This is a genomic window from Neisseria perflava (assembly GCF_024170405.1).
GTDB lineage: Bacteria > Pseudomonadota > Gammaproteobacteria > Burkholderiales > Neisseriaceae > Neisseria > Neisseria perflava_B.
Genome location: NZ_JALJYC010000006.1, coordinates 1 through 56295 on the forward strand (window position 1 = coordinate 1; position 56295 = coordinate 56295).

The 56295-nt window shown below is 52.9% G+C and carries 54 protein-coding genes, 3 tRNA genes and 1 pseudogene (1 of these 58 only partly in view); 25 read left to right on the forward strand and 33 right to left on the reverse strand.

Features of this window, described 5'->3' with window-relative positions; genetic code table 11:
- A pseudogene (locus tag J2T37_RS03250) lies at nucleotides 1–78 on the forward strand (IS1595 family transposase); the annotation flags it as partial.
- A gap of 588 nt (nucleotides 79–666) precedes the next feature.
- Nucleotides 667–1053 carry a YkvA family protein gene (locus J2T37_RS03255; protein WP_253353764.1) on the forward strand — a complete coding sequence of 129 codons (387 nt, stop codon included), beginning with the start codon at nucleotides 667–669 and terminating at the stop codon, nucleotides 1051–1053.
- 126 nt (nucleotides 1054–1179) lie between these two features.
- On the opposite strand, the gene J2T37_RS03260 is transcribed toward J2T37_RS03255, so the two are convergent.
- The 4 genes from J2T37_RS03260 to dapF form a co-directional block, all read right to left on the reverse strand.
- A complete protein-coding gene (locus tag J2T37_RS03260; RefSeq protein ID WP_253353765.1) occupies nucleotides 1180–1677 on the reverse strand; it encodes a prokaryotic membrane lipolipid attachment site family protein in 498 nt (165 codons plus the stop codon).
- Nucleotides 1678–1832: 155 nt separating this feature from the next.
- Nucleotides 1833–2765, reverse strand: coding sequence for a cysteine synthase A (cysK, locus tag J2T37_RS03265; protein ID WP_253353766.1), 933 nt, complete (start codon nucleotides 2763–2765; stop codon nucleotides 1833–1835).
- A gap of 108 nt (nucleotides 2766–2873) precedes the next feature.
- Nucleotides 2874–3479, reverse strand: coding sequence for a hypothetical protein (locus J2T37_RS03270; protein ID WP_253353767.1), 606 nt, complete (start codon nucleotides 3477–3479; stop codon nucleotides 2874–2876).
- Entirely contained in the window at nucleotides 3480–4328 is an 849-nt protein-coding gene (gene dapF, locus J2T37_RS03275) for a diaminopimelate epimerase (protein WP_253353768.1), read from the reverse strand.
- Between the two features lie 285 nt (nucleotides 4329–4613).
- On the opposite strand from dapF, the gene J2T37_RS03280 reads away from it, so the two are divergent.
- The gene (locus tag J2T37_RS03280; RefSeq protein ID WP_253353769.1) at nucleotides 4614–5111 is read left to right on the forward strand and encodes a NemA protein; all 498 of its coding nucleotides are present in this window, start codon (nucleotides 4614–4616) and stop codon (nucleotides 5109–5111) included.
- A gap of 158 nt (nucleotides 5112–5269) precedes the next feature.
- Nucleotides 5270–5345: transfer RNA gene (locus tag J2T37_RS03285), tRNA-Asn, on the forward strand.
- A 145-nt stretch (nucleotides 5346–5490) separates the two neighbouring features.
- Here the strand turns inward: J2T37_RS03285 and J2T37_RS03290 are convergent.
- The gene (locus J2T37_RS03290) at nucleotides 5491–6993 is read right to left on the reverse strand and encodes a subtype B tannase (RefSeq protein WP_253353770.1); all 1503 of its coding nucleotides are present in this window, start codon (nucleotides 6991–6993) and stop codon (nucleotides 5491–5493) included.
- A 156-nt stretch (nucleotides 6994–7149) separates the two neighbouring features.
- Here J2T37_RS03290 and fdhD point away from each other — a divergent pair, with 156 nt between their 5' ends.
- Entirely contained in the window at nucleotides 7150–7959 is an 810-nt protein-coding gene (gene fdhD / locus J2T37_RS03295) for a formate dehydrogenase accessory sulfurtransferase FdhD (protein ID WP_253353771.1), read from the forward strand.
- Nucleotides 7960–8041: 82 nt separating this feature from the next.
- Nucleotides 8042–8965, forward strand: a complete 924-nt coding sequence (locus tag J2T37_RS03300) for a formate dehydrogenase accessory protein FdhE (protein WP_253353772.1) — start codon at nucleotides 8042–8044, stop codon at nucleotides 8963–8965.
- Between the two features lie 66 nt (nucleotides 8966–9031).
- Here the strand turns inward: J2T37_RS03300 and ubiD are convergent, their stop codons facing one another.
- Nucleotides 9032–10510, reverse strand: coding sequence for a 4-hydroxy-3-polyprenylbenzoate decarboxylase (gene ubiD / locus J2T37_RS03305; protein WP_253353773.1), 1479 nt, complete (start codon nucleotides 10508–10510; stop codon nucleotides 9032–9034).
- 239 nt (nucleotides 10511–10749) lie between these two features.
- Between ubiD and J2T37_RS03310 the strand changes: the two genes are divergently transcribed.
- From J2T37_RS03310 to J2T37_RS03325, 4 genes are all read left to right on the forward strand, one after another.
- Nucleotides 10750–10825: transfer RNA gene (locus J2T37_RS03310), tRNA-Ile, on the forward strand.
- 253 nt (nucleotides 10826–11078) lie between these two features.
- Nucleotides 11079–12419 carry a sodium-dependent transporter gene (locus J2T37_RS03315; protein WP_253353774.1) on the forward strand — a complete coding sequence of 447 codons (1341 nt, stop codon included), beginning with the start codon at nucleotides 11079–11081 and terminating at the stop codon, nucleotides 12417–12419.
- Between the two features lie 310 nt (nucleotides 12420–12729).
- A complete protein-coding gene (locus J2T37_RS03320) occupies nucleotides 12730–13110 on the forward strand; it encodes a hypothetical protein (RefSeq protein WP_253353775.1) in 381 nt (126 codons plus the stop codon).
- A 45-nt stretch (nucleotides 13111–13155) separates the two neighbouring features.
- Entirely contained in the window at nucleotides 13156–13377 is a 222-nt protein-coding gene (locus J2T37_RS03325; RefSeq protein WP_253353776.1) for a hypothetical protein, read from the forward strand.
- Between the two features lie 81 nt (nucleotides 13378–13458).
- Here the strand turns inward: J2T37_RS03325 and J2T37_RS03330 are convergent, their stop codons facing one another.
- From J2T37_RS03330 to J2T37_RS03385, 12 genes are all read right to left on the reverse strand, one after another.
- Nucleotides 13459–14472: an FAD:protein FMN transferase gene (locus J2T37_RS03330; RefSeq protein ID WP_253353777.1), complete on the reverse strand. Its 1014-nt coding sequence runs from the start codon at nucleotides 14470–14472 to the stop codon at nucleotides 13459–13461.
- Between the two features lie 58 nt (nucleotides 14473–14530).
- Nucleotides 14531–15025, reverse strand: a complete 495-nt coding sequence (locus tag J2T37_RS03335) for a nitrous oxide reductase accessory protein NosL (protein WP_253353778.1) — start codon at nucleotides 15023–15025, stop codon at nucleotides 14531–14533.
- Entirely contained in the window at nucleotides 15022–15852 is an 831-nt protein-coding gene (locus J2T37_RS03340; RefSeq protein ID WP_253353779.1) for an ABC transporter permease, read from the reverse strand. Before J2T37_RS03340 ends, J2T37_RS03335 begins: the two co-directional genes overlap by 4 nt.
- Complete coding sequence (locus J2T37_RS03345; RefSeq protein ID WP_253353780.1) at nucleotides 15849–16739, reverse strand: ABC transporter ATP-binding protein; 891 nt, start codon at nucleotides 16737–16739, stop codon at nucleotides 15849–15851. Before J2T37_RS03345 ends, J2T37_RS03340 begins: the two co-directional genes overlap by 4 nt.
- Nucleotides 16740–16894: 155 nt before the next feature.
- The gene (locus tag J2T37_RS03350; protein ID WP_253353841.1) at nucleotides 16895–18214 is read right to left on the reverse strand and encodes a nitrous oxide reductase family maturation protein NosD; all 1320 of its coding nucleotides are present in this window, start codon (nucleotides 18212–18214) and stop codon (nucleotides 16895–16897) included.
- 318 nt (nucleotides 18215–18532) lie between these two features.
- Nucleotides 18533–20503 carry a TAT-dependent nitrous-oxide reductase gene (nosZ, locus tag J2T37_RS03355; RefSeq protein ID WP_253353781.1) on the reverse strand — a complete coding sequence of 657 codons (1971 nt, stop codon included), beginning with the start codon at nucleotides 20501–20503 and terminating at the stop codon, nucleotides 18533–18535.
- A 70-nt stretch (nucleotides 20504–20573) separates the two neighbouring features.
- The gene (locus J2T37_RS03360; protein WP_253353842.1) at nucleotides 20574–22850 is read right to left on the reverse strand and encodes a NosR/NirI family protein; all 2277 of its coding nucleotides are present in this window, start codon (nucleotides 22848–22850) and stop codon (nucleotides 20574–20576) included.
- 445 nt (nucleotides 22851–23295) lie between these two features.
- The gene (gene ilvC, locus J2T37_RS03365) at nucleotides 23296–24309 is read right to left on the reverse strand and encodes a ketol-acid reductoisomerase (RefSeq protein WP_253353782.1); all 1014 of its coding nucleotides are present in this window, start codon (nucleotides 24307–24309) and stop codon (nucleotides 23296–23298) included.
- Between the two features lie 61 nt (nucleotides 24310–24370).
- Complete coding sequence (locus tag J2T37_RS03370) at nucleotides 24371–24664, reverse strand: putative quinol monooxygenase (RefSeq protein WP_253353783.1); 294 nt, start codon at nucleotides 24662–24664, stop codon at nucleotides 24371–24373.
- Nucleotides 24665–24740: 76 nt separating this feature from the next.
- Complete coding sequence (gene ilvN, locus J2T37_RS03375) at nucleotides 24741–25232, reverse strand: acetolactate synthase small subunit (protein ID WP_253353784.1); 492 nt, start codon at nucleotides 25230–25232, stop codon at nucleotides 24741–24743.
- A complete protein-coding gene (ilvB, locus tag J2T37_RS03380) occupies nucleotides 25229–27016 on the reverse strand; it encodes a biosynthetic-type acetolactate synthase large subunit (protein WP_253353785.1) in 1788 nt (595 codons plus the stop codon). The genes ilvN and ilvB overlap by 4 nt, the downstream gene beginning before the upstream one ends.
- 488 nt (nucleotides 27017–27504) lie before the next feature.
- Nucleotides 27505–27589, reverse strand: a tRNA-Leu gene (locus J2T37_RS03385).
- Between the two features lie 266 nt (nucleotides 27590–27855).
- Here J2T37_RS03385 and J2T37_RS03390 point away from each other — a divergent pair.
- The 3 genes from J2T37_RS03390 to hisD all read left to right on the forward strand — a co-directional run bounded on the left by J2T37_RS03390 (nucleotide 27856) and on the right by hisD (nucleotide 30694).
- A complete protein-coding gene (locus tag J2T37_RS03390; protein WP_253353786.1) occupies nucleotides 27856–28521 on the forward strand; it encodes an SCO family protein in 666 nt (221 codons plus the stop codon).
- Nucleotides 28522–28615: 94 nt separating this feature from the next.
- Nucleotides 28616–29269 (forward strand): ATP phosphoribosyltransferase, encoded by a 654-nt coding sequence (hisG, locus tag J2T37_RS03395; protein WP_253353787.1) that lies wholly within the window; start codon nucleotides 28616–28618, stop codon nucleotides 29267–29269.
- 132 nt (nucleotides 29270–29401) lie between these two features.
- Nucleotides 29402–30694, forward strand: coding sequence for a histidinol dehydrogenase (gene hisD, locus J2T37_RS03400; protein WP_253353788.1), 1293 nt, complete (start codon nucleotides 29402–29404; stop codon nucleotides 30692–30694).
- Between the two features lie 83 nt (nucleotides 30695–30777).
- On the opposite strand, the gene J2T37_RS03405 is transcribed toward hisD, so the two are convergent.
- Both J2T37_RS03405 and J2T37_RS03410 read right to left on the reverse strand, forming a co-directional pair.
- Entirely contained in the window at nucleotides 30778–31620 is an 843-nt protein-coding gene (locus tag J2T37_RS03405; protein ID WP_253353789.1) for an aldo/keto reductase, read from the reverse strand.
- Between the two features lie 83 nt (nucleotides 31621–31703).
- Nucleotides 31704–31874, reverse strand: a complete 171-nt coding sequence (locus J2T37_RS03410) for a hypothetical protein (protein ID WP_253353790.1) — start codon at nucleotides 31872–31874, stop codon at nucleotides 31704–31706.
- 142 nt (nucleotides 31875–32016) lie between these two features.
- Here J2T37_RS03410 and serB point away from each other — a divergent pair, with 142 nt between their 5' ends.
- The 3 genes from serB to J2T37_RS03425 all read left to right on the forward strand — a co-directional run bounded on the left by serB (nucleotide 32017) and on the right by J2T37_RS03425 (nucleotide 33778).
- Nucleotides 32017–32853, forward strand: a complete 837-nt coding sequence (gene serB / locus J2T37_RS03415) for a phosphoserine phosphatase SerB (RefSeq protein ID WP_253353791.1) — start codon at nucleotides 32017–32019, stop codon at nucleotides 32851–32853.
- Between the two features lie 104 nt (nucleotides 32854–32957).
- Nucleotides 32958–33293: a hypothetical protein gene (locus J2T37_RS03420; RefSeq protein ID WP_253353792.1), complete on the forward strand. Its 336-nt coding sequence runs from the start codon at nucleotides 32958–32960 to the stop codon at nucleotides 33291–33293.
- Entirely contained in the window at nucleotides 33290–33778 is a 489-nt protein-coding gene (locus J2T37_RS03425) for a hypothetical protein (protein WP_253353793.1), read from the forward strand. The genes J2T37_RS03420 and J2T37_RS03425 overlap by 4 nt, the downstream gene beginning before the upstream one ends.
- A gap of 57 nt (nucleotides 33779–33835) precedes the next feature.
- Here J2T37_RS03425 and lpxH read toward each other — a convergent pair whose 3' ends face one another.
- From lpxH to rpsT, 7 genes are all read right to left on the reverse strand, one after another.
- The gene (gene lpxH, locus J2T37_RS03430; RefSeq protein ID WP_253353794.1) at nucleotides 33836–34546 is read right to left on the reverse strand and encodes a UDP-2,3-diacylglucosamine diphosphatase; all 711 of its coding nucleotides are present in this window, start codon (nucleotides 34544–34546) and stop codon (nucleotides 33836–33838) included.
- A gap of 130 nt (nucleotides 34547–34676) precedes the next feature.
- On the reverse strand, nucleotides 34677–35096 hold the full coding sequence (locus J2T37_RS03435) for a hypothetical protein (RefSeq protein WP_253353795.1): 420 nt from the start codon (nucleotides 35094–35096) through the stop codon (nucleotides 34677–34679).
- A 15-nt stretch (nucleotides 35097–35111) separates the two neighbouring features.
- On the reverse strand, nucleotides 35112–35525 hold the full coding sequence (locus J2T37_RS03440) for a GIY-YIG nuclease family protein (RefSeq protein WP_253353796.1): 414 nt from the start codon (nucleotides 35523–35525) through the stop codon (nucleotides 35112–35114).
- A 116-nt stretch (nucleotides 35526–35641) separates the two neighbouring features.
- Nucleotides 35642–37453, reverse strand: a complete 1812-nt coding sequence (aspS, locus tag J2T37_RS03445) for an aspartate--tRNA ligase (RefSeq protein WP_253353797.1) — start codon at nucleotides 37451–37453, stop codon at nucleotides 35642–35644.
- Nucleotides 37454–37591: 138 nt separating this feature from the next.
- Nucleotides 37592–38287, reverse strand: coding sequence for a DUF502 domain-containing protein (locus tag J2T37_RS03450; RefSeq protein ID WP_253353798.1), 696 nt, complete (start codon nucleotides 38285–38287; stop codon nucleotides 37592–37594).
- A 298-nt stretch (nucleotides 38288–38585) separates the two neighbouring features.
- Nucleotides 38586–39734 carry a phospholipase A gene (locus tag J2T37_RS03455; protein ID WP_253353799.1) on the reverse strand — a complete coding sequence of 383 codons (1149 nt, stop codon included), beginning with the start codon at nucleotides 39732–39734 and terminating at the stop codon, nucleotides 38586–38588.
- A gap of 195 nt (nucleotides 39735–39929) precedes the next feature.
- A complete protein-coding gene (gene rpsT, locus J2T37_RS03460; RefSeq protein WP_253353800.1) occupies nucleotides 39930–40193 on the reverse strand; it encodes a 30S ribosomal protein S20 in 264 nt (87 codons plus the stop codon).
- 470 nt (nucleotides 40194–40663) lie between these two features.
- Between rpsT and J2T37_RS03465 the strand changes: the two genes are divergently transcribed.
- The gene (locus J2T37_RS03465) at nucleotides 40664–41812 is read left to right on the forward strand and encodes an extracellular solute-binding protein (RefSeq protein WP_253353801.1); all 1149 of its coding nucleotides are present in this window, start codon (nucleotides 40664–40666) and stop codon (nucleotides 41810–41812) included.
- Between the two features lie 70 nt (nucleotides 41813–41882).
- Here the strand turns inward: J2T37_RS03465 and J2T37_RS03470 are convergent, their stop codons facing one another.
- Both J2T37_RS03470 and J2T37_RS03475 read right to left on the reverse strand, forming a co-directional pair.
- The gene (locus J2T37_RS03470) at nucleotides 41883–43742 is read right to left on the reverse strand and encodes a lytic transglycosylase domain-containing protein (protein WP_253353802.1); all 1860 of its coding nucleotides are present in this window, start codon (nucleotides 43740–43742) and stop codon (nucleotides 41883–41885) included.
- Between the two features lie 226 nt (nucleotides 43743–43968).
- On the reverse strand, nucleotides 43969–44529 hold the full coding sequence (locus J2T37_RS03475) for an adenine phosphoribosyltransferase (RefSeq protein WP_253353803.1): 561 nt from the start codon (nucleotides 44527–44529) through the stop codon (nucleotides 43969–43971).
- Between the two features lie 124 nt (nucleotides 44530–44653).
- Here J2T37_RS03475 and gmk point away from each other — a divergent pair, with 124 nt between their 5' ends.
- The 7 genes from gmk (at nucleotide 44654) to J2T37_RS03510 (ending at nucleotide 51353) form a co-directional block, all read left to right on the forward strand.
- Complete coding sequence (gene gmk, locus J2T37_RS03480) at nucleotides 44654–45271, forward strand: guanylate kinase (RefSeq protein ID WP_253353804.1); 618 nt, start codon at nucleotides 44654–44656, stop codon at nucleotides 45269–45271.
- A 55-nt stretch (nucleotides 45272–45326) separates the two neighbouring features.
- The gene (rpoZ, locus tag J2T37_RS03485; protein WP_253353805.1) at nucleotides 45327–45533 is read left to right on the forward strand and encodes a DNA-directed RNA polymerase subunit omega; all 207 of its coding nucleotides are present in this window, start codon (nucleotides 45327–45329) and stop codon (nucleotides 45531–45533) included.
- A gap of 263 nt (nucleotides 45534–45796) precedes the next feature.
- On the forward strand, nucleotides 45797–47953 hold the full coding sequence (locus tag J2T37_RS03490) for a RelA/SpoT family protein (RefSeq protein WP_253353806.1): 2157 nt from the start codon (nucleotides 45797–45799) through the stop codon (nucleotides 47951–47953).
- A gap of 391 nt (nucleotides 47954–48344) precedes the next feature.
- Nucleotides 48345–49547 (forward strand): MFS transporter, encoded by a 1203-nt coding sequence (locus J2T37_RS03495; RefSeq protein ID WP_253353807.1) that lies wholly within the window; start codon nucleotides 48345–48347, stop codon nucleotides 49545–49547.
- A gap of 307 nt (nucleotides 49548–49854) precedes the next feature.
- Nucleotides 49855–50067, forward strand: coding sequence for a 30S ribosomal protein S21 (gene rpsU, locus J2T37_RS03500; RefSeq protein ID WP_003680926.1), 213 nt, complete (start codon nucleotides 49855–49857; stop codon nucleotides 50065–50067).
- A 238-nt stretch (nucleotides 50068–50305) separates the two neighbouring features.
- Nucleotides 50306–50749 (forward strand): GatB/YqeY domain-containing protein, encoded by a 444-nt coding sequence (locus J2T37_RS03505; protein ID WP_253353808.1) that lies wholly within the window; start codon nucleotides 50306–50308, stop codon nucleotides 50747–50749.
- A 178-nt stretch (nucleotides 50750–50927) separates the two neighbouring features.
- The gene (locus tag J2T37_RS03510) at nucleotides 50928–51353 is read left to right on the forward strand and encodes an HIT family protein (protein ID WP_253353809.1); all 426 of its coding nucleotides are present in this window, start codon (nucleotides 50928–50930) and stop codon (nucleotides 51351–51353) included.
- A 181-nt stretch (nucleotides 51354–51534) separates the two neighbouring features.
- Here the strand turns inward: J2T37_RS03510 and J2T37_RS03515 are convergent, their stop codons facing one another.
- Genes J2T37_RS03515 through J2T37_RS03530 form a run of 4 tightly spaced genes read right to left on the reverse strand, consistent with a single transcriptional unit; the run spans nucleotide 51535 to nucleotide 55125 of the window.
- A complete protein-coding gene (locus tag J2T37_RS03515; protein WP_253353810.1) occupies nucleotides 51535–52269 on the reverse strand; it encodes an ABC transporter ATP-binding protein in 735 nt (244 codons plus the stop codon).
- Nucleotides 52270–52272: 3 nt separating this feature from the next.
- Nucleotides 52273–53211 (reverse strand): FecCD family ABC transporter permease, encoded by a 939-nt coding sequence (locus J2T37_RS03520; RefSeq protein ID WP_253353811.1) that lies wholly within the window; start codon nucleotides 53209–53211, stop codon nucleotides 52273–52275.
- A 15-nt stretch (nucleotides 53212–53226) separates the two neighbouring features.
- Nucleotides 53227–54018 carry a heme/hemin ABC transporter substrate-binding protein gene (locus tag J2T37_RS03525; protein ID WP_253353812.1) on the reverse strand — a complete coding sequence of 264 codons (792 nt, stop codon included), beginning with the start codon at nucleotides 54016–54018 and terminating at the stop codon, nucleotides 53227–53229.
- 54 nt (nucleotides 54019–54072) lie between these two features.
- A complete protein-coding gene (locus J2T37_RS03530; protein WP_253353813.1) occupies nucleotides 54073–55125 on the reverse strand; it encodes a ChuX/HutX family heme-like substrate-binding protein in 1053 nt (350 codons plus the stop codon).
- Nucleotides 55126–55375: 250 nt separating this feature from the next.
- Between J2T37_RS03530 and J2T37_RS03535 the strand changes: the two genes are divergently transcribed.
- A protein-coding gene (locus tag J2T37_RS03535; RefSeq protein WP_253353814.1) for a PhoH family protein crosses the window boundary here: on the forward strand, nucleotides 55376–56295 show its 5' portion. 55 nt of this gene lie beyond the right edge of the window; only the first 920 of its 975 coding nucleotides appear in the window; the start codon lies at nucleotides 55376–55378; its stop codon lies beyond the right edge, outside the window.

Below are 56295 nucleotides of genomic sequence, written 5' to 3' on the forward strand. Positions count from 1 at the left end.
GAATGGCGTTTTAACAACAGTGAAATAAAATCTCAAATTTCTATTTTGAAACAGTTAGTAAAAGGTAATTTGCTCTAATTATCTAGTACAGCCCCTAAATTTTTACAAAAACACGGAAAAACAAACCTATCACATTCATTTTCATAGGGTTCTGCTCCGCCTTAATTTTCATCCCGCTACATTTTTCAGACGGCCTCATGCCAAAGCACACACCCGATTTGTCGGCTCACTGCAACAGTCGGGCAAAAAATGACGACGTTTTAATCCCAATTTCACCATGCCCGCCCGCCTACTCCTCTTGTTTTCCCAATAAAATTAAAGATTCTGCCACTTCCGCCGTAGAAGTTAGCATGAAAATGCATATCCCTGACATTTCTTATCATCAGCTAATCCTATACTTAGAATCTGTATTCATAAGATTGGTAGATGGATTTTTGTTGGATAATTATACGAATACAAGGCGGACTTTTACGCCAATAGTGGACTATTGGCGTAAAAGTGGCGTAAAAGTCCAACGCAGTAGGTGTGTGATTAGGCAATAAAAAGGCGCTATCAAGATTGTGAATGCAGGTTCTTAATCCGCACATTCGCGAGGCTGCACCTAAGCAGAGAATGTCCCGACAGCCGGGCCATGACATTTCGACATCAACAATAAGGGATTAACCCATGAACCGTTCTTCCGACCCTTCCTCTTCTCCCGATGATTTCATTCCCAAATTCCGCAAAAAGAAACTGGACGAACCGGGCTTCTTGCGCAAACTCGCCCGCTTTGCCGGACGTTTGGGCGCACCGGTCGTCCGCCAGCTTTATGCGCTGTATTTTTTATGGAAATCGCCGCATACACCGAAACGGGCCAAAATGATTATTCTCGGCGCATTGGTTTATTTTTTCAGCCCGATTGACAGCATTCCCGACCTGCTCGGCCCGTTGGGATTCAGCGACGACATTGCCGTGATTACATTGGTGTACAGCCAGATGAAAGCGTATCTGACCGACGACATCCGAGAACAGGCGCGTGCGGCGGCCAATAAATTGCTCGGCAAAGAAAGTTGACGCAGGTTAACGGATGCTTGCATTTGATTGATATGTAATTGATACAGTTATTAAAAATAAAAGAGGCCGTCTGAAATCCGCATTGGATTTCAGACGGCCTCTTTTATTTTATACAACGCAATCTGCTTATTGCAGCGGCTGCATATTCATGACTTCCATCAGGAAGTTGGTAAACGCCGGGTTATTCGGCTTGCTGCTCATATTTTTCCAACGCTGCTGCCAACCGCGCAAAGCGTTTTGGATATACAGCTTGGATTGCTCGGTGGTGATTTCACCGCGCTGACTATCTACCGCAGAACGCAGGTAAATCTCATACATACTGTCGTCCACAGAGTTGCGACCGACCAGCTGAATGCGATAGCGGTTCAAATATTGGGCAGCCTGCACTTTGGTCATCTTACCTTGGCTGACCTGCACGCTCAAACGCGTTGCCTCGTCACGGATTTTGGAAACATCCGTCCAGTGGGAAGAAGCCAAGCGGAAACCGGCAGCCGGTGTTTCGGTTACTTTCACATTGGTCGGATTGACCGGCACTTCTTTGAGCGTAGGCAGATACAGGGTATCGCAACCGGCCAGCGCCGCCAATACAAATAAGAGGGGAATATGTTTTTTCATGAGTGCCATTATAATCAAATTCGGCAAAATAGGCCAAATTGAAGAAAGAGTTGGCAGCTGAAAGTTTGCCGAATTACAACAGGCTTCAGACGGCCTTAACGATCTGAAACGGCCATACGCAAAAAAGGCCGTCTGAAACGGCCTTTTCATCATGCGAACTATCGTTATACCAAATCGGCAAACAGCGGGGTAGATAAGTAGCGCTCGCCGTAAGACGGAATTAATACGACAATCAGTTTGCCTGCGTTTTCCGGTTTTTTAGCCAATTCCAATGCTGCCCAAACAGCCGCACCGGAAGAAATACCGACCAAAATACCTTCTTTTTCCGCCATTGCGCGTGCGGTTTCAAAAGTTTCTTCATTAGGCGCTTTGATAATGCTGTCGTAAACATGGGTGTTCAGTACGCTGGGTACGAAACCTGCGCCGATACCTTGAATCGGGTGCGATCCTTTTTCGCCGCCGCTCAATACCGGAGAGGCTTCCGGCTCAACGGCAACAATTTGTACATTAGGATTATGCGCTTTCAGCACTTCGCCCACGCCGGTAATGGTACCGCCGGTACCCACACCCGCCACGAAAATATCGACTTTACCGTCTGTATCCTGCCAAATTTCTTCGGCAGTGGTTTTGCGGTGGATTTCCGGGTTGGCCTCGTTGTCAAACTGACGCGGCATGAAGTAAGTATCCGGATGTTCGTCAACCAAAGATTGCGCTTTGGCAATCGCACCGCCCATGCCGTCGGCCGCCGGCGTCAGAATCAGCTCTGCGCCATAGGCACGCAGCAGCATGCGGCGTTCTTTACTCATGCTCTCAGGCATGGTGATAACCAATTTGTAACCGCGTGCGGCGCAGACCATGGCCAAACCGATACCGGTATTGCCGCTAGTGGCTTCAACGATGACGGTATCTTTGTTGATTTTACCGGCTTTCTCAGCAGCTTCAATCATGGATTCGGCAATGCGGTCTTTGACGCTGCTGCCCGGATTGAAAAACTCCAGTTTGGCCACGACTTGCGCGCCCAAGCCTTCGGTCAGGCGGTTTAATTTGACCAACGGGGTATTACCGATTAATTCGGTAATGCTATTTGCGATTTTCATACTCTGCTCCTGATTCATTCGGTTAATAATAATACAGTCTGCATAATATCATAGGCGCAGGCCGTCTGAAAAACCAATACTTAATGCTTCTTACCTTATAACTTTTCGTTAGGAAAAAATTTCCGCCATCAATATGACGGCAAGCGCTATCTGCCAGATAACCGCCAGCAGCAGGCCGCTTTCCAACTGTTTGCGGCTAAACAGACAAACCGGCTGCTTCATCATTACGCGCCGGTGCACATAAAAAACCGCCATCAGCAAAAACTGCAACACAAACCAATATACCGGCATTAAAGCATACATTTTCAGCAGCGCGGGCATGACAAAAGCGGTTTTACCATTCGGGAAATGATAGCATACAAGCGCAGCCAAAAACAAAAAAGCCAGCGTCATCAAAAGATTACTGACGGCAAACAGACTGAGCAAAGGATGTTTGCCATCGGTCTGCCAAAATTTCCCGTCCGGCGTTTTCCGCCAGCAATCAATAAAGAAAAATATGCTGCCCACAGTCAGATAGGCATGCGGCAAAAATAGCGGCGGGATGTGAGTAATCCCCCAAATGCCGGGCAGCAGCTTCGATCCGAGCCATCCGACTGCCAACCACAAAATCACGCTGCTCCAAAACCATTGGAACAGCCCTGCCCTGAAAATCAGTCCCAAGAAAAACAAGCCATAGGCAAGCACGCTTAACAGATTAAAATCTACGCCGCCCATTTAATACCGCAACTCGCCTTCAAACACCGTCTCCGCAGGCCCCGTCATCATCACATCCTCTTCCGGCTGCCAACTGATAAACAAATCCCCTCCGGGCAAGGTAACTTTAACCGGCACACCGGCGTCCAGCAGCCCTAAACGCACACCGGCCACCACCGCCGCGCACGCGCCCGTACCGCAGGCTTGCGTTTCGCCCGCACCGCGCTCATACACACGCAGCCGGATGGCTTGGCGGTCGATAATCTGCATAAAACCAACGTTGACACGCTCAGGAAACTGCTTGTGTGATTCAATCGCTTCGCCCAAACGCTCAACCGGCGCAGTTTGCACATCCTCCACCACAATCACCGCATGCGGATTACCCATGTTCACGCAAGACACCGGCACGGCTTCCAAGCCCACCAATACGGTATGCACCAACGCATCATCCGCCTCATCCGAAGCCGGTACAAACGGAATTTCAGACGGCATAAAGCGCGGTTTGCCCATATTGACCGTAACCAAACCATTATCCAGCAATTTCGGCACAATCATGCCGCCTGCCGTTTCCACCACAATTTCTTTTTTATCGGTCAAACCTTTATCCACCACAAAGCGCACAAAGCAACGCGCCCCGTTGCCGCATTGTTCCACCTCGCCGCCGTCGGCGTTGAAAATACGGTAACGAAAATCCACCGCTTCGGAAGTCGGTTTTTCCACCACCAATAATTGGTCGAAACCCACGCCGCGAAAACGGTTTGCCCACGCCGCCAACGGCGCGGCTTTCGGGTCAAAATCCTGATTGACCGCATCAATTACCATAAAATCATTGCCCAAACCGTGCATTTTGGTAAATTTCAAAGTATTCATTTCTGTTCCTCAAACAGGCAGACATGCCCTACTGCGCAAAGCACATCAGGCCGTCTGAAAATAGTGCCTATCATAATACAGGCAAGCCGCCGCCGGATACAGCAAAAAATCCCAATAACGCATATAGCGGCTTTCATACCCGCTTATGCCGATGTCCGCATGACGGAAAACCGACACTTTCCCGCCCTTCTCCACCCCGTTCGTAAGCTTTTACTTATCATAACGCCGAGCGTGCGGCAAACCCGATATACTGCCCGTCAGCATACCAAAAACCAGGAAGACACCATGAAACACATTATTCCGCTTACCGCACTCGCCGCCTTACTCAGCGCCTGCACCGTCGGCACCCCCGGCATGTCCGTCGGCTTGGGCGTCGGCACCAGTATCGGCAGACACGTCGGCTTGGGCACTTCGCTCAATATTCCCATCAGCTTGGATAAAAACAAAACCGGTCAAAATACTAACAACAGCAACGGCGGCGTAAACGTCATCGAAGAACAAATCGTGACCTATTTCGACGCGCAGGGCAACACGTCCAATAATGCCGTCAAAGGCGGCTTCTACCGCCGCTTAATCAGCAAAAGCGGTAACGATTACGTGGTACAGGATTTTTACGGCGACAACGGCCAAAAACGTACCGATCCCTACACCCTGACGCGCGAACAATTAATGCAGTTCCGCGCCGCCCCCGCCAACGGCTCGCTGACCACTTATGCCTACAACGGCAACCTCATGCAGCAGCAAGTATTTAAAAACGGCAAATTGGTCAATGCGCAATACTGAGCAGGAAAATAGAGGCCGTCTAAACGCCGTTTCCCTGGCTCTCCGCCCGCTTTATCCTATTTAAATTAGCTTAGCATTCAGACATTTGTAATATTGCTACGCAATTTGGTCATTATTTAGGTTGACACATTTTTTAGAGCCGTTATAATACGCCCCATTCCCCGATAGCTCAGTCGGTAGAGCGACGGACTGTTAATCCGCAGGTCCCTGGTTCGAGCCCAGGTCGGGGAGCCAAATTTAAAAAGCCTGAATCGAAAGATTCAGGCTTTTTTTATAACGATAATCCATGTATTCAAATCAATATCCAGATTTACATAAAAGGCCGTCTGAAAAACCGATAACCCGATTTTCAGACGGCCTTCTCCTCATTGCCCGCAGCTCATTTGCTTACCTGTTTCATCCAGGCAAACAGCTCGTCCAAGTCATAATCGCCGCTGTGCGGCACGCCCCACGGCAGGGCGTAATCAACGGTATAGCCGCTGTTTTGCAGCTTGGCTGCCAACATCGCAGACACAGCCAGCGAAGTATCGCGGTCGTTGGTACCGACGCGGATACGCCAGTTTTGCGGGATTTTTACCGCGCCGCTGCCGATGTAGTTCAGCGGATTCATCACTTTCACGGTTTGCGCGTCAGCCAGCGTTGCGCCTTTGACGGTACTGTTTTGCATAGAGAATGCGGTGAAGTGCTGCTTGTCGGTAGTCGCGTTGCCGAAGAGTTGGTTTTCGCCGGTACTCAAATCCATGCCGTCAAAGGCGGGCGGGGTTTTCTGGCGTCCGGCGGCTTTGGCGTAGGCGTCAAAATCCACGGCGGTTACTTTGCCGTTTTTCACCGTCAGCCATTTACTGCTGCTGATGTCTTTGCCTGCGTCCAACTGGCCTTGCGCCGATTTTGCCAAGAATGAGGCCACGTAGTTTTTAAAGCTGCCGTTGCCTTTATTGTCCAAAGTCAGAGAGCGGCCTTGCGCGTCTTTCAGGCCGAGGCTGTTGATGTAGGCGGGATACAGCGGTTTGAGTTTGTCGGACAAGGCGATTTCGGCGGCAGTCAGCGTACCGGGCACCAACTCGCGTTTGACGTTGTAGTCCAACATGGTGATGTTCATTTTTTGGTAATCATTGACACCGTTAAACTGCCATTCGTAGGCCATGTCCGCATGGTCGAGATCGGTAATCGGGCAATAGGCAGATACGGCAAAAATGCTGTCGTCCGCTTCGGCGGCACCCAAGGCTTTTAAGTAAACTTCGTAGTCTTTGCTGTTGCCGGTCGCGCCGAGTAAGGCGGACAAAGCGCCACCCGCGCTGGTGCCGTTGGAAATGATTTTATTGGCATCGCCCGGCATGATGTTATCGTTGGCTTTCGGATAGCGTACAGCGGCTTTCAAATCCACAATCGCGGCTGGCGCTTTGCCGTTGGCGGCGGTACGGCCACGCGCACCCGGCGAGGCGACAACATAACCTTTAGACAGCGCAGTTAAAGCGGCATTCGGCGTTTGATTGCCGCTGCCGTCCGGTGCGCCGCCCGGCCCTTTTCCGCCCAAGCCCGGTTTGCCCGGTTCAGCCGGCATATAGCCGCCGATTTGGTTGGGGAAGAAAATCGGCGCGGTGTCGGCGGTAAAACCTTCTACCGAACCGCCGTTGTAATAAGCCTCCGGCACATAAATATTGATGATTTCATATTTAGTATCCACCGGATTTTTCACATACACAATGCCCTCAAAAGCACGGAATTTCACGGCTTTACCGTTTACTTCCAAGCTCTGCTCAGTGTATTTTTGTTTGGCAAAATCCAAATCGTAAGATTTCGGTGCGCTCGTTTTTGATGAGGCACATGCGCTCAATCCGACGGCAAGCGAAGCGGCCAGCAGGGTTTTAGCGGTTTTATTCATCACAGATTCCAAGTATCAAAATTACAAACGTGTTTATCTTAATGCTTGAGCAGCTGTTTGAGTATGATTCTTAATCGAATTTTACGCCCGCTTACAGAAAGGCTTTTTTCAGGCAAAACGCGCTATAATGGCATTTTTTCAGACGGCCAAACTGCCATGCTTCCCGCCCCCGCCCTATCCTGCACCGTTTACCGCACCTGCGGCAATTCGCTGCGCCCCGATGACGACATTTTGGCCGAAGAGACCGCCGTTGCGCTGGTGTATAACGGCATTACCCATGTCGTCTTGATGGCAACGCCGCAAGATTTGGCGGAGTTGGCGCTCGGTTTCAGCTTGAGCGAAGGCATTTTGCACCATGCGTCTGAACTCTATGATATTGAGGTACAACCTGCTTGCGATGGGATTGAAGTGCAGATGGAAATCGCCTCCGCCCGTTTCCAAGCCTTGAAAGAACGCCGCCGCAATATGACCGGTCGAACCGGTTGCGGCTTATGCGGCATAGACAGTCTGGCGGCGGTAAAGCCCAATCTGTCGCCTGTTGCCCGTCACCGCCGTTTTTCTATCACTGAAATTCAGACGGCCTTGGCCGATTTTGACCACCACCAACCTTTGAGAAAAAGTGTCGGCTCGGTACACGGCGTAGCGTGGGTGGCCGATGGCAAAATCACCGCCGCCTTTGAAGATGTCGGTCGCCACAACGCGCTCGACAAGCTCATCGGTTTTGGCACGCGCCATCAGATTGACTGGCAGCAAGGCTTCCTCTTGATTTCCAGCCGCGCCAGCTACGAAATGGTCGCCAAAGCCGCCGCCGCCGGTATCGGCTGCATAGTCGCCGTATCCGCCCCCACCGCCCTCGCCGTGCGCTTGGCAGAGCAGGCGGGCATGACCTTAATCGGCTTTGCCAAACCGCAAAAATTCAATGTATATAGTTGCTCCGAATATATTGAAACCGAGAAAAAAGATTAAGAACCTGTTTCAGACGGCCTCCGTGCCGATAAGCCGAATAAAGCAGCTCGCATAACAAAATCATACACATCAAGGAATACCCATGACCACCACCTCCATCCAGCCCGTTGAAGAAATCAAAAAAGGCCTGTTCCATACCCCGTTTTGGCTCGCGCCCGAGCAGGACATTTTCGCCAAGCGCGCCGTGCGTTTTCAAGAATTGGCGCAGGAAGACAACAGCGATTGGTGCGCTTACCTGACCCTGCTTGCCGCCGTCTGCAAGGCGCAGCAGACCGTGTCCGAACGCCACGATTTTCCGCCGCCCGAGCTGTATCAGGGTGAAACCGTCTTGCTCGCCGCCGCGCAAAGCCAAGTGCCATCTGAATTTTTTGCCGTGTTCACGGATTTGTTGAACGAAGTCAACGGCAACATCACCGCCACCGCCGCGCAGGAAACCGCCAAGCTCAAAGCCTTGCCGCAAGAAGCGACCGAAGCGCTGGCGCAACGCGTGTTGAGCCATTCCACCACTGCTGCCGACAAAGCCGCCGTGATTTGGGTACAGGCCGCCTTGCAGATTATTTGGACGGCATGGGCGGCGCAACTGACGGAAGACCATGTACCGCCTATTGAAGAGCGCACCCACTGCCCCTGCTGCAGCACCGAAGCCGTCGGCAGCGTGATTCTGATTAAAGGCGATTTGGCCGGATTCCGCTATATGCACTGCCCGCTGTGCAACAGCCGCTGGAACGTCTTGCGCGCCAAATGCCCGACTTGCGGCGACGCCGGCCATATGCGCCTGCAACAAGTGGAAGCAGACAGCGCTCCCGACCTTGCCTCCGCCTACCGGGGCGCGTATGCCGAAAGCTGCACATCCTGCGAGAGCTACCGCAAGCTCTACCGCCAAGACAAGCAGCAATACGCCGACCCCGTGGCCGACGACTTGGCGACTCTGGGCTTGGACATCGCCGTCGGCGAAGCGGGTTTCGACCGTGGCGGCGCGAATCCGTTTTTATTATTGGGCGAATAATCCGTTCGCAAGAAAAGGCCGTCTGAAACGATTGTTCGTTTCAGACGGCCTTTTGGATGAAGAATGTTATAAACCCAAATCCGCCCACATCGCATTAACTTTCGCGACCACGGCCGGATCTTTCTCAATCACGCGCCCCCATTCGCGCTCGGTTTCGCCCGGCCATTTATTGGTGGCGTCCAAGCCCATTTTGCCGCCCAAACCGCTGACGGGGCTGGCAAAATCGAGGTAGTCAATCGGCGTATTTTCCATCAATACGGTATCGCGCACCGGATCCATGCGCGTGGTCACCGCCCAAATCACTTCTTTCCAGTCGCGCACGTTGATATCGTCGTCCACCACGATAATAAACTTGGTGTACATAAACTGGCGCAGAAACGACCAGCAGCCCATCATTACCCGCTTGGCGTGTCCGGCGTATTGTTTTTTCATGCTCACCACCGCCATGCGGTAGGAGCAGCCTTCGGGCGGCAGGTAGAAATCGGTAATTTCGGGGAACTGCTTTTGCAACAGCGGCACGAATACTTCATTCAGCGCCACGCCCAATACGGCCGGCTCGTCGGGCGGTTTGCCGGTGTAGGTGGAATGGTAAATCGGGTCTTGGCGCATGGTGATGCGCTCGACGGTAAACACCGGAAAATAATCCTGCTCGTTGTAATAGCCGGTGTGGTCACCGTAAGGCCCTTCCAGTGCGGTTTCGTCGGGATGAATCACGCCTTCCAGCACGATTTCCGCTCGCGCCGGCACGTTCAAATCATTGCCGATACATTTCACCAATTCGGTGCGCGAACCGCGCAGCAGTCCGGCAAACTGGTATTCGCTCAAGGTATCGGGCACGGGCGTGACCGCGCCCAAAATGGTGGCGGGGTCGCAGCCCAACACCACCGCCACGGGATACGGCGTAGCGGGATTTTGTTTGCGGAACTCCTGATAATCCAGCGCGCCGCCACGGTGCGACAGCCAGCGCATAATCAGCTTGTTTTTGCCGATGAGCTGCTGGCGGTAAATGCCGAGGTTTTGGCGTTTTTTATGCGGCCCGCGCGTAACCGTCAAGCCCCACGTTACCAGCGGCGCCACGTCTTCCGGCCAGCAGTGCTGAATCGGCAGTTGGTACAAATCGACCTCATCGCCTTCGACAATCACTTCCTGACACGGCGCGTTTTTCACCATATTGGGCGCCATGCTCCAAATGTCTTTTAAGAGCGGCAGCTTGGAAAACGCGTCTTTAATGCCCTTGGGCGGCTCGGGTTCTTTCAGATAGGCCAGCGTTTGGCCGATTTCGCGCAGCTTATCGACGCTGTCCGCGCCCATGCCCATCGCCACGCGCTCGGGCGTACCAAAAAGATTGGCCAACACGGGATAGGCGTAGCGCGTACCGTCGGCGCGGACGGGGTTTTCAAACAATAAGGCCGGCCCTTCGGCACGCAGCACGCGGTCGGCGATTTCGGTCATTTCCAAATCGGGCGATACCGGCGTGTTAATGCGCTTGAGCTTGCCCTGCGCTTCCAACTGGGCGATAAAATCGCGTAAGTCTTTGTATTTCATATTTCCCTCGGGAAGGCCGTCTGAACGGTTCGCCTCTGTCGGCAATTTTCAGACGGCCTGTAAACGGTATTTGAACGGGATTATAACGTGTTTTGCCGCGCTGTCGGCAGAATAGGCCGTCTGAAAAAAGCCTGCGCATTTCCTTTTAACGCAACGCATTTTTCATGCTGCCCCAACGCCGCCTTCAGACGGCCTTGCCCGCGCTCGGATTTATGTTACAATACGCGCCTATCTCTGACGGGTCGGTAGCTCAGGGGTTAGAGCAGGGGACTCATAATCCCTTGGTCGTGGGTTCGAAACCCACCCGACCCACCACATTCCCAAAGCCGTCTGAAAGGATTCAGACGGCTTTTTTGTCAGCCCAATGGCTGATAAAGCATAAAATACTATTTTTTAAACTTTTATGATATTTATAAATATTATATTTTAAATTTTCGGATAATTCTGCCCATTTTATCTCATACTGCGCACCATCCGTGCATAATCGTTTCAGCCGCCTGCAAAATGCGGGCAAGCTCTGCGCCTGCTTTGTTACAATCAGGCGTTTTTGATTTTTGGGATACAGAATATGAATAAAACGGCTTCCTGGTCGTCCAAAATCGGCTTTATTTTGTCGGCGGCGGGTTCCGCCATCGGTTTGGGCGCGATTTGGAAATTCCCTTATACCGCCGGCACCAACGGCGGCGCGGTGTTTTTCTTATTGTTTTTGATTTTTACCGTATTGGTCGCTCTGCCCGTCCAGCTGGCGGAATTTTACATCGGCCGCACCAGCGGTAAAAACGCGGTGGATGCGTTTAAAACGCTCGCGCCCGGCTCCCGCGCCTGGCCGTGGATCGGTCGCATGGGTGTGGCGGCGTGTTTCGTTTTGCTGTCGTTTTACAGCGTGGTTGGCGGATGGGTGTTGAATTATGTGGTGCACGCGTTTACCGGCCAGATTCACGAAGGCGCGGATTTTGCCGCCCTATTCGGCCAGACCATCGCTAATCCGTGGGGCGTGTTGTTTTATCAGGGGCTGTTTATGCTGATGACGGTTTGGGTAGTCAAAGGCGGTATTTCAGACGGCATTGAAAAAGCCAACCGCTATATGATGCCCGCTTTATTCGTTTTATTTTTGCTGTTGGCGGTGCGTTCGCTGACGCTGCCGGGCGCGATGGCGGGGGTGTCCTTCCTGCTCAAACCCAACTGGTCGTATGTCAAACCGCAAACCATGCTCACCGCGCTGGGGCAGGCGTTTTTTGCGCTGAGTATCGGCGTGTCCACCATGATTACTTATGCGTCGTATCTGGACAAAAAGCAGGATTTGTTCCGCTCGGGCAACAGCATTATGTGGATGAACCTGCTGGTTTCGCTCTTGGCCGGTTTGGTCATTTTTCCGGCGGTATTTGCTTTCGGCTTCGAGCCGGGTCAGGGGTCGGGTTTGATTTTCATCGTTTTGCCCGCCGTGTTTATGAAAATCCCTTTCGGCAGCCTGCTGTTTGCCGTGTTTATGCTGCTGGTGGTGTTCGCCACGCTGACCTCGGCGTTTTCCATGCTGGAAACGGTGATTGCCGCCGCCATCCGCGATGATGAAAGCAAGCGCAGCAGCCGCACTTGGCTCATCGGCACAGCCATTTTTATCGTCGGCATTCCGTCTGCGCTATCATTCGGCGTGATGGCGGAAACCAAAATTTTCGGCAAAACCGTGTTTGATTTGTGGGACTACATCATTACCGCGCTGATTATGCCGATTAGCTCGCTGTGTGTGGCTTATTTTGTCGGCTGGCTGCGCAATAAGCAGTCGGTGTTGGCCGACATCAGCGAAGGCAGCACCGTGCCGAAAGGCATTATCCTGCTGTGGCTGAACACCCTGCGCTATATCGCGCCCATCGCGATTTTATTGGTGTTTGCCAATACGCTGGGCTGGATTTGACCGACTGTAAGTAATCCGTAAAGGCCGTCTGAAGCAGAATATGGTTTTCTGCTGTTTCAGACGGCCTTTTTCTTGCGCAAAGCATCCAAACCGGCAAGGATTAGCTAAATTTCAACCAGATTTTACCCATATTGTGATACCTGTTCTAAAAATATTAACTTTTATTAATATTAACGCTGGTGGTTGACCGTTTATCCTGTTATTATGCCGACTATCAAAATAATAACCGATTATCAGAGATTGATACCGCTCATCTGATTTCATCCGCAAATTTTGGCCATGTAGTGCTGCCATTGAGAGGAGTTTGATTATGACTGTTATCGCCATCGACATTCAGCCGCAATACCGATTTTCCTGCATGGCGGCCAATGAGCAATATTTTTTAAACGAGCCGGAAAACATCGTTGACGAATTAAACCGCCAGGCGCGTTTTTCCGACAAACGCCTGCTGGTGGAAAACGTCTCGCCGGCCGACGAATCCTTTTGTATTAGCTGCATTGATGCCCCGCTGGGGCGCAGTGGTCAGGTTTTTGTTCGCGGCGAAGAAGCGGCGGCCTGCCTCAAAAGCAGCCTGCTGGACGGCCTGCCTGTCCCGTCTGCTTACGACCGCATTATCAGCATTGGCAACAGCCGCAGCGGTACTTGCTTTACCGATTCCGCCGAAACCCGCAGCAGCGGCCTGATGGAATGACTGGCGGCGCAGCAAGCCGATACGGTTATTATCGGCGGCCTGGCATTGGAAGGTGCGGTAGCGGATACCGCCCGCCAACTGGCACATTACAACCGCGATATGCACATTATCGTCAATCTGAGCGCCTGTTGCGGTTATACGCGGGAAACCACTTTGCAAACCATAGACAGCATGAAGGAACTGGGTATCAGCGTTGCTTCCTGCGCCGCTGAATTGGTGACCTTAATGCATCATTTTTCATCTCCAGCTCTGTTTAGAGTGTTGTAATCTCTTGCTAGACTCCCAGTTGCAAGAGTTTTTGAGCCGCCCCCGGGCGGCTCCTTTTTGCACTTTGGCCAGAATATGCATTTATTCTAAATTATTTATCCGCCCGTCGGACATCACCAGCCACACTTTGGCACCGACCGAACGGGCAGCTTGGCGGACGGCGGTTTCCGGCATAATCGCAAACGCCGTTGCCAACGCGTCGGCGGTTGCCGCATTCGCCGCCATCACACTGATACTGCGGTAACGCGGCTGCGCTCCGCCGGTACGAGGATCAAACAGATGGGTGAATGTCCCCTGCTCGTTGAATACCGTGCCGTAGCCGCCGGAAGTGGCAAAGCCTTCGTTTTGCAGCGGCACGCTCAACAAGACTTGGCTTTCGTCCTGCGGATTTTTAATGCCGACTTGCCACGTTTTTTGCCCGTTCGCGCTCAATCCCCTGATTTCCCCCATATCCACCAGCGCCTGCGTGATACCGTGACGCTGCAAGAGTTCCACTACTTTATCGGTAATGTAGCCCTGCGCAATGCCGTTGAGCGACAAGCCCATGCCTTTTTCGGCAAACGCAATGCCGCTGCTGTCAAACTGCATTTTGTCCAAACCGACCAACGCCAAAGCCTTATTGATGTCGCGCTGCGGCGGCGGGGTGTTCGCATTCGGATGCCGTCTGAAATAACCGGCGTAGGTGTTCCAAAGCGGTTGGATGGTCGGATCGAATGCGCCGCCGGTCAGCCGGTAAATATCGCGGCTCATGCCCAATACCGCCAATAAATCGGCGGTCGGCTGTTTCAGACGTCCTTCGCGGTTCAAACGGCTGAGCACGCTGTTTTCGTCATACAGGCTGAAGATTTTTTCCAAGCGTGCGGTTTCGGTCAGCGCTTTCTGAATCACGCTTTCAGCAAACGCGCGGTCAGTATGATAGATACGGATTTCCGCGCCCGAACCGAGGGCAATGCCCTGCCAGACAACGGGTTTGCCGTCGGTATTGGCGGTGGTTTGAGGAGTGAGGGAAACAAGATAACGGCGGACGGCCAGCGGCAGCAAAACGGCTGCGGCGGCAGATGAAATCAGGAGTTGGCGGCGGGAAATGGCGGACATGGGTTTTCAGACGGCCTTGTCGGGCATTCACAAAACGTGCATACCCGACACAACAAAATCATTTAAAAATATACGTTTCCGGCATGTCGTCAAACGACACCACCCGGCCGCCTTTTTCCTGCGCAAATTTTTCGGCTTGCGCTTTATCGGCAAACGGCAGCGCGTCTTCCGCACCCATGCCGCCGACAAAACCGCTCTCGATTACATAATAGGCTTTTTTTGCGTCCATCCATGCGTTGTCGGCATTCGGCTTGCTCCAGTCGGTCACTTTGCCCATGTCGGTTACGTAAATCACGCTGATGCCTTTGAGCTCTTCCGGCAATTTGGTATAGCCGAACATCTGCTTGATGGTGGAAAACCACACCGGTCGGTCAGGCTGCCCGTTGAGGAACAGCTGCGCTTTCGGGCCGGTGTGTTCGGTCAGGCTCATGTTGCAATAGTGGCCGACGGCTTGCGCGGTCAGGGCTTGCGGCGCGGGACGTTCGGCGGTTTCTTTGCCGCCGCAGGCGGCTAAGGCCAAGGCGGTGCATATCGTCAACAGAATCGGTTTCATATTTGTCGTCTCCCAAAAATCCAAGCGGCCAACGCCAGCGGAATGATGACCCACAACAGCTGTGCCGCCAGCAATACCGGCCAACCGAGGCTGAGCTGCTCGCCCAAGCCCGCCATGCCCGCATACATCGAAGTATTTTCATAACCGGTCAGGTTGAGCAGGCGGTAAATGTCGGTCGGGTTCAACAATAAAATCCCTTCCACCGCCGGTGCGGTCAAAAGCTGCTGCGTATCGGCCACCAACACGCCCAACAGCGCCATATCGAAAATCACCACGAAAAACAGCCACACGCCGATGGCAATGCCCGCCGCCGTGCCGCGTTCTTTCACTTTCGCGCTAATCAGATAACCCATTGCCAAAAACGCCGCGCCCAGTATCACGCTGGCGGCAATCAACAGGCCGAACGGCGCCCAGGCCGCCACATCAATGCCGCCGCCCGCCAGTTGCAATACGATACCGGCCAATCCGTAACCCAGCGCGGTCGCCAGCGTCAAAATAATCAGGTGGCCGATAAATTTGCCCGCCAAAATCTGCCGGCGCGACACGGGATAGCTGAGCAACAGCGCCATCGTGCCGCGTTCGATTTCGCCGATTAGCGCCTCATAGGCCAGCAGCAGCGCAATCAGCGGAATCAGAAACACACTCAGGCTCGACAGGCTGACCACGGTCACGGTCAGCGGATCAACTTTGACCGAACCGGTCGGCGTACTGCCGAGAAAGCCCAGCGACAAAGCCAGCGCCGCCAACAGCAGCGCGGCGGCCACCACCCAGCGGTTGCGCAGGCTGTCGCGCACTTCTTTGCCGGTAATAATCCATACGGGGTTCATACGTCTTCCCTTTTTAAGAACTGCGCGTAGATGTCGTCCAAGGTCGGCGTATGGATGTCGAGATAGGCCAAATCGTTCAAATCCCCCAATTCGGCCAGCAGCGCCATGCGCTCCTCTGCCTTGCATTCGGCGCGGTAGTTGAGGCCGTCTGAATGCTGCCAGCGCGCCGACAAGGTTTTTGGCTGTTTCAGGCGCACGTTCACCGTCAGCGGCAGGCCGCTTTGCACATGCAGTTCGTCCATATTGCCGTCGGCCACTTTCACACCGTTTTTCATCACCACAATGCGGTCGGCGTGGCCGTCGAGTTCGGCTAAGGCGTGGGTGCTCAACAATACGGTCGCGCCTTTGCCGTTGAGTTCGCGCACCACTTCGTAAAACATTTTGCGTGAAGCGGGGTCGAGGCCGGTGGTCGGTTCGTCAAACAGCAATACTTTCGGCTCGCCCAGCAGCGCCTGCGCCAAAGCCAAGCGCTGGCGCATGCCCTTAGAATATGTTCCCACGCGGCGCTTGGCGGCCTGCGCAATACCGACGCGTTCCAGCAATGCCTGATTGCAGCTTAAAGGCTGCTTTTTCAACTTGGCATAAAACGCCATCGTTTCCAAGCCGGTCAGCGACGGGTGCAGCGCCACAGTTTCCGGCAGATAGCCGATTTGCGCACGTAAAGCCGCACCCGCTTTACTGCCGGTCGGTTCGCCCAATAATTTCACTTCGCCCTCGGTCGGCGTTATCAAGCCGAGAATCAGCTTCATGATGGTGGATTTGCCCGCGCCGTTGTGTCCGGCCAAGCCCACGCTCTCGCCCGCTTTCAACACCAAATCCACCCGGTTGACGGCGGCCTGCTCGCCGAAGCGCTTGGTGACGTTGCTTAATTCGACAGGGTTGGTCATTCGTATTCCTCTTTTTTTGGTTTCAGACGGCCTTTGCGGAGGCCGTCTGAAAATGTTGGGATTTCATCCCAACCTGCGCTGTTCACGTTCGGTTTGTCATCGGCATTGATTGAAATGCCTGTCTGAAAAATGATGGGTTTGCAACGCGCTTCGCACTAATCGCTGCCATTCTGCGTTTCCTGCCATTGCGATTTTGAGCGCGCGGCGGCGGCTTTTAACTCTGCTTTCATGCGGCGGTATTGCAGCATAATGTTGTTTTCATACGGCTTCATCAGCGGTTTGCTGTCCACCACTCCGCCCGGCAGCAGCGCGGGGAACTGCGCCTGCGCCCATTTGACAATCATCACAGCGGGGCTGTTCATCAGCAGGCGGGCGGCGGGGGCGCGCCAGATGATTTGGTCGGTAATCCCGTTGGGGCGGTAGGCGTTGTCGCCGATACCGTCGCCGTCCAAATCAAACGCGCTGTTGTCGCTCCAGTAATTGCCGACGCCGTCTTCCGCCCAGTCGAGAAAGCGAGTGCTGACGTATTTGACCTGGTTTTCGTTGTTGACAAAGGAATTGTTGCCCAACTGCGTGCCTTCGATGGCGGCGGTGAAATGAATGCCGGTTTGGCACTGTTCGAAATAATTGCCGGTGATTTTGTTGTAGTTGGCGTTATACACAAACACGCATTTGCCGGCTTGGTCGATGACATTGTCGGCGATTTCGGAATGGTTGACGTAGTTGAGCATAATGCCTTGGTCGCGGCTGTTGACGGCGATGTTGCCGACGACTTTAATCCGGTCGGAAAACATCATTGCATAGCCGATGTTGTTGCCGACGGAAATATTGCCGCTGACTTCGCTGTCGTTGGTGTACATGTAATGCACGGCGAAACGCAGGTCATGGAAGCGGTTGTTTTTATAGGCATTGTGGCTACTGGTATTGGAAAAAATCCCGTCGCGGCCTTGGGAAATGTCGTTGCCGACCACTTGCGCACCGGGCGCGTTCCACACGGTCACGCCGTTGCCGCGCTCGTTGACGCGCAATTTGGCGTCGCCGACAATTTTGTTTTCGCGCACCATCGCGTTTTTCGCGCCGTGGATATACACGCCGACGGAATTATCTAGAATCTGATTGTGCTCGATAAGGGCACGTTCAGCGGTTTCTGCCAAATAAATCCCCGCGTCCATTGCGGGCAGGCTCAAGCCGGATTGGGTAACGGTCAGGTTGCGGATGACCACATCGGGCGCGGTCACGGCAATGGTGCGCCCCGTGCGGTCGCCTCGTATTTCCGTGCGGCCGTCGGGCGCACCTTCCAGGGTCAGCGGCTTGTCAATCAGCAGTTTGGCCGGATACACGCCCGCCGCCAGTTTCAGCGTATCCCCCGCCTGCGCGCGTGCCACGGCCTGCGCCAAATTGTCTTGCGGCGCAACGTGAATCACGGCGGCCATGCCTGTCTGAAAGGCGCAGGCCGCAACCGCCGCTATCATCATGTGCAGCAGGTTGGTTAAACGGGTTGGAATGTGCCAAAGCATCGTTCAGACGGCCTTTGCTGGGAATAAAAAATACAGGGAAATAGAAACAAACCACGTAGGTTGGGATGAAATCCCAACGGAAACCTAAATGATGTTGGGTTTACAACCCAACCTACGCCACTAGGAATAAGCGGAATTTAAAACGCAAAACATAATTTGATATGGCTGTCTGCCTTTATCGCAAAATAATCTGCGCATGGCAAATCATTTTGCGATAAAGGCCGTCTGAAAACCGTTTTCAGACGGCCTGTCTGAATATTATCCTACCGAATCAATTTATTTCGGTTTGACAATCATCTGGCCGGACATTTCCATGTGCAGCGCGTGACAGAACCATTGACAGTAGAACCAATGCACGCCCGGCAGGTTGGCAGTAAAGGTCACGGAAGAAGTCGCCTGCGGGCCGATTTCCATCGCAATGCCGTAGCCTTCCAGCGTAAAGCCGTGGGTCAAATCCTCGATGGTTTCGACGTTGGTCACATACACGGTCACTTCGTCGCCTTCGTTGACCTCAAACTGCGGCACGCTAAATGCGGGCGCCACGGCGGTCATATACACGCGCACTTTGTTGCCTTCGCGGATGACGTTCGACGCTTTGGTCAAATCCACGCCGTCTTTTTTCGCCTGCTCTTCCGCGTCTTTCCAGAACCAGGAATCGCGCTGGCGGTCCCAAGTTTTGGCCGGATTGACTTTGGACGCAGCCACCAGACACATATCGTGCGGCTCGGCAAAGGTCGGGTTGTCGTGCACCAGCTTCATTTCGTTGCCGGAAATGTCAATCAACTGGTCGCATTCCGGTTTCAGCGGGCCGGCGTTCAGGAAGCGGTCTTTGGAGAATTTGTTCAAAGACACCAGCCATTTGCCGTCGGCCTCTTTGGTTTCGCCCATGGTGGAATGGTTGTGGCCGGGTTGGTAGTTCACATCCAGTTTCTGAATGATGTAATCGCCTTTTTTGTCTTTGCTTTTATACGCTTCGATGGCTTTGTCGATGTTCCATTTGACCATCTGGCTGTCGATAAACAGCGTGGTATAGGCGTTGCCGCGACCGTCAAAAGCGGTGTGCAACGGACCCAAGCCCAATTCCGGTTCGGCCACTACCACATCGCGCGGTTGGATTTTACCGGCAAACAAATCGTCCAGTTTGCTCACGTCCAATACGGTAACGGTCGGCGACAGTTTGCCGTTGAGCATGATGTATTTGCCGTCGGGCGAAGCGTTACAGCCGTGCGGCGAATTCGGCACCGGAATATAGCGGGTAAATTTGGAATTGGCCTCAGCGCGGCCGTCCACCATTTTCACGCCGTTCACTTCTTTATATTGGCCGTTTTTAACCGCTTCTTCGATGGCCGCCAGATTGAACACCACGCACCAGTCCTGCTCGTTGGCGGAAGCCGCCTGAACGGTCAGGCCGCGTTCGGAGTTGTAACAGGTGGCAAACGAATATTTGCCTTGGTAGTCGGCATCGCCGTTGTCCAAGTTGCCGTCCACCAACACCTGCCAAGCGATGTCCATGGTTTCGCCGTCGATGGCGGTGTAAACCGCGTTCCAGGTTTTCGGGTCGTTCCACGTGCCGTAGCCTGTGACCGGCGCGATGTGTTCGCCGTTGGCAAACACGTAGCCGGTTTTCGGGTAGCGTTGCAAACGCAGGCCGTGCACGCCGGAGACGTTCGGCAGCTGCACGATTTTATCGGTTTTCATCACCGTCAGATTGATACGGCAGACGCGGTTGTTGGCCTTGTCGTTGGCATAGGCGTAGCGGCCGTCGTAGGTGCAGTCGGTAAACGACAGGTGCGGGTGGTGCAGGTCGCCGTTGGGCAGACAACGCATGTGGTTGTCTTTCAGAAACTTGGCGGTTTCCGGCGTATTGTGCGCATTCAAAATGCTCAGGCTTTCGTTGGTGCGGCCCCAGCCGGTGGCGCTGTCCATATTGAACACGGGAATACGCATTAATTCGCGCATAGACGGCACGCCGAGCAAACGGATTTCGCCCGACTGACCGCCGGAAAGGAAACCGTAATATTGGTCGAGTTCGCCCGGGCCGACTTCCGAAGTCATCTCGCCGCTTGCGCCGTGCGACCCGGCTTTGGCGACAGAGGCGCCGGAAGCCGCGCCTTTCTCACCCTCGCCTTTGGCGCAACCGGCCAAGCCCAACAAACTCGCACCGGCAATGCCGGCGCCGGATACGGCGGCCGTGCCCAAAAACGAACGGCGGCTCAAACCGTTTTGGTCTAATTTTTCGTCTGACATCACAACACTCCTTGAGTAAATCCGGTATGCACTCGGTCTTTTTCAGACGGCCTACCGTGGGATAAAAAATCTATTTTTCAACGGCAATCCGCTTGGCGGACTTCACAAAATGCACCACCTGCTCCTGCGGTGCGGCCTGTGCATCCGCTTCGGCTTTGGCTGCGGCCTGTTTTTGTTTTTTCTTGTTCGTTGCCACCACTTGCGGACAACGGGCGGTATGGTGGTACATTACCTGACAGTGCAGGCATTGGATACATTCGTTCGGATGAATGTCGCCTTCGGGCGCAATCGCCTGCACCGGGCATTCGTGGGTACAAATCTGACACGGATTGCCGCACATTTTGTAACGGCGTAGCCAGTCGAAAATGCGCAAACGCCCCGGAATCGCCACCGCTGCGCCGAGCGGACACAGATAGCGGCAGAAAAAGCGTTCGATAAACAAACCCGCGCCCAGTAACGCCACGGCAAACAACACAAACCACCATTCGCGCACGAATTTCAAAATAATCGCGGTTTTAAACGGCTCGATTTCGGCAAAATGCTCCGCCAACCCCAAGTCATACAGCGACACCGCCAGCAGGCCGAAGAAAATTACATATTTAATTGCGCTCAACCGTGTATGCAGCAAATGCGGCACGGTAATCTGTTTCACGCCCAATTTTTTGGCAATACGGTTGCTCAATTCCTGCAAGGCACCAAACGGACACAACCAGCCGCAGAACGTCCCCCTGTTCCACAGCAACATGGTGGCGGCGGTAAACAGCCACAGGATAAACACCAGCGGATCCATCAGGAAAAATTCCCAATGAAAATCAGTCAGAATGGCGGAAAACAGCGTCAGCGTGTTCACCACCGACAACTGCGCCTGCGCATAAAAGCCGATATAAAACAGGGTAAAAGTGAGGAAACACAGGCGGAAACGGTCATATGCTTTTTCATGGCGCGTTATCCAGTCTTGAAACAGGAATACCAGCAGCAATACGGCCAAGGCAATGCCGACCACGATAATCTGCCCCTGTTTGGCCTGCCATACCTGTTTCCATAATTGGTTGGACGCGCTGCTGTCGCTGGCGGCGTCAGCAATACCGGCGGTTTGCGCGGCCGTCTGAACATTTTCAGACGGCATGGCTACCGGCGCGGCAATACTGACCGGCTCGGCTTTCGGGTCATCAACGTAATAGCCCTGCGGCAGCTCATAATCCAAATCGGCGGTTACAAAAGCCTTGTCGTTCACGCTCAACACGCGCTGAATCATTAATTGAATGCGCCACGGCTCGGCCGCGTCGAATTTCACGTCTTCGGGAATCGTAAACCAAGACACTTCTTTAAATGCGGGCGCGCCCTCTGCCGCCAGCGCCAACACGCGTTCATGCTGCGCGTCGGTAAAGCGGAAGGTGGTTTCGCCCTGAATCATCTCGATACGGTCGAAAATCCCGCCGCGCACATAACCCGAACCTTTCCAAGAATAGCGGCCTTCGCCTGCTACCAATACCGCCTGCTGGCCAGGTTTCAGACGGCGTTGCAGGTTTTCCCAACCGGCATCGCCCAGCAGACTTTTGCCGATGGAAGGCTGACTGACCAACGCCACGTACATATCGATAAAAGTATCGTCGCCCGGCCCTTTTTCTTCATGCTCCGCCGAACCTTCTTTGCCGTTTTGCGCAAACAGCTTGTTGACATCGTCCACCGTCAGGTGCAGCTTGGCGACGGCTTTTTGTTCCAACAAAACATCCCAAGATTGGATGTCTTGTTTTTCCATATTGACAGCGCGGCGCGGACGGGTTTGCGCTTGCGGCTCGGCTGCCGGTGCGGAAGCTGCAACAGCATTATCCGCAGCAGCAGTGGCTTGCGCCGTACCCAATCCGTATTGGTAGGCAACGGCTTTGACCGAACGCTGCATGCTGTCGTTAATCACCATCAGCGTGACGGTTGCGCCGCTGATGATGTCTGCCGGCGCAACACCCGGCTTGGGCGGGTCTTTTAAAAAATTCAGTCCGACATAGTTTTGGATAAATTTATCCACGCGTGATTGCGGAATGCCGATTAACACAATCGGCTCGTTGTGCGCCACCAATTTGGCGCCGGCGACGGTGCCGTCGTTGGCCAGCGCCACCATGGTATCAATCGGTTTGCTCGAATAGCCGCGTGTGCTGACGACATCGCTGGTGATATAGACCAAACCCAGCTGCTCGTCGCCCTTATAGACCCGCGCCACCATCGGTTTGCCCTCCAGCTTGCCGTAGCGCGTGGCCGTCGGGAAAATTTCAGACGGCTGAATTTTACCCAAAAACTCGGGCAATCGCTCGGCCTGCGCCGAAAAGCTCGACAACAGCAAAACCATTGCCATCACAACGGCAACAGCCCATTGCAGGAATATCTGTTTCCCTGCTCGCCTACACTCGATACCGGACATGATGATTCCGTTTTCATCAATACTCAAAACATCTATATTATATGAATCATTTATTGTGGATTATTTGATTAAAATCAAATTAACAAAATTTAAAATTTTTTATATTCGTCATGTAGTTCTTTAGGATTAGGTGTTTATAAATTTACACTATGGTTATCCTGCGGATAATCGTTTTTATGATTTATCTATATCGGGTTTATTGAAATAAATTAGATTCATCAAAATGTGTTCTTCCATTGTTAAGGCCGTCTGAAAAATATCTCCTGCCCTTTCAAGTAAACATTTCAGACGGTCTCCACCACCTTCCTCCCGCATAAAGCAACAAAAAAGCCTGCCAATAACGGCAGGCTTTGCTTCAATCCAAACGGATAAAACCCGATTAGTTTTTGTCTTGGTCAACCAATTTGTTTTTGGCAATCCAAGGCATCATGCTGCGCAGTTGGGCGCCGACTTTTTCGATTTGATGATCGGCAGTCAGACGGCGACGGGCAGTCATGCTGGCGTAGTTCACCGCACCTTCTTGGATGAACATTTTGGCGTATTCGCCGGTTTGAATGCGTTTCAACGCATTGCGCATGGCTTCGCGAGATTGGCTGTTGATGACTTCAACACCGGTCACATACTCACCGTATTCAGCATTGTTGGAGATTGAGTAGTTCATGTTGGCAATACCGCCTTCATAAATCAGGTCAACAATCAATTTCATTTCGTGCAGACATTCAAAATAAGCCATTTCAGGCGCATAGCCGGCTTCTGTCAGGGTTTCAAAGCCGGTTTTAATCAGCTCAACCACACCGCCGCACAATACGGCTTGTTCGCCGAACAAGTCGGTTTCGGTTTCTTCGCGGAAATTGGTTTCAATCACGCCGCCTTTGGTGCCGCCATTGGCCGCAGCGTAAGACAAGGCGATGTCTTTGGCTTTACCGGAATTGTCTTGGTAAACGGCAATCAGAGAAGGTACGCCGCCGCCTTTCAAGAATTCGCTGCGAACGGTGTGACCCGGGCCTTTAGGCGCAATCATAATCACGTCAACATTAGACGGCGGCACGATTTGGTTGTAGTGGATGTTGAAACCGTGGGCGAAAGCCAAAGCCGCGCCGTCTTTCAGGTTCGGTTGGATTTCGTTTTTGTACACCAGCGGTTGGTTTTCATCCGGCAGCAGAATCATTACCACATCGGCGGCTTTGGTGGCTTCTGCCACGCTGCGCACGTCGTGACCGGCAGCCACGGCTTTGTTCCAAGAACCGCCCTGACGCAGACCGATAACCACGTTTACGCCTGAATCTTTCAGGTTTGCAGCATGGGCGTGGCCTTGAGAACCGTAACCGATGATGGCAACGGTTTTGCCTTTAATCAATGACAGGTCGGCGTCTTTATCGTAATAAACTTGCATATTTTTTCCTTAAAATAGGTTTGGTGTGTCAATAAACACTGAATAAATAGGACTGATTAAATCAAATGGAGACTTCGTCCATCAAAACGATTTCTACTTTGTCGGTGGTGCCGTCAATCGCTTTCGCAAAAGCTTGGAAATGGGCGCTGGCGTTATGCGCATCTACCGCTGCCTGCGATTTCCAATTTTCTACAAAGATGAAACGATCGGGATTACCGGTTTCCTGGTGCAAATCATAGCTGATGTTGCCCTCTTCCGCGCGGCTGGCCTTTACCAATTCTTTGAATTGCGCCGCCAATGTTTCGCGGTATTCGGGTTTAACGGTAATTAATGCGACAATTTTAATGTTTGACATCGAATCTCTCCTACCGTATGGATTTTCAGACGGCCTCAATAATTTATTCCCAAAGGCCGTCTGAAAGTGTGCGGCATTAAATTTTCAAGATACGCTCGCCGCGGCCGATACCGGCTGCGCCTGTGCGCACGGTTTCCAAAATCACGGCGCGGCCGACGGTTTCAAGGAACGAATCCAGTTTTTCGGTCGAACCAGTGATTTCAATGGTATAGCTGCGGTCGGTAACATCCACCACGCTGCCACGGTAGATTTCAGCCAAGCGCATAAACTCGTCGCGGTCTTTGCCGACGGCGCGTAATTTTACCAACATCAGCTCACGTTCGACAAAGCGGCTCTCGTTCAAATCCACCACTTTAATCACTTCTACCAGCTTATTGAGCTGCTTGGTGATTTGCTCGATAACGGTTTCGTCGCCGTGGGTAACGATGGTCATACGCGACAGGGTTTTGTCTTCCGTAGCCGATACCGACAAAGAGTCGATATTGTAGGCGCGTGCGGAAAACAGACCGACCACGCGGCTCATTGCACCTGATTCGTTTTCAATCAGAACCGATAAAATCCTTCTCATGGCACGCTCCTTGTGTCGTAATCGCGGTCGTTAACATCATTGACATCGCTGTCGGCTTTGGTTTCACGCATGTGCGCGGGCAAGACCATTTCGTCCAAACCCTTGCCGTTGCCGACCATCGGGAACACGTTTTGTTTTTTATCGGTAATGAAATCAATGAATACCAAGCGGCCTTCGCGGTTGTGTTTCAAAGCCTCGCGCAACGCGCCTTCCACTTCAGACGGCTTGGTAACGCGCATGCCCACATGACCGTAGGCCTCCGCCAGTTTGACAAAGTCCGGCAAGGAATCAAAATAAGTTTCCGATTCGCGGTTACCGTAATACAGCTCCTGCCATTGGCGCACCATGCCCAAGTAGCCGTTATTCAAGGTCACAACCGTTACCGGAATATGGTATTGGAAACAGGTGGACAGTTCTTGGATGTTCATCTGAATCGAACCTTCGCCGGTGATACAGAAAACATCTTGCTCGGGCGCAGCCAGTTTCGCGCCCATCGCATACGGCAAGCCGACACCCATTGTACCCAAACCGCCGGAATTCAACCATTGGCGCGGGCGTTCAAACGGGTAATATTGCGCGGTAAACATCTGGTGTTGGCCGACATCGGAAGTGATGATGGCGGAATTATTGGTTACCTCGGCCAGTTTTTGCACCACAAACTGCGGTTTAATCACATCTTCGCTACTGTTGTCAAACCACAAGCAGTCGCGGCTGCGCCATGCGTCGATGGTTTTCCACCATTTGTCCAAAGATTCGCGGTTCGGCACGCTGTCTTGTTTTTCGCACAAGGCAATCATTTCCGACAACACGTTTTTCACGTCGCCGACAATCGGTACATCCACACGCACGCGCTTGGCAATGCTGGACGGATCCACATCGACATGAATGATTTTTTTCGGTTTTTCCAAGAATTTGGACGGTACGGACACCACGCGGTCGTCAAAGCGCGCCCCCACAGCCAGCACCACATCGGCATTTTGCATGGCTACGTTGGCTTCGTAAGTACCGTGCATGCCCAGCATACCTAAATATTGCTTGTCGCCGGACGGATACGCACCCAAGCCCATCAGCGTACCGGTACACGGTGCGCCGGTCAGACGGACGAAATCAATCAGCGCTTGGGAGGCATTACCCAAGACGATACCGCCGCCGAAATACACAATCGGGCGCTTGGCAGAAGCAAACATCTGTACCGCTTTTTTAATCTGCCCGGTGTGGCCTTGCACCACCGGCTGGTATGAGCGGATGAAAATATCTTCCTGCGGATAGCTGAATTTCGCCATCGCTTGGGTTACATCTTTCGGGATGTCCACCACCACCGGACCCGGACGGCCGCTGGCTGCGATTTGGAAGGCTTTTTTCAAGGTATTGGCCAGCTCGTTGACATCGGTAACCAAGAAATTGTGTTTCACACACGGACGGGAAATACCCACCGTATCGACTTCTTGGAATGCATCCGTACCGATGGACGGCTTCGCTACCTGACCGCTAATCACCACCAGCGGAATCGAGTCGGAATAAGCCGTGGCAATACCGGTCAGCGCATTGGTCGCGCCCGGGCCGGAAGTTACCAAAGCCACGCCGACTTTACCGCTGGTACGCGCGTAGGCATCGGCCGCATGAACGGCAGCCTGCTCGTGGCGGGTCAGGATATGCTTGAATTTATTGAGCTGAAAAATGGCGTCGTAGATTTCGAGAACCGCGCCGCCCGGATAGCCGAAAACGTATTCAACGCCTTCAGCCTTGAGACTTTGCACAACGATTTGTGCGCCTGATAATTGCATAACAACCTCTTTTTTACGGCGTCGAACCAAGAGGGGCAGCCGGCCTTACCACAGCACCTGTAATGCAAGTCCGCCAAGCAACGGTTTAAGGTACGCGCTTTGGGGGAACACGGTAACAGCCCAACAACCCGAGCAGTTGGAACAAGGCTCAGAGTTTATGGAAATGAAGAGTTCCCACAATAACGCAAACTGCCTTTTCAAGCAAGACAAAAACTTTCATCTTTTAACATTATCTTGAAGAAATAATCCTACCCGTTGATTTCCATCAAATAAATCTTAACTGCATTCAACTGTCGGCACAAATAATGCGCCCCTTCTGCAACAGGCCGTCATGGGCAAGTTTGCCCCGTATCCAGACAAAAGGCCGTCTGAAGTCATGCGGCAACATACTTTCAGACGGCCTTTCTCAATGCCGGCGTACAAACAGACATAAACAAGAGATGATAATGAAAAAAACTGCTTGAATCATCAAGCAGCTTTTTAAAATTTGGTGCCCAGGGTCGGACTCGAACCGACACACCTTGCGGCGGGGGATTTTGAGTCCCCTGCGTCTACCAATTTCGCCACCTGGGCAGGTGAAGAAGTCGCCATTATAGCCGTTTTCCGAATTTTGTAAAGCCTTTTTGCCTGTCTATCTGTATTTTTATTTCAGCCTTTTGATTCTTCAAAAAATTATCTGGCGATTTCCAGCCACCACCTGCGTATTATCCGCACCCACGGCTGCGACATATCAAATTTTGGCGGTTTGGCGTGAAAAACTACTACATTTCAGACGGCAAAAGCGTTAAGATAGACACATTCTGTTTTACATACCGACACCATTCATCACGGAGCCGTTTATGCGCACAGCCATTCCTACTTTCCTGCTTGCCGCCACCACGCTGGCCGTGTTAAGCGCCTGCCAGCCCAAGACCGATACTGCGGCAGACAAAACAGCGGCCTCCGCGCCAACGGCGCAAACGTCGTCTGCCGCACAAACCACCGCCCCGCTCAACGGCACGGATATGCGTAAAGAAGACATCGGCGGCGATTTCACGCTGACCGACGGCGATGGTAAAGCGTTCAAATTAAGCGATTTGAAAGGTAAAGTGGTGGTTTTGTCGTTCGGCTACACCCACTGCCCCGACGTCTGCCCTACCGAGTTGCTCACGTATAGCGATGTGCTCAAACAGCTGGGCGATCAGGCCAAGGATGTCAAAGTAGTGTTTGTCAGCGTCGATTCCGAGCGCGATACGCCGGACGTTATCGGCAAATACGCCAAACAGTTCAACCCCGATTTTATCGGTCTGACCGCTACCGAGGGTCAGGATTTGTCTGTAATCAAACAGCAATACCGCGTGGTATCTGCCAAAGTCGGCCAAAAAGAAGATGCGGAAAATTATTTGGTCGATCACTCTTCCGGCGCCTATCTGATTGACAAAAACGGCGAAGTGGCTATTTTCTCGCCCTACGGCAGCAATCCGGACACCATCGCCGCCGATATTAAAACCCTGTTGCAGCCCTAATCCTCATGCTGTCTGAAAACCCTGCGGATTTTCAGACGGCCTTTGCACTTTACAAAATCATCTATTTTTTCCCATCAACGGAACAACACGAAAAATGACCGACACCGCACTCACCATCGCCCTCTCCAAAGGCCGCATTTTTGAAGAAACCCTGCCGCTTTTGGCCGCAGCAGGCATTGTCCCGGCCGAAGATCCGGAAAAATCGCGCAAGCTGATTATCGACACCAACCATGCCAATATCCGTTTGGTGATTGTGCGCGCCACGGATGTGCCCACTTATGTACAATACGGCGCGGCCGATTTCGGCATTGCGGGCAAAGACGTGTTAATCGAGCACGGCGGCGACGGCCTGTATCAGCCCTTAGATTTGCAAATCGCCAAATGCCGCATGATGGTCGCCGTGCGCAAAGGTTTTGACTACGCCGCCGCTTCCCAGCCCGGCAGCCGCCTGCGCATTGCCACCAAATACCCGGGCATTGCCGCCGAACACTTTGCCGCCAAAGGCGTACACGTTGATTTGATCAAGCTCTACGGCTCGATGGAACTCGCGCCGCTGGTCGGCCTGTCCGACGCCATCGTCGATTTGGTGTCCACCGGCAACACGCTCAAAGCCAATAATTTGGAAGCGGTGGAACACATCATCGACATTTCCAGCCGCCTCGTGGTCAACAAAGCCGCGCTGAAAACCAAGCATACGCTGATTGAGCCGATTATTCAGGCGTTTGCCGGTGTGGTGCAGGCGGAATAATCCGTTTGTATTGACCGCATAAGCAAACCTTTCAGACGGCCTAAATGGTTTTTTCCGACGAGGCCGTCTGAAACATCAAGATTTCCGTTTTCGATATTTTCTTTATTAAACAAGCAATCAAGGCGTAAACCCATGAAATACCTCAACACCCAATCCCCTGATTTTCAAGACGAACTCAAAGCGCTGCTGGCCTTTGAAACCGCGCAAGACCCGAAAGTCGATCAGATTGTCGCCGACATCTGCGCCGATGTGCAAAAACGCGGCGACGCGGCCTTAATCGAATACACCAACAAATTCGACGGTACTTCCGCGCAAACCATCACCGATTTGGTTTTGAGCCAAGACGATTTGAAAGCTGCGTTCGAGCGCCTGCCCGCCGATGTGCAGGCCGCGTTGAAAACCTCGGCCGAGCGCGTGGAAAGCTATCACCAGCGCCAAAAATTGGAATCTTGGACGTACGAAGACGAAGACGGCACGCTGCTCGGTCAGCAGATTACCGCACTCGACCGTGTGGGCATTTATGTCCCCGGCGGCAAAGCAGCCTACCCCAGCTCGGTGATTATGAACGCCATGCCCGCGCACGTGGCCGGCGTAAAAGAAATCATCATGGTCGTGCCGACCCCGAAAGGCGAGCGCAACGACATCGTGTTGGCGGCGGCGTATGTGGCCGGCGTGACCAAAGTCTTTACCGTCGGCGGGGCGCAAGCCGTGGCTGCGCTGGCCTATGGTACGGAAACCGTGCCGCAGGTGGATAAAATCACCGGCCCGGGCAATGCGTTTGTGGCCGCCGCCAAACGCCGCGTGTTCGGCGTGGTCGGTATCGACATGGTGGCAGGGCCGTCTGAAATTTTGGTAATTGCCGACGGCACGACCCCTGCCGAATGGGTGGCGATGGACTTGTTCAGCCAAGCCGAACACGACGAAATCGCCCAAGCCATCCTGATTGCCACTTCGCAAGCGTACCTTGACGAAGTCAAAGCCGCGCAGGAAAAACTGATTGAAGAAATGCCGCGCCGCGACATTATCGAAGCCTCTTTGGGCAACCGTGGCGCGTTTATCTTAGCCAAAGACTTGGACGAAGCCTGCGAAATCGGCAACTATATTTCGCCGGAACACTTGGAATTGTCGGTTGAAAACCCGCAGGAATGGGCGAAAAAAATCCGCCACGCCGGTGCGATTTTCATGGGCAAATACACCAGCGAAAGCCTCGGCGACTACTGCGCCGGCCCCAACCACGTATTGCCGACCAGCCGCACCGCCCGCTTCTCATCGCCCTTGGGCACGTACGACTTCCAAAAACGCTCCAGCCTGATTCAGGTATCCGAAGCAGGCGCGCAAAAACTGGGCAAAATCGCCAGCACGCTGGCGCACGGCGAAATGCTTACCGCCCACGCGCGCGCGGCGGAATTCCGTTTGAAAGACTAAGCCCATACCGCAGCTAAGCAAAGGCCGTCTGAAAATTTTAAGATTTTCAGACGGCCTTTTTCATCTTAATGAAGTTAAGCCTTTCATTCCACATCCAGCGGCACGCGCCGTGGCGGTTTGGGGAAAGCCTTATCCAGCGCGGCATACTGTTCTGCCGACAAGCTGATGTCCAAGCAATCCACCAATTCTTTCATATGCGCCGGATTACCGGTGCGCGGAATGGATACCATATTCTCTTGCGCCAACGTGAAACACAGCAATACCTGATACACGCTGATGCCCAGTTCGGCCGCTACTTGTTTGACGGCAGGCGCGTTCAGCAGATTGCGTTGCAGCGAACCGGCCTGCGCCAGCGGGCAATAGGCAATGGTCGGCACGCCGCGCGCGTCCTGCCACGGTTTCAATACCACTTCAATCCCGCGCGAACCGAGATGATAGAGCACCTGATTGGTTTGGCAGTTTGCGCCATTGGGAATGTCCCACAATTCCTCCATGTCCTCCAAATCGAAATTGGACACACCCCATGCTTTGATTTTGCCCTTCTCGCGCATGGTTTCCAGAATATCAACAGTCTCTTCCAGCGGCGTTGCGCCGCGCCAATGGTAGAGGTACATATCCAAATAATCGGTTTGCAAGGCTTTAAGCGAAGCGTCCAAGCTGCGCTCCAGGTTGCGGCGGTTGGCGTTGCTCGGCAGCACTTTGGAAATCAGAAACAGATTTTCCCGCGCAAACGGGCGCATGGCCTCGCCGACCAAACTTTCCGAACGCCCGCCGCCATACATCTCGGCCGTGTCGATAATGGACACGCCGTGTTCCAAGCCGTAGTGCAAGGCGGCGATTTCAGAAGCGCGTTCAGACGGCCTTTCGCCCAAAAACCACGTGCCCATGCCTAATTTACCGTGTTGCAGCATTGTGTTTGCAGTCATTTCTTGCTCCGCATAAAGTTAAGCTCCGTTGCTTATTGTATGCCTTTATGAAAACGAAAGAATTGATTTAAAGCCAATCGCGCTTATTTGAGCAAACCGTAAATATAGGCCCCTGCAATAAGCCCAACGAATACCAGAGCCCACCACATCATCCTTTTCCGGCTTGGCCGCCCCTGCGCAACCCGCCCGCTGCGCACCAGCAACACTGCGCCGACGATAACAACCGCGCCGACAGCCATCACACCGTCCATCATATTCATCCTTTACCCAAGGCCGTCTGAAACGGTTTTCAGACGGCCTGAATTGCGTTTTAAAAGAATATAATACCTGAAAATCCGCTATGATTTTCCCCGTTTCACGCTATAATCCGATTTTTCATTTCTTCCAATCTGTGCCATGTCCCACGTTCTCGTTTTGCAACACCCCGCCCTTCCGTCCTGCGACCTTTCCGCCCTGGCCGCGCTCAAGCTGCCTACGCCGACGGCCAACGGCCACAGCCTGCGTTTCCCGGTGACGGCGGATTTTGAATTATCCGCTACCGCCCAAGCCGAATTGATGCGGCAGGAAATCGACTTTGCCGTATTGCCGGATATGGCGTTTAGCGATTTGGGGCTGATTGTCAGCGACATGGATTCCACGCTGATTACCATCGAATGCGTGGACGAAATCGCGGCGGGAGTCGGTTTGAAAGAGCAAGTGGCGCAAATTACCGAGCAGTCCATGCGCGGCGAATTGGATTTTGAACAGTCGCTGCGCCAGCGCGTGGCTTTGCTGGCGGGGCTGGATGAAGCCGTGTTGCAAGAAGTGTATGACGATGTTTTGCAGCTTTCGCCCGGTGCGGAATTTTTGTTGGACGAATGCCAAAAATACGGCGTGCACTTTATGCTAATCTCCAGCGGCTTTACGTTCTTTACCGAACGCCTGCAACAGCGCTTGGGCTTTGAATACCAATACGCCAATATTTTGGAAATTGAAAACGGCAAACTGACAGGCCGTCTGAATGGGCGCATTATCGACGCGCAGGCCAAAGCCGATTTGCTGGTGCAATACCGCGAAAAGCTGAGCTTGCAGCCGCAACAGGTCTTGGCGATGGGCGACGGCGCCAACGACATCCCGATGATACGCACCGCCGGCGTGGGCGTGGCCTACCGCGCCAAACCGAAAACGCAGGCCGAAGCCGACGCCTGCATTAATTTCGGCACGCTGGCGCAGGTACGCGGCTGGTTCCGCTAATCTATTTTGCCGACAAAACAGCGTCAATCGCCTCCAAAAGCTTGGCGCAACTTAACATCCAAGCAGTTTATAATGACCGCCCCACAGCGAGAAAAGGAACTGTCATGACCTTGAAACAATCCGCACTTTGGCTGCTTATCGGCTGCCTGAGCATTTCCGCCGCCCACGCCGTACCCGCCGAAGACGAGCAGCAACTGCGCACCTTGCTGGATCATTATATCGGCCGTCTGAAAAGCGGCAGCAGCTATGTGGTCGGCCAGACCCTGCCGCCTGCCGTTATCAAGCAATCGGCCAAAAGTTTAGGCATGAGCAAAAGCGATACCCGCAACATGCTGGTGGATATTGAATCCGGCGCCCTGAAAAACGCGCCGATTGAAGCTACGCTTACAGCTTTATCGGCGCAACCGAAGGTAAAAATACCCAACACGACTATGTCGTGATTCCGACCACCAAAACCTATAAAATCAGCGGCCATATCGAAACCGTAAACGGCCACCTCGTCGCGCTGAAAGACAGCGGCAAATGGTATTTGATGGATGTGGAAAACGCCGAAGATTTAAACACGCTCAAGCAAGCCTACCCTGCTTTAGGCAGCCTAAGCGTTGCACCAGCGCAAGTGAGCCGCAACAAAGCCGAAACATCGGCGCCCGCAGCCAAAGCCACCGATAAGACAGCAGCGGCAAAAACGGCAACAGCGGCAAGCACCAAACCCGCCCAATCCACCGCTGCTTCGGTCAAAACAACCCCGCCTGCCAGCAAAATGACACCACAACAAACGAGCAAACCCACTACGGTTAAAAGCAGCAAGCCGGTCGGCAGCAAAACCGTGACCATACAGAAAAAAGCGGTCAAAGAAACCGCCAAAGCCAAAACAGCCACCCAAACGGCCATTAAAAAAGCCGCTAAAACGGTAAAAAACAAATAAGTAGTAAAAATGCCGTCTGAATGTATGTTCAGACGGCATTTTTTATTCATTCAAACTTTAGCGCTCGAAACCGAATCCGTTTTCATCAAAGCGCAAAACAGATACCCTGTCCGGACGCCAATCGCCCAACACAATCCGCGTAAACTCAGGCTCATGATGGATATTTTCCCGATGGGTATGGCCATGTATCAGCAGCGGCACGCCGAAACGCTTAACCGTTTCAGCAGTAAACTGCGGATTCACATCCATAATCTGCGCCGCCATCGTCTGCTTGCCCCGGCTGCTGATATTGCGGATTTTATGCGCGATTTTTACCCTTACTCCCAACGGCAGCAGCAAAAATAATTTCTGCCGCCATTTTTGCTGCACCTTACGCCGGAACGCTTGATAGCGCGTGTCATCAATACACAGCGTATCGCCGTGGCAAATTAACGCTTTCTGCCCGAATAAATCAATGACTTGATATTCTGGAAGCAAGACCACCCCGCTGTCGCACGCAAAGCGTTTGCCAATCAAAAAATCACGGTTGCCGTGGATAAAATAGCATTTCACGCCCTTATCCGCAGCCCCACGCAACGCCTGCTTGACCGCCGAAATCAAGGCGGACTCTTCGTCATCGCCGACCCAAAAATCAAACAAATCCCCCAAAATATACACCGCCTGCGCCTGCAACGCCCGCCCCTGCATAAAATCCAAAAACAACGCCGTCAACTCGGGCTGCGCTTCGCTCAGGTGTAAATCGGCAATAAAATAAATCGGTTTGGACATGGGTACATTCATCGGTAAGTTTGCGCCATTATAACGCAGACCTGCTTTCCGGCAAAAAGGCCGTCTGAAAAGGCATACAAAATCTTGGATTTCGTTTTCACACCTTTTCAGACGGCCTGTATCATCTTTTTCAGTCCCACAAAATATCCAATTTCAAGCCGACGCTGTCGGCAAATTTTTGGATGGCTTTGCGGCGGTTTGCCGTACTGTAATGCACGAATAAAAATACGCCTTCTTTTAGCTTTACCGTATAAGCCTGACCGTTTGGCAGATAATTCGGCTCTGTACCCAAGCAATGCCCGAAAGTGGCTTTACCGTCAGCGATATATTCTTCTATCAGGCTTCGATATTCCTGGTTGGACAACAAATACTGAAACAGCTTTTTCTGATTATCCCGAAAATTATCGCCCCATATTTTTTTACCGTTCGGCAGTATAATCGCCACTTTACCGCTATCCTGCCCTGCCACGACAATATTTTCTGTTTCCGATTCAGTTACGCTGCCCTCAAAAATATTGATATTCGCCACTTCCTCCATCATCTCGCGCACAATGTCCCAGATATTCTACGCCTTGATTTTACTGGTTTTTTCGATATAGGAAGTGTTGCCGATATTGGCATTGTCCAATGTCAAATCGGTTTGCGCAAACTGCTCAATCAAGAGCTTTTCCAAATAGTCAGTCTGCGATTTATCCAAATGGCCGTCTTCGCGCCCAAAGAAAATCACCTTGTTCCACCATGTTTTATCCTGTGCTTTCACATGCGTATGCAAACGGTCATACACACTGCGCGAGGCTTGCCCGACATAGCGGATATTGTCGCCCAGCAGGATGTAAATGCCTGCGCGGTTGGCCTCTTCCAAGCGTTTTAAGGCGTTCATGTCTTCGCGGTCAGCGATGGCGAAAAAAGCTGGCTCTTGCGTGTAAACAGTGATGTTGTCGCGTCCCCTGTCGCTGACAATGACGGTATGGGTAACCATTTTTCTCCCTTTGCTTTCAGATGGATTTGAACCTATATAAAAGGCCGTCTGAAAAGAATGGCAACGAAATCCAAGATTCCTCCACACCTTTCAGACGGCCTTGCCTATGCGTTTAATTACGCTTCTTTATTTTCCGCTGCCGGTTTTTGGCGCAGGCGCAAGCCCAGCTCGCGCAATTGTTTGTCGTCCACCGCATTCGGTGCGTTGGTCAGCAGACATTGGGCGCGTTGGGTTTTCGGGAAGGCAATCACGTCGCGGATGGATTCGGCGCCGGTCATCAGCGTTACCAAACGATCCAGGCCGAAGGCCAAACCGCCGTGCGGCGGCGCACCGAATTTCAGGTTATCCAGCAAGAAGCCGAATTTTCCCTGTTGCTCTTCCGGGCTGATTTTCAGCGCGGCAAACACTTTTTCCTGCACATCGGCGCGATGGATACGGATAGAGCCGCCGCCGATTTCCCAGCCGTTCAACACCATGTCGTAAGCGCGGGCGATACAGTTTTCCGGATCACTTTCCATCAGGTCTTCATGACCTTCTTTCGGCGCGGTAAACGGATGGTGCACGGCGGTGTAGCGGTCTGCCTCGTCGTCGTATTCGAACATCGGGAAATCCACGACCCACAGCGGTTTCCATTCATCGATAAAGTAGCCGTTGTCGGCGCCGTGTTCCAAGCCGACTTTAATGCGCAATGCGCCGATGGCTTCATTGACGACTTTGGCTTTGTCCGCGCCAAAGAAAATGATGTCGCCGTTTTGCGCACCGGTGCGCTCGATGATTTCTTTCAGGGCGTTTTCAGACAGGAATTTGACAATCGGCGATTGCAGGCCGCTGTCTTCGCCGTTGCTCAGGTTGCTTACGTCGTTGACTTTGATGTAGGCCAGACCTTTGGCGCCGTAAATACCGACGAATTTGGTGTATTCGTCGATTTCTTTACGCGAAAGCTTCGCGCCGCCAGGCACGCGCAAAGCCACCACGCGGCCGTTTTTCATGTCGGCCGCGCCACGGAAGACTTTGAATTCTTCCGTTTTCATCAGGTCGGTCAGCTCGGTGAATTTCAAGTTGATACGCATATCCGGTTTGTCCGAGCCGTAGTAGAACATGGCTTCAGAATACGGCATGCGCGGGAAATCGCCCAAATCCACGCCCAAAGCGTCTTTAAACACTTGCTTGGCCATGCCTTCGGTGATATCCATGATTTCATCCTCATTCAAAAACGAGGTTTCCAAGTCGATCTGGGTAAATTCGGGCTGACGGTCGGCACGCAAATCTTCGTCGCGGAAGCATTTGGTGATTTGGTAATAGCGGTCGAAACCGGCTACCATCAAAAGCTGCTTGAAGAGCTGCGGCGATTGCGGCAGCGCGTAAAATTCGCCTGGGTGTACGCGGCTGGGCACGAGGTAGTCGCGCGCGCCTTCAGGGGTCGAACGGGTCAACATCGGCGTTTCGATGTCGATAAAGCCTTGCGCGTCAAGATAGCGGCGCACGCCCATCGCCACTTGATAGCGCAGACGCATGTTTTTCTGCATCACAGGGCGGCGCAGGTCGATAACGCGGTTGGTCAAGCGCACGTTTTCGCTGATGTTTTCATCGTCGATTTGGAACGGCGGCGTGGCGGCGGTGTTCAACACTTCGATTTCTTTAGCCAAAATCTCAATTTTGCCGGACACCATTTTATCGTTGGTCGTACCTTCCGGACGGTTGCGTACGCGGCCGGTCACGCTCAAAACGTATTCGTTGCGCACCGCATCGGCGGTTTCAAAGGCTTCTTGGGTATCAGGGTCAATCACGACTTGGACAATGCCTTCGCGGTCGCGCAGGTCGATGAAAATCACCCCGCCGTGGTCGCGGCGGCGGTGTACCCAGCCTTTGACGGTGACGGTTTGGTCTAAATATTGCTCGCTAATCAGGCCGCAATAGTTGGTACGCATAAATTTACCTTCTTGTGTTTGATTTAAAATAAAAATAAAGCGTCGAGGCCGTCTGAACAGCCTGACAAAATTTTAGAGGGAATACTGAAACTTGGCCGCACAACAGATGTGTTTTCAGACGGCCTGAAGCAGGTGGAATCAACGTTCCGCTTTATCCGCCTGCTCTGGCAGCAAGGCTTGCGCTTCATGGTGCGAATGTTCGTCCGGCATGACCATGCCCAGCGAAATCACGTATTTCAAGGCTTCATCCACGCTCATATCCACCTCGCGCACATCGCTTTTTTTCACCATGATGTAATAGCCGCCGGTCGGGTTAGGCGTAGTCGGCACATATACCGACACATATTCCTCACCCTCGGGCAGGCCTTCCTGCAAAGCTTCGGGAATATGGCCGGACACAAAAGCCAGTGTCCAGATATCCGGCTGCGGAAACGGTACCAATACCGGCGTTTTAAACGAACGGCTGCTGTCGGACAGCAACGATTCGGACACTTTTTTCACGCTGGAATAAATGGATTTGACCACCGGAATCCGCCCCAACAGGCCGTCCCACATGGCGATAATCCGCTTGCCCAGCATATTGGCGCTAAAAAGGCCGGTAATGAACAAGGCGACGATGGCGACAATCACGCCCAAGCCGGGAATGTTGAAACCCAAAAAATACTTCGGCTGCCAGTGTGCCGGCAGCAGGTTAATCAGCTGGTCGGAGGCCGTGATGATGTAGCTGATTGCCCAAATGGTTACGGCAATCGGCAGCCACACCAGCACACCTGTAATCAGGTATTTTTTCAATGCTTTGGAAATTCTCCCGCCCTCGGGCTTCTGCTGCGTCATTTTATCCCATTCTGCCAAATATCACCGCCCAAACGCGTTATTATACGCGTTTGGGCGGTAAGAAACGAGTGTTTTTAGAACCTGTATTCATAAGATTAATAGATGGATTTTTGTTGAATAATCATACGAATACAAGGCAATATTTATGCAAATCTGGACGATTGGCGCAAAAGTCCAACGCGGTAGGCGTGTGATTAGGCAATAAAAAGCCGCTATCAAGATTGTGAATACAGGTTCTTAAATGTCTTGCTTGCTTTTCAGACGGCCTTTTCAGCAGACAGGCCGTCTGAAAAGCCGGTTAAATCCCGTCCCAATCGTTGAACATTACGCCGATACCGATACCGGTCTGCTTGTGGTTGTAGTCAATCAGGCTCTCGCCGTAACCGTGGAAACCGCGCACCACGCCTTTGAGCTTGCCTTTAATCGGGAAGGAATAGGCTGCTTCTACCGAGCCGTGACCGGTTTTCGGATTATAGCGCCACACCGAATAAACGCTTTGCTTGTCGTTGAAACGGTAATGCACCTTCAAATCGCCGTAACCCAGATAATCTTCGATATTGGGGTTGTCGTCATCGCTGCCGCTGGAGTCAAACGCCCGCATCCACACGCGCGGAATCACCGTCAGCTTGCCCCACTCCATGCCCGCCATCGCATAAACGCGGTTCCACGAACGCGATTCCGGTCGGCTCTCGCCGTTGGACTGATGGACAAAACCGGCGCCCAACATGCGCAGTTTCCCACCCCACGGCAAATCCAATTTCACCGGCTGGGTCAGGAAAATTTCCGGCTCGTAATCGGTATTACGGAACGGTGCAGAACGGCGGCCTTGGTTATACAGCTGCCAGTTGGATTTCTGCGTATAGCCGAACCACAAATCGGCGCGGCTTTTAAACAAATCTTCCGCGATTTTGCTTTTAAACGAAATCTGCATTTTCGCTTCCAAGCGTTTTTGCTCGCTGTATTTTTCTTCGCTGGTGGTACCGCGCGTCGGCGACAAAGGATAATAGTTCGGACTGCTGTTGTACCAAGCAGGCAGCAGGTACATTGGGTTGTGTTCGCGCACGGTCAGGATACCGCGACGGTCATTCTGATCTAAATCATACATCAGGCTTAAAGGCGTATAAGCCTCGGCCTGCGCACGCAGCACTTCTTCCGGCACAGGCAGGTCGGTTTTATCGAAAACAATCGTAGCTTCTTTGTTTTCTAGACTGGTATTGACCGTTTCCTTCAAATCAACAGGCGCTTTTTCCGCCGCCGTATCAGCAACAGCAACCGGCGGTTTTTGCGGCGGAAGTTGCGCCGCATAAATTTTGTCATAACAAGCCAAACGCAAGGCGTTGTCTTCAATCTGCGTACATTGCAGCGCAGACGAATCCGCCGCCCACACGGAGGGTGTAAGCGCCAAAGCAGTTGAAGCGGCAGCCAGGTAATATTTCAACGTCATCATAAGATAGGCTTTTTCAAACAACGGTTTCAGACGGCTTTTACCATAAAATATCAGGCTGGCCGTCTGAACCGCAGGCCGAAGCCGTTGCAGATACAGCAATACCCCTGAAAACCGGCGTATCCGTCAGGGGCAAGGCATTACTCGGGCGCAAAGCACACCGGCACGGTTTGCCGCGCTTGGCGGCAGCTGCAAAAATTAAGCCAGGGCTTTAACTTTGGCAGACAGGCGGCTCTTATGACGAGCAGCTTTGTTTTTGTGGTAAACACCTTTGTCAGCGATACGGTCGATGATTTTAACCGAATCGGCGTAAACTGCTTGGGCAGCGGCTTTATCACCGGTTTCAACGGCTTTCAGTACTTTTTTAACCGCAGTGCGGAAAGCGGTACGCAGGCTTGCGTTGTGGGCACGTTGTTTAACGGACTGACGGGCACGTTTGCGGGCTTGTGCGCTGTTTGCCATAGTGGATATCTCCTGAAAAATAAATTCTGTAAACGCGCAATTTTAAAGACAAATGTTTTTATGTGCAAGTGCTTTCTCTGAAAAGCGCCGTTTTTGAGCGGCTTATGCGGCAAAAACCACACTATAACCGAACCATGTCCGCCAACGGCAACAGGCCGTCTGAAAGCCTTATCCGGCAGATTGGCTGATATTGCTTTGATTTTCATTGCACTTACATTACAATAGCCGCTGCACCGCGCCGGGGTAGATTGGGGCTGCGGCGCAATAATTTTCAGGGTCTGTTGACAATTCATTCGCGAAGCAGATTTTCGAATAAAAAAGCGCGGATGCAAGGTACAAAGCGCAGCAAGGTTGAACACCTTGCGAGTATTTGTAACGCAGCAGGCGCGTTTTTTGCCGAAAAAATGCCGCGTAATGAAATGCCAACAGACCCTAATTCCCACAACCCTTTCATCAGGAAAACAACCCGTATGAAAAAATCCGTATTAGCCGTGTTGGCCGCCTTGTCACTCGCAGCCTGCGGCGGCAGCGACAACAAACCCGCCCAACCTCAAGCAGCCGCCGAAGGCGCGTCTGCTGCCAATACCGAACTCGCTGCAACCGACGCGCTCAACATCTACAACTGGTCCAACTACGTTGACGAATCCACCGTCGAAGACTTCAAAAAAGCCAACAACCTGAAGCTGACCTACGATTTGTATGAAAACAACGAAACGCTGGAAGCCAAAATGCTGACCGGCAAATCCGGCTACGATTTGGTCGTGCCCGGTATCGCCTTCCTACCGCGCCAAATCGAAGCGGGCGCATATCAGAAAGTTGATAAAAACCTGATTCCGAACTACAAAAACATCGACCCCGAGCTTCTCAAAATGCTGGAAACAGCCGATCCGAGCAACGAATACGCCGTACCCTATTTCTCCGGCGTAAACACGCTGGCGATTACCGCCAAGGGTAAAGAGCTGCTGGGCGGCCAACTGCCGGAAAACGGCTGGGATTTGCTGTTCAAACCCGAATACACCTCCAAGCTGAAATCTTGCGGTATCGCGCTGTGGGATACCCCGAGCGAAATGTTCCCGATTGTTTTGAACTACCTGGGTAAAGATCCCAAAGGCAGCAACAAAGACGACATCAAAGCCGCCGCAGACGTATTGCAAAAAATCCGCCCCGATGTTAAACGCTTCAGTCCGTCTGTGATTGACGAATTGGCGCGCGGCGATGTGTGCTTGGCTGCGGGCAACGGCGGCGATTTGAATATGGCCAAAGCCCGTTCCGAAGAAGTAAAAAACAACGTCGGTATCGAAGTGTTGACCCCGAAAGGCATGGGTTTCTGGATTGAGTCTTGGTTGATTCCAGCTGACGCGAAAAACGTGGTCAATGCCCACAAATACATCAACTACACCCTTGATCCCGATGTCGCCGCCAAAAACGGCAATTTCGTCACCTTCGCGCCGGCCAGCCTGCCCGCCCGCGAAAAAATGGATCCGAAGCTGGTGGCTACCCGCTCCATCTTCCCGAACGCGCAGGACATGAAAGACGGTTTCGTCATGCCGCAAATGAGCGCAGACGCGAAAAAACTGACCGTAAACCTGTGGCAGAAAATCAAAGTCGGCAGCAATTAATCTGCTTGATTTGAAATGAGAAAAGGCCGTCTGAAATTATTTTCAGACGGCCTTTATTTCGAATAAAGGATTAATAACGCGCCGGCACTGTGCCCATGCGCTGTTTCAGCGAAGTTTTCGGCTCGTTGAACAGCGAGGCGTAGTAAGTGGCGTTGGTCATGACTTTTTTCACGTAATCGCGTGTTTCGGTAAACGGAATGGTCTCGGCGTAAATCGCACCTTCCAGCGGCGTACCGGCCTGCCAGTTGCGGGCGCGGCCGGGGCCGGCGTTGTAACCGGCGGTCGCCATCACTTCGTTATTCTGCAAACGGCGTTTGGCGTCGGCCATATACCACGTACCCATGCGGATATTGCCGTCCATGGTGTAAAGTTCGCTGCTGCTCATGCCGATTTTACCGGCGATTTCGCGGGCAGTGGCGGGCATCACCTGCATCAAGCCCTGCGCACCGACATTCGATTGCGCCCCCATCACAAAGCGGCTTTCCTGACGAATCAAACCATACACCCAAGCCGGATCGATACCGACTTCACCGGCATAGCGCACGGTCAAATCTTTATACGGCGACGGATAGCGCAGGTTGTAGTTCATTTTGTTTTCGGTGCGGTCGGCGCTGTTAATCGCCATGTCGTAAAACTGGTTGTCGTAGGCCACTTGTGCGGCAGTCAGCAAATGCTCGTCGTTAAAACCGCGTGTGGCAAAGCGCCATTCCGACTGCGCCTGACTGCGCATTTTGCCGTCACCGCTGCTTTGGCTATTTTTAAACAACACCAGCGAACGGTTAATCGCGCCGTCTTTAGCCATATGGTTGATTTCATGGCGGCTCGGCGCAGCGGCAGTGTTTTTGGTATTGATACGGCGGCCGAGTTCTTCCGTCGCCATCACCGCATAGAAATTGCGACCGCTGGCGGCGGCTTTTTCATACAAAGCGTTTACACGGGCATTTTGGCCTTGCGCGGCGTAGCTGCGTGCCAGCCAATACAGCCAGGCCGAGTCGTTTTGCAACTTTTCCGGCATGGCGTTAATGACACCGGCTAATTCGCTCCAGCGCTGCAAACGCAAAGCGGAACGGGCATACCATTCCAACTGCTCATCAGTCAGCTGCTTGCGGTCGGATACGCGGCCGAAATAATCCAAAGCCGTGCTGAAATTTTGTTGGCTTTGCGCCTGCGACAAGCCCAACACGCCCCACGCAAAGCTGCTCTGTTCGCGGGTCAGACCACCTTCCATCGCCGACAGCGTGGCGGCGGCAGAAGATGATTTGCGCGCATCTTTACCAATCACACTAATCAAGCTGTATTCCTGCGCACCCTGTCCGCCGTCGTCGAACGGACTGCCCAAGGCCGCCGCCAAATTACGCGCGTCGGTGGTTTGGCTGTTGGAGAGCAAACCGCGCACGCGCCGCCAAGCGTCATTCGTATTCAGACGGCCTGAGGCAGCCGCCGCTTCCACCAATTTGGTGCAGCCGGTCGGCAGACGTTTGGTTTCGCGCACCAAATCGGCAGCCTTGCTGTAATTGCCGCTATTCAAATCGGCATAGCATTCCACTTCCTGCGCACGACCTTTGGCGTCCAGCTTGCGGTATTCGCTTTGAAATAGCGTCCATTGTCCGCGCGCACCGAGGCTTTTGAGCCATTCGTTGCGCACGTTTTCCGCCATCGCGCTGTCACCTGCTTGCGCCAGAAACTGCTGCGGCAAAAAGTCGTCGCCACTTTTGGCCGCGCTCAAAGCGCTTTGGTATTGGCTGTAATCGGAGAGGATTTTGCTTTCACTGTCGGCGCGGCGCGACGGCAGTGCCGTAGCCGTTGTCGCAACCGCTTGCGCCTGCACGGGCTTGGCCGTCGCCGCCGGTTTGCTTTGCGACGCACACGCCGACAATACGGCGGCGGATAATAAAGTCATCGAAAGGGATAATGTGTTTTGCTTATTCATGTTCATTGTTCTGCTTTCCGGTCGTATCGGTTTATTTGTTGTTTTACTCATACCTGTTCCAACAGGTACAGCAAATATCTGCTTATTCTAAATGATTTACTCTGAATATCCGAATGCCAAACTTATATTTACATTTTCAATCAGTCTGGGTGCAACAAAGGCCGTCTGAAAACGGCGAAATCCTGCTCTGACATTTTCAGACAGCCTTGTATATAAAACCGCTTAGTTACATACAGCCTTCGTTCTGACACAAACTAAACAGCGGCACACCGCTAGCGCGGATTTTCTTGCCGCCCGGTAAATCGGTAAATTCCAATACCGCCGCCGCTTCCACCACCTCGCCGCCGAGTTTGCGGATTAATTCCACACCCGCCAGCATGGTGCCGCCGGTGGCTACCAAATCATCCACCACCAACACGCGGTCGCCTGCTTTGATGGCGTCGGTATGGATTTCCACCGTGGCCTCGCCGTATTCCAGCGAATAGCTTTGCGACACGGTGTTATACGGCAGCTTGCCTTTTTTGCGGATGGGCACGAAACCGACGTTGAGCTGGTAAGCCAGCGCTGCGCCGATGATAAAGCCGCGTGCATCCAAACCCGCCACAGCGTCGATTTTCTGCCCCATATAGCGGTACACCAGCAAATCCACCAGCAGGCGGAAATATTCGGCGCTTTGCAGCACCGGAGTGATGTCGTGAAATAAAATGCCTTCTTGCGGCCAGTTTTCGATTTTGCGGATTTTTTCCGCCAGCGCGTCCACGCCCATTACTTCAGGATGAATCAACATGTATGGTCTGTCCCAATCAATCAACGGGCATGATTGTAACACAGCGCCAAGGCCGTCTGAATATCGAAAAGGTGCGGCTGCTGTGATATACTTTGCCATAACTGACCAACCCGAACACTTCATCATGCAAGCACCGAAAAAAGGCAATATTTTCATCATTTCCGCTGCCTCCGGCACCGGCAAAACCACGCTGGTTTCGCACCTTTTGAAAAACAACGCCGACTTGCGCGTTTCCATTTCCCACACCACGCGCCCGCCGCGTGAGGGCGAGCAAAACGGCGTGCATTACCATTTCGTGCCCAAAGCCGAATTTGAATCGCTGATTGCGCAGCAGGCCTTTTTGGAACACGCCAATGTGTTCGGCAATTATTACGGCACCAGCATTGCCGGTGTAAACGATTTGAGTGCGCAAGGTTATGATGTGATTTTGGAAATCGACGTACAGGGCGCCGAGCAGGTGCGCCAAGCCCTGCCCGAGGCATGCAGCATTTTCATTCTGCCGCCGTCGTTGGATATACTGGCAGGCCGTCTGAAAGGGCGCGGCACCGACAGCGAAGAGGTCATCCATACCCGCTTGGCCGAAGCCCGCCGTGAAATCGAACAGGCGGCGCATTTCGACTATATTGTCGTCAATGATGATTTGGACAAAGCCGAAGCCGACCTCTTGCACATCATCAATGCCCGCCGCCTGCAAAAAGCGGCGCAACAGGCTTTTTTGGCAAAGCTGTTGGAAAATTCCTAAAAAACAGCGAAAATAGCATATTCCCATTTTTATTTTTAACGAAAGAAAGCACCACATGGCACGTATTACCACTGAAGACTGCACCGGTAAAATCCCCAACCACTTCGACTTGACCCTGATTGCCGCCCGTCGCGCACGCCAACTGGAAAACGGCAACACCCCGCTGGTTGACGATGTGCGCAACGACAAACCGACCGTTACCGCGCTGCGCGAAATCGCCGCCGGTCAGATTGGCGCAGAGCTGCTGACCCGCAACAAATAAGCAACCGCTTGCAATTTCAGCATGATTAAAACGGAGGACGGCAAACCGCCTACCCTCCCTGCCCGAAACCAAGCTGCACGGCCGACATGCCGCAGCTTGGAACGGCGTTTGACACATCAACACAATAAAAACAAAAAGCGGCAAGCGTCCGCCCGACACCGTACACATCACAGATGTACCATCAATAGCAATAGCCTTTTGGCCGGTTAATCATTCCGCCCGCCAAAGCGCTGTCCGACCACCCAACGAGAGGCCGTCTGAAAATGCCAGCCCCACTGCCAACCGCCCCCTACGATCCGTTGACCAGCGAAGCGCGCGATTTGCTGTTCCGCACCGCCTCCTACCTCAACGAAACCGAACAGGCCGAGCTTGAAAAAGCCGTGGCCTACGCTTTCCATGCCCATGACGGACAAACCCGCAAAAGCGGCGAGCCCTATATCACCCATCCCTTAGCCGTTGCCACCCAGCTGGCGATTTGGCACATGGACATCCAAGGCTTGTGCGCCGGCGTCATGCACGACGTATTGGAAGATACCGGCGTGTCTAAAGTAGAAATGGCAGCAGAATTCGGCGACACCATCGCCGAAATGGTGGACGGCCTTTCTAAATTGGAAAAACTCAAATTCGACGACCAAGCCGAACATCAGGCCGAGAGTTTCCGCAAACTGATTCTCGCCATGACCAAAGACGTGCGCGTGATTGTGGTCAAAATCGCCGACCGCCTGCACAACATGCGCACGCTCGGTGCCATGCGCCCCGACAAACGCCGCCGCATCGCCAAAGAAACCCTCGAAATCTACGCCCAAATCGCCAACCGTATCGGCCTGAACAACGCCTATCAGGAATTGCAGGACTTATCCTTCCAAAATATTCATCCCCGCCGTTACGAAACCCTACGCAAAGCGATGTTCAACAGCCGCAAAAACCGCCGCGATGTGGTAGGCAAGGTCTTGAGCGCGTTCAGCCAGCGTTTGGTAGCGGCCAACATCGAAGCCAAAATCAAAGGGCGCGAGAAAAACCTTTACAGCATCCATCAGAAAATGCTGGCGAAAAAATTGCGTTTTGCCGATGTGATGGATATTTACGGCTTCCGCGTCATCGTCAACAGCATTCCCGCCTGCTACGCCGCGCTGGGTGCGCTGCACAATTTATACCAGCCCAAACCCGGCCGTTTCAAAGACTACATCGCCATCCCAAAAAGCAACGGCTACCAAAGCCTGCACACCACTTTGGTCGGCCCTTACGGTTTGCCGATTGAAGTGCAAATCCGCACCCGGGAGATGGATGCCGTCGCCGAAGGCGGCGTGGCCGGACATTGGATTTACAAATCCGGCAGCAACACCGTTGACCAGGCCATGCTACACACCAACCAATGGCTGAAAAACATCCTCGATTTGCAGGCCAGCAGCGCCAATGCCATCGAATTTTTGGAACACGTCAAAGTCGATTTGTTCCCGAACGAAATTTATGTACTTACGCCCAAAGGCCGAATCCTGACCCTGCCCAAAGGCGCCACCCCGATTGACTTTGCCTACGCCGTGCACACCGATGTCGGCAACCGCACCGTGGCCGCACGCGTCAATAATACGATGGTGCCGCTGCGCACCAAATTGAAAACCGGCGATTCGGTGGAAATCATCACTTCCGAACACGCCAAACCCAATCCCGCCTGGCTCAATTTTGCCGTATCCAGCCGCGCCCGCAGCGCCATCCGCCAATACGTCAAAAACATGAACCGCAAAGACGCCATTACTCTGGGCGAAAACCTGCTGCAAAAAGCCCTCTCCAGCCTGCTGCCGAAAGATGTTTTGCTGTCAGACAGCCTGAAGGAAAAATATCTGGCCGATTTGTCGGTGAAGCAAACTTCATTTGAAGAAGTCTTGTACAACGTCGGCATGGGGCGTACCCAACCCGTGTCCGTCGCCATGCACATCGCAGAGCTGGCCGGACAGCATTTTGGCAGCGAAATCAAACTCAGCCCGATTAAAGTGCACGCCCAAGACAGCGGACGCGTCCACTTAGCCGAGTGCTGCCACCCAATTGCGGGCGACCCCATCCGCGCCGTCTTGGTCAAAGACAAAGGCATGATTATCCACCGCGATACCTGCCCCGTCTTGCTCAAAACCGACCCAGAGCAACAGCTTGACGCAGATTGGGACAACATCTCCAGCCAAAGCTACCGCGTCAGCCTGCAAATCCAATCGGAAGACGCGCACGGCCTCTTGGCGCAGATGGCACAAGCCATTTCCAGCGCCAATGCCGACATCGAATCGGTGGAAACCCCCTCGCGCCAACAAGCCGGAACGGAAGGTTTTATCGAGTTCCGCTTTATCATCAAAGCCAAAGATTTGGCTCAGGTCAACCAAATCATCCACAACCTGCATGCTATTCCGCAGGTCAGAAAAGTGGTGCGCGGTTAATGCTTGATAAAACAGAATGCCGTCTGAAAATTTCTTTCAGACGGCATTCTGTTATCAGCTTGTCCCAAGCCTACCTGCATCGGCTTGCCCCCTTACTGCGACCATGTTAACATTTAAATATTAATGATTTACTGCCAGCCGTTACTACTTTCCATATCACCTATGCATTACCGGATAACGGCACTTCCCGCTCAGTAAGACTACAAATTTTCTATTACTCATTCCGATAGGCAATCTCTTCCCACAGGATAAGTGCCTACACACATCTGCTGCTCTATCCCAATCCGCTTATCTGCGCCCTACCGCCGGATAACAGCTTATTTACACCACCCCTTGATGGAGTTTATTCATGCAATCGGCAAAAAAACGCCGCCAAAAAATGAGACTCATCATGTTTTTGGCTTTCCTGACCTTATCCCTGAATCTGCGTGCGCCCATTACCGCGCTCCCACCGGTGATTACCGAAGTCAAAAACGCCCTTTCCATGACCCCGGCTTTTGCCGGTATCTTAACCACCATTCCGGTTTTGTGTTTCGGCTTGTTTACACCGTTTGCTTCTAAAATCATCGGCAAAACCGGCATTGAAAATGCCATTATGCTGACTTTAGGAGACGTTCTAATCGGCTCTGTCGTCAGGGTATTGGGCGGAACCGGCTGTATGCTGGCAGGGACGATACTGATTGGTCTGGCCTTAACCGTGGGCAACCTGTTGGAGCTGTTGGTAATCGCGCGGGATTATAAATCCTCTGCTGGGATGATGACCGGTATCATGGTACTCGGCATGAGTTTCGGCGGAATGATTACCTCATCTCTGACCGTTCCTATCGCCCACATGTTCGACTGGCGCTGGGCGCTCGCCTTTTGGAGTTTGTTTGCCTTATTGAGCCTGATTTTATGGATACCCGGCTACCGGCGCGAAAGCAGCAAAGCCAAGCATGCCGCAGCCAAACCAATCACTTCCGCCAAAAACCGCATGTCGTTCAAACAATTTTCTCCGGCAAAAATCCGGGCTGTCATCGCACTAACCTTAGCGTTTTCCGCACACAGTTTCGCCTTTTACGGTATCGTTGCCTGGCTGCCAACATTTTTGGTGCAAAACGCGCATTTTAGCAATGATAAAGCCGGCGTCATCGTTTCCATTTTCCACCTGCTGGGTTTCGTCGGCTGCATGGGCATGCCGCTATTGAAAAAATGGTTTAATCTGTCGATTGGTTGGATGTTTGTCATCGGTGGGCTTACTTGGTTTTTAGTTCCCACAGGCTTTTACCTGCTGCCGCAACATTGGCTGCTGTGGGACATCGCCGGCGGTATCGGTTGCGGCAGCGCCTTTGTCATTATTTTCTCATTGATTATCGCCAAGTCCGCTTCCCTAGAAGAAAACCGCTACACCTCTTCCGTTGTCCAATCCATCGGCTACATCATCGCTTCCATCAGCCCGATGATTACCGGCTGGCTATACCAAATATCCGGCCATTGGCGTAGCAGCTTTACCGTCTTGGCGCTTGCCACGCTGATTTTTATGATTGGGGGATTACTGGCAAACTTTTTCTACAAACAAAGCGAACAGACACCCAAAACCTCGGCTTCGACGTAACCATGCAAAACAAAAGTGCAAATTAAAGACACGTTGCTGCGTCTTTACCAATCATCCTCGCCGCCAACCTTGACACCGCTTGCCGAAATATAAGATAATCGCAAAATTATTTTTCGGCTTTTAAACAGCCGACTATCCGGCAAAAAGCCGACTTGTTAGGAGGTGATGTTCACATCACGGCGCGTATCCCGCCATGCCGCAAGGCAGTCAGCGATACAAGACAACCCCATTTAATCAGGCCGTTTGCCTTATCTACTTTATTTTTCAGACGGCCTTTAATAAATTTTTTGAATTTGAAGGAAATAAAATGCCTGCAATCCGCGTAAAAGAGAATGAACCGTTTGAAGTAGCCATGCGTCGTTTCAAACGTGCCGTAGAAAAAACCGGTCTGTTGACCGAGCTGCGTGCTCGCGAAGCTTACGAAAAACCGACTACCGAGCGCAAACGCAAAAAAGCCGCTGCCGCCAAACGTCTGCAAAAACGTCTGCGCAGCCAACAACTGCCTCCGAAAATGTACTAATCACGGCGCAGCCTTGATTTGAAATACCGCACCGCAAGGCTGATGCTTTGCGGTGTTTTGTTTATGACGCAAGCGGCACACTGCCGAAATCCTGAAAACGGCTAATATGCGGGTTTGCCTGTGATGATTCCATATTGTTTTTTAGCAATGAACCGACATCATCTGAGCAAACACACGTTCGGTTGTGCCGCCTGCCCTACGCCTCTTATCCATAACCGTATCAGAAAGAGAGCCTGAAATGACCCTGAAAACCCGTCTCAACGAAGACATGAAAACCGCCATGCGTGCCAAAGACAGCGTGTCTTTGCCCACCATCCGCCTGATTAACGCCGCTATCAAGCAGTTTGAAGTCGATGAACGTCTTGAAGCCGACGATACCAAAATCATTTCCATCCTGACCAAAATGGTCAAACAGCGCAAAGATTCCGCCAAAATCTATGCCGATGCAGGCCGCAACGACTTAGCCGACAAAGAAAACGCCGAAATCGACGTGTTACACCGCTACATGCCGCAAATGATGTCGGCCGAAGAAATCCAAGCCGCCGTCGCCGCTGCCATCAGCGAAACCGGCTCAGCAGGCATGGCTGATATGGGCAAAGTGATGGGCGTATTAAAAACCCAGTTGGCCGGTAAAGCCGATATGAGCGATGTCAACAAAGCGCTAAAAGCAGCCTTGGCTTAACCACCCTTCCATAAAGGCCGTCTGAAAACACATCCGTTTTCAGACGGCCTTTGCTATTTATTGGTTTGCGGCACATCAATATCCGTTTAATTGGCATGCCAATTTATCAAAATCAAGCTTTTTTGGTTCTCAAATATGCTAAAATAACGCCCATCCACAAACCCAAAAGGAGAACGGCATGACCGCAAAACAACCCTGCGCCTATTGCGACGGCGGCGAATTATTAGACGCATTCGGCATTAAAATCTGCGACTTAGATAAAAGCCAACTCATCTTATTCAAAGAGCAAAGCCACCCCGGACGCGTTATCGTGGCTTCCAAATTCCACGTCTCGGAAATCGTGGACATCAGCCCCGACGAACAAGCCGCATTCTTTAACGATGTACGCCGTGCCGCGCAAGCGCTGCATGCCGCATTCAGCCCAGACAAAATTAACTACGGTGCCTACGGCGACGGCGGCTGTCACCTGCATTTCCACTTGGTACCGAAATACAAAAACGATGACTTTGAGTGGGGCACGCCGTTTGCCATGAATCCGCAACGCCAATATTTGAGTGAATCACAATACGCGGAAATCATTGAAAAAATCAAAGCTGCTTTGTAAACTGCCCAAAAGCAACAAAGGCCGTCTGAAAAGATTTCAGACGGCCTTTGCCGCAAAATAAATTGCAGCCAATCATATCGTTTGAAATAAACCCTTCCAACAAAAATCAGGGCAAAATGGAGATTCCTATCCAAGCAAATACCGCCGTTACCATTCGGTTTGAATGCATACCAGCCATTCGCTACACACGGAAATACACCCCATCTTCATCCTGCAAACGCTTGACCGCCCAGCCGTAAACCTCTTGCAGCAATTCTGGCTGCATGACTTCGTCGCAACTGCCGCTGGCAAAAATTTTCCCCTGGTTCATCAAAATGATATGGTCGGCGTAGCGGGCGGCCAGATTCAAATCGTGCAACACCATAATGCTGCTGAAATCCTGCTTGTGCTGTGTCAGGTATTGCATGAGTTTTTGCTGGTGGCGGATGTCGAGGTGGTTGCACGGCTCGTCTAAGAGCAGCACGGGCGCATTTTGCAGCAGGGCACGGATGATGTTGGCGCGTTGCTGCTCACCGCCCGACAAGCTGCTGATACGCTTGTCGGCCAAATCGCGCATATCGAAGTAATCCAGCAGACTTTCCAACTGCTGCGGCTGTTTTTTCAGACGGCCTTGATAGGTAAATGCCGACAAGCCGACATATTCGCGCACGCTCATCGGCATGGCGTAACGCCCGTGCTGCCCGACCCAAGCCACGCAGCCTTGGCGGATTTGCGGTGCGGCGGCTTGGCCGAACAGGGTCACGCCGCCCTTGCCCGTCTGCCCGAGCAGGGCTTTGAGCAAAGTGGATTTGCCCGCACCGTTGGGGCCGATAACGGCGGTATTCGCGCCGACGGGAAAATCCAGCGTACCAATGTCCAGCAACACCTTACCGCGCACGGTCACATTCAGCGACTGAATCTGAAAAGAAGCGGTCACGGCTTATTTCCTTACCGGTTTGATAAACAGATACATAAAAAACGGCCCGCCCAACAGCGCGATGATAATCCCCACCGGCACATCCACCGGATAAGCCGCCCAGCGTGCCGCACCATCGACCACCAGCAGAAACACCGCGCCAAGCCAAGCCGAGAGCGCAATCAGCTTGCGGCGGCTGCCGCCGACGGTCTGCGCCAGCACATTGGGCACCATCATACCGAGGAAACCGATGATTCCCGCCAGCGACACCGCCGCGCCGGTCATCAGCGCCGCCCCGATAACGGTCTGCACGCGCATGGCATGAGCCGACACGCCCATGCTGACGGCGGTATCCTCCCCCGTCATCAGAATATCCAAGCGCCGTCCGCAGCCCAGCAGCAACAGAAATCCTGCCGCCATCGTTACCGCCGCCAGCCACGGCGGGGTAAAACCCGCTTCGGCCAAACTGCCCGACAGCCAAGTGGTGGCGCTGCGCAGCACCAAATCATCGGACAAAAACAAAATCAGGCTGACCACCGCGCCGGAAAACGCACTCAGCACAAAGCCCAACACCAGCAGCCCGAGTGCGCCGCCGCCCATCAGCCGGTGCACCGCCAAAATCAGCAGACACACACCCAAAGCGCCGAGGAAGGCCGCCAGCGGCACGCCCAGCGCACCGCCGCCGAAAGCCAGCACGACAATCACGCCCAAAGCCGCGCCGCCCGACGTGCCAATCAAGCTCGGGTCGGCTAGCGGGTTGTCGAACAAAGCCTGCAAAGCCGCGCCCGAGGCTGCCAGCCCCGCGCCGACCAAAAGCGCGGTATAAATGCGCGGCAGGCGGATTTGGCGCACGGTTTCATCCATCGCCAAGGGTGTCTGCCATTCACCAAAACCGATACCGCTGCATAAATAAACAGCAGCCAGAGTCAGCAAGATACTGAAAATCAGGATAGGCGGTTTCATGTTTTTCAGACGGCCTTATTTCGCCAAACCGTGTAATTTCTGCACCACTTGAGGCGTATCGAGGCCGTAGCGGAACATGTCGTTGGCTTTCCACAGATAGATTTTGCCGTTTTTGGCGGCTGGGGAGGCGGCAATTTCCGGCTGCGCGGCAAATTTGGCCACACCACCGATTTTGGCTGCATTGTGGTCGGCGATGATGATGATGTCGGGCTTGGCCGCCAGCCACGCTTCGCGCGTCATCAGTTTGATACCGTCTATGGCGGCTGCTGCATTGATACCGCCGGCGCGTTTAATCAGCTCGTCGGAAGCGGTGTTTCTGCCCGCCACCAAACGTCCGTCGTAGCTGAACAGATAACGCTTGCCGGTGACGCTTTGCGGCTTCATATCCGCCTGCCACTTGGCCGCCAACCTGTCGGCTTGGGCGCTTTTGCCGATGAGTTTGCCGGTGGTGCGTATGCTTTGCGGATAGGCGGCGATGTCGTCATTCGGCGCGACGTTGACCGCTTTGATACCAGCTTTTTTCAGGCTGTCGAATATCGTGGCCGGCTGCGCCATCCATGAACCCAGCACAATATCAGGTTTGGCCGCCACTATCGGCTCGACCGTCAGATTGCGGTATATGCCGATACTGGGTTTGCTTTGCAAGGCGGTGTTTTGCACGGTTTGGTCACGGCCGACGACTTCGTCCAGCGCACCGAGCGCCACCACAATATCGCCGACATCGGGCGTAATGACCACAATGCGCTGCGCGTGGGCGGCGCTGCTCAGGGCGGCGGCCAGTAAAAAGGTTGTCAAATAGGTTTTCATCTCGTTTTCTTCCTGATGTTTCTCATCTTTGATTAGTTTCGGCACAACGTTTTTTCAGACGGCCGTCTGAAGAGCGGCAGCCATCAGCGTATCGGTGATTGCCGTCCATTGCGGCAACTCGCCCTGCCCTTCCGTGCGGCGGCCGAAAATTTGGATGACGGTACGGCGGCGGCTGTCAAAACCTTCGATACAGGTAACAAAACCGTCGCGTATCGGGCGGCGCACTATCCAGCTTGCGGCAATTTCGTCGTCTTTCAGGTGCATGCTGAAACCTTCTTCTTTGCCGTCCAACACATTCAGATAGCCACGTGCGCGGATGAGGTTGTGCACTTTGCCGGTCTGAATCTGCACCACGCCCCGGTTGCCCGCAAAAATCATGATTTCGATGCCGGAATCCCGCGCCATTTCCAAAGCCTGCTGCCATACCTCATTACCCACCGCAACCGCCATACCTGCGGGCGCGTAAGGATAAGCCGCCAAACGGTCGAGATGAAAGTTCTCCAACAGCCCGCCGAAATGGTGAACATCCTTCAATTCCAGCCAGCGTTCTTGAAATGCCGCAATACGTTCGGCCGACAAGGGCGCGGGAATATCTACCGGCAGCAGTTCGGCGCGGACAAATTCGGATTTGCCCGCTACGGCAAACTGCGCCAGCAATTCATCCCATGCCGCTGACACGGCCTCATCACGCAAAAACACTTTCTGCACCGCCACACCGAATTCATCGTAAAACTGGATAGAGCGGGATATCTTCTCCCCATTCTTATCGGTAACGGCTAAGGCATGTTTCCAACGCCCAGGGAAAATCCGCAAATCAATACCGCCAATGTTCAGCGCCATGCCCGCCGACGGTGCCAGACTGACGTTTTCATACACACCCTGTTTCTCATGCACGCAAACCTCGTTGCGCACCACGCACTGCACCCGCCCCAAAGCAGCCAGCCGCGATACAATATCGCGGATATTGCCGCCCAGATACACCGTATCCGGCGCGTCGGCCAACAACTCGCCTTCGCTCACGCCCAAATCCGCCGCACCCTCGCGCGGAAAATACATGCCCTGCCTAGTGGTTTTGGCGCTTTGGTATTGCTGCCACAAATTGCCCATTGCGTTTCCTTATGATTGGTGTGTGATGATTTTTCAGACGGCCTCATGGTTTGGCAGGCCGTCTGAAATATAAATAAATATGAAAATGGTTAGCGTTTATAATCTATTTCAGCTAAATTTTCAAGTCATAAAGATGGCAACAAACCCGCGTTAAAAGCATAAAAATCCGGCGCAAAGATGGGCGAAGCGGCGCGGCGGGTTTATAATGCCGTTTTCTATCCCGTGAAAAAATTCAGGAAATACAAACTACATGACCCATACCGTCCACCTTCAGTTTGACGACATCGACAATACCGTTTTGCAACGCCTGTGCGGGGCACTCGACAGCAATCTGGAAGCCCTCGCCCACGCGCTAGACATCCAAATCAGCCGCCGTTTCGAGCATTTCACCTTTATGGGCGAATTGGCGCATGCCGGACGCCGCGCCCTGCTCTCTCTGGCCGAAACCGCCAAACATGGCGATCTGCCGGAAAACGCCATCCAACTGGCCGCCGTTGAAGCCAAAACCGCCGACGCGCAACACCAAGAGCAATCCCACGACCAGCAATATTATTTCCGCACCAAACGCGGCAGCATAGGTGGGCGCACGCCACGTCAAAACGGCTACATCCGCACCTTATTGAATCACGACGTGGTGTTCGGCTTGGGCCCGGCCGGTACCGGCAAAACCTATCTAGCGGTGGCGGCTGCGGTGGACGCAATGGAAAAACACCAAATCGAGCGCATTGTCTTGGTACGCCCTGCGGTGGAAGCGGGCGAAAAACTCGGCTTTCTGCCCGGCGATTTGGCGCAAAAGGTTGACCCGTATTTGCGCCCGCTGTATGACGCGCTGTATGATTTGATGGGTTTTGACCGCGTGACCAAGCTGATGGAAAAAGGCTTGATTGAAATCGCGCCGCTGGCCTATATGCGCGGCCGCACCTTAAACGGCGCGTATGTGATTCTTGACGAGGCGCAAAACACTACGCCCGAGCAGATGAAAATGTTTCTGACCCGTATCGGCTTCGGCGCCAAAGCCGTGATTACCGGCGACATCAGCCAAATCGACCTGCCACGCAACATCAAATCCGGCCTGAAAGACGCACGCGAAAAGCTGCGCGATGTGGAAGGGCTGTATTTTCATACCTTCACCAGCGAAGACGTGGTGCGCCATCCTTTGGTGCAGAAAAT

What these genes read in the sequence shown, in the direction of transcription:
- J2T37_RS03255 (WP_253353764.1), top strand. Translation starts at nt 667, where the DNA reads ATGAACCGTTCTTCCGACCCTTCCTCTTCTCCCGATGATTTCATTCCC.
- J2T37_RS03260 (WP_253353765.1), bottom strand. Translation starts at nt 1,677, where the DNA reads ATGGCACTCATGAAAAAACATATTCCCCTCTTATTTGTATTGGCGGCG.
- cysK (WP_253353766.1), bottom strand. Translation starts at nt 2,765, where the DNA reads ATGAAAATCGCAAATAGCATTACCGAATTAATCGGTAATACCCCGTTG.
- J2T37_RS03270 (WP_253353767.1), bottom strand. Translation starts at nt 3,479, where the DNA reads ATGGGCGGCGTAGATTTTAATCTGTTAAGCGTGCTTGCCTATGGCTTG.
- dapF (WP_253353768.1), bottom strand. Translation starts at nt 4,328, where the DNA reads ATGAATACTTTGAAATTTACCAAAATGCACGGTTTGGGCAATGATTTT.
- J2T37_RS03280 (WP_253353769.1), top strand. Translation starts at nt 4,614, where the DNA reads ATGAAACACATTATTCCGCTTACCGCACTCGCCGCCTTACTCAGCGCC.
- J2T37_RS03290 (WP_253353770.1), bottom strand. Translation starts at nt 6,993, where the DNA reads ATGAATAAAACCGCTAAAACCCTGCTGGCCGCTTCGCTTGCCGTCGGA.
- fdhD (WP_253353771.1), top strand. Translation starts at nt 7,150, where the DNA reads ATGCTTCCCGCCCCCGCCCTATCCTGCACCGTTTACCGCACCTGCGGC.
- J2T37_RS03300 (WP_253353772.1), top strand. Translation starts at nt 8,042, where the DNA reads ATGACCACCACCTCCATCCAGCCCGTTGAAGAAATCAAAAAAGGCCTG.
- ubiD (WP_253353773.1), bottom strand. Translation starts at nt 10,510, where the DNA reads ATGAAATACAAAGACTTACGCGATTTTATCGCCCAGTTGGAAGCGCAG.
- J2T37_RS03315 (WP_253353774.1), top strand. Translation starts at nt 11,079, where the DNA reads ATGAATAAAACGGCTTCCTGGTCGTCCAAAATCGGCTTTATTTTGTCG.
- J2T37_RS03320 (WP_253353775.1), top strand. Translation starts at nt 12,730, where the DNA reads ATGACTGTTATCGCCATCGACATTCAGCCGCAATACCGATTTTCCTGC.
- J2T37_RS03330 (WP_253353777.1), bottom strand. Translation starts at nt 14,472, where the DNA reads ATGTCCGCCATTTCCCGCCGCCAACTCCTGATTTCATCTGCCGCCGCA.
- J2T37_RS03335 (WP_253353778.1), bottom strand. Translation starts at nt 15,025, where the DNA reads ATGAAACCGATTCTGTTGACGATATGCACCGCCTTGGCCTTAGCCGCC.
- J2T37_RS03340 (WP_253353779.1), bottom strand. Translation starts at nt 15,852, where the DNA reads ATGAACCCCGTATGGATTATTACCGGCAAAGAAGTGCGCGACAGCCTG.
- J2T37_RS03345 (WP_253353780.1), bottom strand. Translation starts at nt 16,739, where the DNA reads ATGACCAACCCTGTCGAATTAAGCAACGTCACCAAGCGCTTCGGCGAG.
- J2T37_RS03350 (WP_253353841.1), bottom strand. Translation starts at nt 18,214, where the DNA reads ATGATGATAGCGGCGGTTGCGGCCTGCGCCTTTCAGACAGGCATGGCC.
- nosZ (WP_253353781.1), bottom strand. Translation starts at nt 20,503, where the DNA reads ATGTCAGACGAAAAATTAGACCAAAACGGTTTGAGCCGCCGTTCGTTT.
- J2T37_RS03360 (WP_253353842.1), bottom strand. Translation starts at nt 22,850, where the DNA reads ATGGCAATGGTTTTGCTGTTGTCGAGCTTTTCGGCGCAGGCCGAGCGA.
- ilvC (WP_253353782.1), bottom strand. Translation starts at nt 24,309, where the DNA reads ATGCAAGTTTATTACGATAAAGACGCCGACCTGTCATTGATTAAAGGC.
- J2T37_RS03370 (WP_253353783.1), bottom strand. Translation starts at nt 24,664, where the DNA reads ATGTCAAACATTAAAATTGTCGCATTAATTACCGTTAAACCCGAATAC.
- ilvN (WP_253353784.1), bottom strand. Translation starts at nt 25,232, where the DNA reads ATGAGAAGGATTTTATCGGTTCTGATTGAAAACGAATCAGGTGCAATG.
- ilvB (WP_253353785.1), bottom strand. Translation starts at nt 27,016, where the DNA reads ATGCAATTATCAGGCGCACAAATCGTTGTGCAAAGTCTCAAGGCTGAA.
- J2T37_RS03390 (WP_253353786.1), top strand. Translation starts at nt 27,856, where the DNA reads ATGCGCACAGCCATTCCTACTTTCCTGCTTGCCGCCACCACGCTGGCC.
- hisG (WP_253353787.1), top strand. Translation starts at nt 28,616, where the DNA reads ATGACCGACACCGCACTCACCATCGCCCTCTCCAAAGGCCGCATTTTT.
- hisD (WP_253353788.1), top strand. Translation starts at nt 29,402, where the DNA reads ATGAAATACCTCAACACCCAATCCCCTGATTTTCAAGACGAACTCAAA.
- J2T37_RS03405 (WP_253353789.1), bottom strand. Translation starts at nt 31,620, where the DNA reads ATGACTGCAAACACAATGCTGCAACACGGTAAATTAGGCATGGGCACG.
- J2T37_RS03410 (WP_253353790.1), bottom strand. Translation starts at nt 31,874, where the DNA reads ATGATGGACGGTGTGATGGCTGTCGGCGCGGTTGTTATCGTCGGCGCA.
- serB (WP_253353791.1), top strand. Translation starts at nt 32,017, where the DNA reads ATGTCCCACGTTCTCGTTTTGCAACACCCCGCCCTTCCGTCCTGCGAC.
- J2T37_RS03420 (WP_253353792.1), top strand. Translation starts at nt 32,958, where the DNA reads ATGACCTTGAAACAATCCGCACTTTGGCTGCTTATCGGCTGCCTGAGC.
- lpxH (WP_253353794.1), bottom strand. Translation starts at nt 34,546, where the DNA reads ATGTCCAAACCGATTTATTTTATTGCCGATTTACACCTGAGCGAAGCG.
- J2T37_RS03440 (WP_253353796.1), bottom strand. Translation starts at nt 35,525, where the DNA reads ATGGTTACCCATACCGTCATTGTCAGCGACAGGGGACGCGACAACATC.
- aspS (WP_253353797.1), bottom strand. Translation starts at nt 37,453, where the DNA reads ATGCGTACCAACTATTGCGGCCTGATTAGCGAGCAATATTTAGACCAA.
- J2T37_RS03450 (WP_253353798.1), bottom strand. Translation starts at nt 38,287, where the DNA reads ATGACGCAGCAGAAGCCCGAGGGCGGGAGAATTTCCAAAGCATTGAAA.
- J2T37_RS03455 (WP_253353799.1), bottom strand. Translation starts at nt 39,734, where the DNA reads ATGATGACGTTGAAATATTACCTGGCTGCCGCTTCAACTGCTTTGGCG.
- rpsT (WP_253353800.1), bottom strand. Translation starts at nt 40,193, where the DNA reads ATGGCAAACAGCGCACAAGCCCGCAAACGTGCCCGTCAGTCCGTTAAA.
- J2T37_RS03465 (WP_253353801.1), top strand. Translation starts at nt 40,664, where the DNA reads ATGAAAAAATCCGTATTAGCCGTGTTGGCCGCCTTGTCACTCGCAGCC.
- J2T37_RS03470 (WP_253353802.1), bottom strand. Translation starts at nt 43,742, where the DNA reads ATGAATAAGCAAAACACATTATCCCTTTCGATGACTTTATTATCCGCC.
- J2T37_RS03475 (WP_253353803.1), bottom strand. Translation starts at nt 44,529, where the DNA reads ATGTTGATTCATCCTGAAGTAATGGGCGTGGACGCGCTGGCGGAAAAA.
- gmk (WP_253353804.1), top strand. Translation starts at nt 44,654, where the DNA reads ATGCAAGCACCGAAAAAAGGCAATATTTTCATCATTTCCGCTGCCTCC.
- rpoZ (WP_253353805.1), top strand. Translation starts at nt 45,327, where the DNA reads ATGGCACGTATTACCACTGAAGACTGCACCGGTAAAATCCCCAACCAC.
- J2T37_RS03490 (WP_253353806.1), top strand. Translation starts at nt 45,797, where the DNA reads ATGCCAGCCCCACTGCCAACCGCCCCCTACGATCCGTTGACCAGCGAA.
- J2T37_RS03495 (WP_253353807.1), top strand. Translation starts at nt 48,345, where the DNA reads ATGTTTTTGGCTTTCCTGACCTTATCCCTGAATCTGCGTGCGCCCATT.
- rpsU (WP_003680926.1), top strand. Translation starts at nt 49,855, where the DNA reads ATGCCTGCAATCCGCGTAAAAGAGAATGAACCGTTTGAAGTAGCCATG.
- J2T37_RS03505 (WP_253353808.1), top strand. Translation starts at nt 50,306, where the DNA reads ATGACCCTGAAAACCCGTCTCAACGAAGACATGAAAACCGCCATGCGT.
- J2T37_RS03510 (WP_253353809.1), top strand. Translation starts at nt 50,928, where the DNA reads ATGACCGCAAAACAACCCTGCGCCTATTGCGACGGCGGCGAATTATTA.
- J2T37_RS03520 (WP_253353811.1), bottom strand. Translation starts at nt 53,211, where the DNA reads ATGAAACCGCCTATCCTGATTTTCAGTATCTTGCTGACTCTGGCTGCT.
- J2T37_RS03525 (WP_253353812.1), bottom strand. Translation starts at nt 54,018, where the DNA reads ATGAAAACCTATTTGACAACCTTTTTACTGGCCGCCGCCCTGAGCAGC.
- J2T37_RS03530 (WP_253353813.1), bottom strand. Translation starts at nt 55,125, where the DNA reads ATGGGCAATTTGTGGCAGCAATACCAAAGCGCCAAAACCACTAGGCAG.